This is a genomic window from Catellatospora sp. NPDC049111, assembly GCF_040648615.1.
Lineage (GTDB): Bacteria > Actinomycetota > Actinomycetes > Mycobacteriales > Micromonosporaceae > Catellatospora > Catellatospora aurea.
Genome location: NZ_JBEZEB010000005.1, coordinates 1 through 57671 on the forward strand (window position 1 = coordinate 1; position 57671 = coordinate 57671).

Consider the following 57671-nt stretch of genomic DNA (forward strand, 5'->3'; position numbering starts at 1 on the left):
TGGGGCTCCCTGGCGAGCCCCCCCAACGCAAACCCCCCCCGGCCCACCACGATCTCCGCCCCCCCCTGGAACCCCCCGGCGGAGGTGGGGCGGAGCCACGCCTCCGCCGCACGTCGGCCAAGCCTCGCGCGCGCTGCGCCACGGTCGCCGATCTTCCGGTGTATGGTCGGCCAGATCATCTTCTTGGGAGGTCCCCGGTGCGCACCGCTCACCTCGCCTGGGAGCGCCACGGCGGCGAGCCGGGTCTGCTGCTCCTGCACGGCTTCTCCGACTCGGGCGCGTGCTGGGACCCGGTGCTGCCGGCCCTGACCGCGCACGCCGGCGCGATCACCCTGGACGCGCGCGGCCACGGCTCTTCCGAGCTGCCCGACGAGCCCACCGGCACCGCCGCGAACGCCGCGGACGCGGCGCTGGTGCTCGACGCGCTGAAGCTGCCGCCGGTCGTCGTGATCGGGCACTCGATGGGCGCGCTCGCCGCCGCCGCCCTGGCCGCCGCCCGGCCGGACCTGGTCCGGGCGCTGGTGCTGGAGGACCCGCCCGGCCCGCACCACACGCTGGCCGCCGACGGCATGCCGTCCTGGCTGGCCGAGCTACAGGCCCTCGACCTCGACGCGCGGATCGCCAAGGGCCGCGCCGACAATCCGGGCTGGCCCGACGCCGAGTACGAGCCGTGGGCGGTCAGCAAGGGCCAGTTCGACGCACGCTGCTACGACCTGCCGTACGAGCCGGGTCCGTCGCTGCTGCAGTCGCTGGCCGGGGTGGCCTGCCCGACGCTGCTGCTCTACGGCGAGGTCGCCCGCGGCGGCCTGCTGTCGGAGTCCGATGCCGAGGACTGCGCGGACACCGCCGGCGGCGACTTCGACGCGCTGCGGGTCACGGGCGCCGGCCACAGCGTACGCCGGGACGCTCCCCAGGCTTTCACCACCGCGATCGCCGACTTCCTGGCCCAGTGACCCGCGCCCGGCCCGCGACCGGTGTCAGGCCAGGGCCGCGCTGAAGTCGATCTCGCCGCGCGTGGCGGCGACCGCGTCCCGGCGAGAGCGGGACGGACCGCCCTGGTTCACGCCGCCAGGGTCTGCTCGGTGACCTCCCACAGCCGCCGCGCCGCGGCCGGGTCCAGCGCGTACGCCGCCACACCGCGCCGGCTGCCCGCGACGGTCGGCTCGGCCTCGGCGCAGTCCTCGAAGTAGCGCCCGCCGACCCCGTCCAGCAGCGGCGAGGCCGCCAGCAGGACCGAGGTGGCCGCGCCCTGCTCGGTGGTCTTCCACTGGAAGTCGCCGCCGCCCATCTGCGCCCGCAGCCGGTTCAGCTCCTCCTCGGAGACATACCGCTGCAGGTTGGTCTGGATCGCGCCGGGCATCAGCGCGTTGACGGTGATGCCGTCGGCGGCCCAGCGGCGGGTCGCCTCGACGGCGAACAGCACATTCGCGGTCTTCGACTGCCCGTACGCCGCCCAGGGCTCGTACTCGCGCTCGGTGAAGTGGATGTCGTCGAACACCACGGGCGAGCGCAGGTGCGCCGAGGAGCTGACCGAGACCACCCGGGCGCCGCCGGCCGCGGCGAGCGCGCCGTGCAGGCCGCGGGCCAGGGCGAAGTGTCCGAGGTGGTTGGTGGCGAACTGCATCTCCCAGCCCTGCGGGGTGCGCATCAGCGGCGATGCCATGATCCCGGCGTTGTTGACGAGGATGTGCAGCGGGCCGTCCCAGCCCGCGGTGAACGCGGCGACGGAGTCCTGGTCGGCCAGGTCGAGCCGGGCGACGTGGATCTCCTTGTTGCCGGTGGTGGCGGTGATGTCGGCGGCGGTGCGCTCGCCGGCGGCGGTGTCGCGTACCGCCAAGGTCACCTCTGCGCCCGCCCCGGCCAGGGCGCGGGCGGTCTCCACGCCGATGCCGGAGGCGCCGCCGGTGACCACGGCCCGCCGGCCGGTGAGGTCGACGCCCCGCACAACCTCCGCCGCGGTGGAGGTGGCGGAGAACGGGGTGGTGATACGTGTGCTCATGATCTTTCCGTCCTGATCGACGATGCCGGGTCGGGCTCTCCGGTACAGTCAACAACCGGAGGACCCTCCGTTACCCGCTCCACGCTAACCGGAGCATCCTCCGTTTTGCAACACGAACGCCGATGCGCACAATGAGCTGCGTCACCACCGGAAGGAGGAGCCGTGAACCGACCCCTGCGCGCGGACGCGCAGCGCAACCGCGAGCGCCTCCTGGAGGTCGCCGCGCAGGCGTTCGCGCACGACGGGCCGCAGATCTCGCTGGACGCCGTCGCCAAGCAGGCGGGCGTCGGCATCGGCACCCTCTACCGGCACTTCCCCACCCGCGAGGCGCTGGTCGAGGCCGCCTACCGCAAGGAGCTGGCGCGCCTGTGCGACGCCGCCCCCGCCCTGCTGGAGACCATGCCACCGGACCGGGCCGTGCGCGCCTGGATGGACCTGTTCGTCGAGTACATGACCACCAAGCGGGGCATGGCCGACGCCCTGCGCGCCGTCATCGCCTCCGGCGGCAACCCCTTCGCCCAGAGCCGCGACCGCCTCATCGAAGCCGTCACCACACTCCTGACCGCGGCCGCCGACGCCGGCTCCGTGCGCACCGACGTCCGCCCCGAAGACGTCCTCGCCGGCCTCGGCGGCATCTCCCTGGCCACCCCCGACCCGGCCCAAGCCGACCAGGCAGCCCGCCTCCTCGACCTCCTCATGGACGGCCTCCGCCACCGGTGAAAGGAAGGGCACCTTCACATCGCCCTGCGTAGCGCAAGGGCACCTTGTTAACGGGCGCCACGGCCTGAGCTGCGGTGTCGCAGGTGCCGTCGGACGAGGGCCGGTCGGGCGCGGCTGCGCGCGCTAACGTCGGCCGGATGCGTGCCGCCGCGCTCCACCGCGCCCTGACCGAACCGACCGAACCCCACCTGCGCGCCCTGCCCGACGCCGTCGCCGCGCTGCTCACCGAACTCGACGCGCCGCCGCGTCTGGGCGCGCACCTGCGCGCGGTGCACGACGTCGCCGCCCGCCTGCTCGGCGCGCTCGCCGAGGTGTACTCCGGGCTGGCCGTCACCGTCGACGAGGTGCTGTTCGGCGCGGCCACGCACGACATCGGCAAGGTCACGTTCCCGTCCGAGCTGTCCGGACCAGGTTCCGCCCATGAGCCCGCGGGCTACGAGCTGCTGGTGGCGCACGGGGTCGAGCCGCGTCTGGCCCGGTTCGCCCGTGACCACGGGTCCGTGGCGTACGCCGGGCTCAGCACCGAGGACCTGCTGGTCGTGCTCGCCGACAAGGTCTGGAAGGGCAAACGCGTCACCGCGCTGGAGGACGAGATCACCACCCGGTTGTGCGCGGTGAGTGGCGAGCAGCCCTGGGCGGCGTTCCTGCGCTTGGACGACCTGCTGGAACGGCTGGCCCGCGACGCCGACTCCCGCCTGGCATTCCAGGCCCGCCACCCCATCTGACGACTTGCCGAAACGGCAACAGAAATTGCCGATCTGTGGGCGGCGCGCGCACGGTGGTCGCGGAGGTGGTCGAGATGACCTTTGAGGCGTACGACGTGGTGGTCGTCGGCGGCGGCGCCGCCGGATTGAACGGCGCACTGACCCTGGCGCGGGCGCGGCGCTCGGTGCTGGTGATCGACGGGGGCGAGCCGCGCAACGCCCCGGCCGCGGCGATGCACGCGTTCTTGTCCCGCGACGGGCTGCCGCCGGGCGAGCTGCTGAAGATCGGCCGGGAGGAGGTACGCGGCTACGGCGGCGAGATCGTCACCGGCCACGTGGTCTCCGCGGTACGCGAGGACGGTGGTTTCGCCGTGACCCTGGACGACGGACGGGTGATCCGGGCACGTCGGCTGCTCGTGGCCACCGGCGTGGTCGACGAGCTGCCGCCGGTCCCCGGACTGCGGGAACGTTGGGGCCGCGACGTGCTGCAGTGCCCGTACTGCCACGGCTGGGAGGTCCGCGACCAGGCCGTCGCGGTGCTCGCGACCGGCGCGCACGCCGCCCAGCAGGCGCTGCTCTACCGGCAGTGGACCCCGGACGTGACGCTGCTGCGCCACACCGGCCCGGAGCCGACCGAGACGGAGCTGACCCAGCTGGCCGCCCGGGGCGTGCGGCTGATCGGCGGTGAGGTGTCCGGGCTGGAGGTGACCGGCGACCGGCTCTCCGGGGCGCGGCTGGCCGACGGCACGGTCGTGCCGTGCGAGGCGCTGGTGGTGTCCGCGCGCATGACGCCGCGCGCCGCGGTGCTGGAGTCGCTCGGCGTCACGCTGACCGAGCACCCGTTCGGCGCGTACGTCGCCGCGGACCCGACCGGCCTGACCGAGGTGCCCGGCGTGTGGGTCGCGGGCAACGTGACCGACCTCGCCGCGCAGGTCATCCATGCTGCGGCCGGTGGTTCACGCGCGGGGGCCTTCATCAACTTCGACCTGGTCACCGAAGACACCGCCGCGGCCGTGGCCGCAGCCGCCGCCTGATCTCGCCGCGTCTGCGCAGGTAGCGCTCGTCGAGTGATGGGAAGGGCACCTTCCACAACGTATTCCGATGTGAAGGTGCCCTTCCTTCGCGAACGGCTTTTCGTCCAGGCGGCGGGTCGCACGAACGTCGGCCGGGGCAGGGCCCGACGGTCTCATTTCTGACGCCAAGGCGTCCCACGGTGCCGGATTCGGCGGCTCGGCAGAGCTGGTGAACTGCGAGTTAATGAAGACGGTGGCCAGGTTCGGGACATTTCGCCAACTGGGACGGCGACACGCGCCGGTGACGTCACGCCGATAGGGTCACCGCATGGATCTCTGGGTGGCGATCGCCGGGTTCGGCGTGGGTGTCGTCGTCGGGCTCACCGGCATGGGCGGCGGCGCGCTGATGACCCCGCTGCTGGTGCTCGTGTTCGGGGTGCCCCCGCTGAGTGCGGTGTCCAGCGATCTGGTCGCCGGCGCGATCATGAAGCCGTTCGGCGGCGCGGTCCACATGCGGCGCGGCACCGTGGACAAGCGCCTGGTGCTGTGGCTGTGCGCGGGCAGCATCCCGGCCGCGTTCGCCGGGGTGTTCGTCGCCAAGGCGGTCGACGGCGAGGGCATGTCCCAGGTCATCCAGTCGCTGCTGGGCGCGGCGCTGCTGGTGGCCGCCTCCGGCCTGGTCGTCAAGGCCTGGTTCGGGCTGCGCGACCAGGCGCGCGCGGCCGCCGACCCGTCGCTGCGGGAGGTCGTCGAGGGCGCCCTGGCGCGCGTTCGCGTACGCATAATTCCGACCGTGCTGGTCGGAGCAGTGGGTGGACTCGTCGTCGGGGTCACCTCGGTCGGCTCGGGCTCGCTGATCGTCATCGCGCTCATGGCGCTCTATCCGGCGCTGCGACCGCAGCAGCTCGTCGGCACCGACCTGGTGCAGGCGGTGCCGCTGGTCGGCGCGGCCGCCCTGGCACACCTGCTGTTCGGGGACTTCCAGCTGGCGCTGACCGTCGCCCTGGTCGTCGGGGCGGTGCCGGGGGTGCTGCTGGGAGCGGCGGTGTCCTCTCGCGCGCCGGGCGGCCTGATCCGCGCCGCGCTGACCGTCGTGCTGACCGCGAGCGGCCTGAAGCTGCTCGGCGCGAGCACGGTCACCGTCGGCGTCGTCACCGCCGTCCTGGTCGCGGTCATCCCCGCCGCGTGGGTGCTGGCCCGCCGCCACCACGGCCTGCCGCTGCGTACGAGCCCGGTCCCAGCCGCGCGCACGCCGACCGAACCAGCCCTGGCCGATCAGGTCCCCGCGACCTGACCGGGCGAAACGCGCCTAGGCTGTGCCGCCTCGCTGTCCGCCCGAGCGATCAGAGCCGCGCCCAGGCGGTGCGGGCCGCCGCCGGCGGGGTCCGGTCGTCGGCGAACAGGCCCACCGCGCGCAGCTTGTCGGGATTGGCCAGCAGCTGGATGCCGGCGAGCCGGCCGTGGTCGGTCTCCCAGCTCATCAGCGACCACCGCGTGCCCAGCCGCAGCAGCGCGGCCGGGCCGCCGTTGACCTCGACGAGCCACCACTCGACGTCGCCGGCCTTGGCGCTGACCCCGGCCAGGAACCGCGCCACCCGCGACGCGCCGACCACCGGGTTGACGGCGGCGCGGGCCTTGCCGCCCCCGTCGCTCCACAGCGTGACCTCCTCGGCCAGCATCGCCTGCAGGCCGGCCCGGTCGCCGGTGGCGGCGGCCGACAGGAACCGCTCGACGAGCGCCCGGTGACCGGCGTCGTTCACCGAGAAGCGCTGCCGGTCGTCGCCGATCCGCTCGACCGCGCGGCGGTGCAGCTGGCGGGCGTTGGTCTCGGTCAGCCCCAGGGTGTCCGCGATCTCCGCGTACGGCAGCTCGAACGTCTCCCGGAGCAGGTAGACCCCGCGTTCGGGCGGCGTGAGCCGTTCCAGCAGCCGCATCGCGGCCAGGGACAGCGTGTCGCGCTGCTGGGCGGTCTCGGCCGGGTCGCCGACCTGTGTGCCGACCGGGATCGGCTCGGGCAGCCAGGTGCCCGGGTAGGTCTCCCGCCGGTGGCGGGCCGAGCGCAGTTGGTCGAGGGCGAGCCGGGTGGTCACCGTGACCAGCCAGCCGCGCGGGTCCGCGATCGCCGCCCGGTCGGCCCCGTGCCAGCGCAGCCAGGCGTCCTGCAGCACGTCCTCGGCGTCCCACCAGCTGCCCAGCATCCGGTACGCGACTCCGAGCAGCACCGCCCGGTGCTGCTCGAAGACCGCCGCGTCCGCCGGACGCAGTTCGACATGTGCCGTCATCACACCTCCGGATGCAGCCGTGTGGTCACGCCGATGCGGTTCCACAGGTTGATGGTGCCGATGGCCAGGATCAGGTCGGCGACCTCCTTGTCGGTGAACGCCGCCCGCGCGGTGTCCCAGACCTCGTCGGAGACGCCGCGCTCACCCAGCTTGGTCACCGCGTCGGTGAGCCCCAGCGCGGCGCGCTCGCGGGCGTCGAAGCCCGGGAACTCCCACCACGCGCCGACGGCCAGCACCTCGCGGAGGTCGGCCCCCTGCTTGACCAGGTCCGTGCCGTGCAGGTCGATGCAGTACGCGCAGCCGTTCAGCAATGACGCGCGCAGCTTCACCAGGTCCAGCAGCCGGGCGTCCAGGCTCTTGGCCAGGTACTTCTCCAGGCCCAGCACCGCCCGGTAGCCCTCGGGTGCCAGTTCGCCCAGATTCATCCGCTGAGACATCAGTCGTACCCCTCCGTGGTCCATTGTCACGGCAACCGTCGGCCGCCGCCGCAGGAACGACACGACAGCCGGGTCCGGACGTGACAATTCGGGGCGCGGCTGCGACGCAGCACACATTCCGGGGACGGGGCCGCCCGACTGCCCGGTGGGTCGGCTTCAGGCGAGCGCCGGCTCCGCCAGCATCTGCCGGCAGGCGTCCCGGGCGGTCTCGCACGCGTCCGCGGCGATCGCGCAGTGCCGGTGCCGGTCGGCGTGGCTGCGGCTCTCCTGCGCGCAGACGTCGCACACGGTCGCGCACGCCTCGATCACGGTGCGGGCCAGTTCGGGGTGGTAGCCCCGGAACCGGTCGAGGATCTCGGCCGCGGTGGCGCACATGTCGGCGCAGTCCAGGTTAGTCCGGATGCAGATCACCAACTGCGCCACCTCGGGATCGCCCAGGCAGGCGTCGGCGCACGCGTTGCACGCCTCCGCGCACAGGTTGCACGCCCGTACGCAGGCCGCCCGCACGTCGTGGCGCAGGTCCTCTTCGTCGCGGTACATCGGCGTCATCGGCTGCATGGTTCGCCCCCGATCAAGAAGATCAATCGTACGCGCTGCGGTTCAGCCGCCCACCGGCGTCCAAGATCGTCCGACTTGCCCGGCACCTGTGCGTATCTTGAGCGCGCATTCGCCCAAGTGCCTGGCAAGTCGGACGACCTTGGTGCGTACCGCGCCCGCACCACCCGGCCGCGCGAGGCCTTGCGCGCCGCGAGGCGGCGGGCGTAAGGCGGGGGCGCGAGGCGGGTCGGAGGTACGGAAAGGGCGTCCGTGCCGGTGGCACGGACGCCCTTTGCCGGTGGAACGTCACTCCGCCCGGACGAGCCCGTCGGGGCGGTTCTCCGTTTTCGCCGTCCGTTCCGCATCGGCCTGGCCACCGAGGTCCTCGCCGCCGATGTCCGTGCCGTCGGCGGCCGCCGACTCCATGGCGAGCCGGTCCGCGCCGCTCAGCGTGCTCAGCGGCTTCTCCTTGATGAACAGCACCACGACGAACGCCAGCGCCGCGATCGGCGCGCCGACCAGGAACAGGTCCGCGGTGGCCAGGCCGTAGATCTCGGCGACGATCGCCTTGATCTCCGGCGGCAGCGAGGCAAGGTCGGGCACCTGGCTGGAGCTGCTGCCGGCCGGGGCGGGCCCGAACCGCTCCTCGCGCAGGTCGGAGATCCGGGCGGTCATCACCGCGCCGAGCGCGCTGACGCCGACCGCGCTGCCCATGCTGCGGAAGAAGGTGAGCACCGAGGTGGTGACGCCCAGGTCGTGGGCGGGCACGTCGTTCTGCGCGGCCAGCACCAGGTTCTGCATGAGCAGGCCGACGCCGATGCCGAGCACGGCCATGTACACCGACACCAGCGGCACGCTGGTGGTGTGGTCGATGGTGCCCAGCAGCAGCATGCCGGCCGTCATCACCACCGCGCCGACGACCAGGTAGATCTTCCACTTGCCGAACTTGGTGATCAGACCGCCCGCGACGGTCGACGAGACCAGCAGGCCGAAGATCATCGGCAGGCTCATCAGGCCGGCCACCGTCGGCGACTTGCCCAGCGAGATCTGGAAGTACTGCGACAGGAACACCGCGCCGCCCATCAGGGCCAGACCGACCAGCACGCTGGCGATCGTGGTCAGGGTGACGGTGCGGCTGCGGAAGATGCCGAGCGGGATGATCGGCTCCGCGGCCCGCGACTCGACCCACACGGCCAGCGCCAGCAGCACCAGGCCGCCGGTCACCAGCAGCGCGGTCCAGCCCGAGGCCCAGGCGAACTTGTTGCCGGCCAGCGTCGACCAGATCAGCAGCGTCGAGACGCCCGCGGTGATCAGGAACGCGCCCCAGTAGTCGATCTTCACCTTGCCGGGCGGGGTCGCCGGCAGGTGCAGGGTGCGCTGCAGCAGGTAGATGGCGAGCAGGGTGAACGGGACGCCGATGAAGAACGTCCAGCGCCAGCCCAGCCACGAGGTGTCCACCAGCACGCCGCCGATGAGCGGTCCGGCGATGGTGCCGATGCCGAACACCGCGCCGAAGATGCCCGAGTAGCGGCCCATCTCGCGGGGCGGGATCATCGCCGCCATCACGATCATGGCCAGAGCGGTCATGCCGCCCGCGCCGACACCCTGCACGACGCGGCTGACGAGCAGGATCTCGACGTTCGGGGTGAAGCCCGCGATGAGCGAGCCGACCACGAACAGGCCGAGCGAGAGCTGGATGAGCAGCTTCTTGCTGTACAGGTCGGCGGCCTTGCCCCAGAGCGGAACGGTGGCGGTCATCGCCAGCAGTTCGGTGGTGACGATCCAGGTGTAGACGGACTGGCTGCCGTCGAGGGCGGCGATGATGCGCGGCAGCGCGTTGGCCACGACCGTCCCCGCCAGGATGGACACGAACATGCCCAGCATCAGCCCGGACAGCGCCTGCATCACCTCGCGGCGGGTCATCGGGACCGTGTCGGGCTCGGGTCCGGCCGTCTGGGCCGGTATGTCGGTCGTGGTCATTCTCTTCCTCACGTGGTGCGGCAATCGGGTGAGGATCACCCGGGGGGGATCGGGGGCGCCGTCGGGCGCGGTACGGGTCAGTCCGGATCGGGCAGGCCGGCGGCCAGGGCCGTGAACGCCTCGTCGACCAGCGCGCCCAGGGACAGGCCGCCGGCCGCGGCCATCCAGCGGGTGGCGGCGACGCGGAAGGCGGCGCTGGTCGTGGCCACCACGAGCGCCGGGTAGCCGTGCCGCACGGGATCGACCCCGAGGTGCGCGGCGATCTGCTCGGTGGTGGCGCGCTCGGCCTCGGCGTTGCTGAGCACCAGCCGCGGCAGCAGTTGCGGGCTGCGCTGGATGATCTCCATGCGCAGGAACCAGTGGTCGCGATCGGCCTCCATGGCGGCGACGACCAGCAGCACGGCGCGGCGCACCGCGTCCAGCACGCTCATGGTGGGCAGCAGCACGGCCAGCCGGGCCCGCATCGCGTCGACCTCGACCAGGTGGTCGCCGAGCACGGCGTCCTCCTTGGAGGCGAAGTAGTTGAAGAAGGTGCGCGAGGACACCCCCGCCTCGGCACTGATGTCGTCCACGGTGACGTGGTCGAAGCCGCGCGCCGAGCACAGCCGCAGGGCGGCGCCGGTCAGCGCGGCGCGGGTCTGCTGCTTGCGGAGATCGCGCCGGCCGAGCGGGGCGTCCTGGTCGAGCGGAGTCACGGGCAGATCAAACCTCAAACTTGCAGTGGCTGCAAGTTTATTTGCGGCGTGTTCACCCGCCGGGGAAACCGGGCACCGCGGTTGCCAGGGGACCGAACCGCCGCTAAGGTCGGGCGCTGTGACTGCCGGGTCGGCCCAGTGCCGTGATCAGATGAGGCATCCGGCTGAGCCGTGATCGCCCGGCGGGCCCGTGGCCCGCCCTCCTTCGTCGTCGCCCGCCAAGCGGAGCCTGCCGAGGAAGGAGGTGATCGCATGTCCCGCTTCGAAGAACTCAACGCCGGTGACGTCCTGGTAGCCCAGGTCGTCAAGGTCGTTCCTTTCGGCGCTTTCGTCGAGATCGCCGATGACGCCCACGGTCTGCTGCACGGCCAGACCGAGCCGCAGGTCGGCGCGAGCGTCACGGTTCGCATCCTCGAGATCGACCGTGAACGCAGGCGCGCCAGCCTGACGCTGGCGTGATCACGGCGGGGAGGCGGCTGGAGCCGTCTCCCCGCTCGCTCACCTGGCGAGCAGCGCGACGAGGTCGCTGCCGGTCACCACCCCGACCGCCATGCCGCGGGTGTCGACCACCGCCACCGCGTCCACGCAGGCCGTACGCATCAGCCGCGCCGCGTCCACCACCGCCGCCTCGGCGGCCACCACCGCGGGCGTGCGGTCCAGCACCGACGAGATCCGCCGGTACGACAACGTGGCCGGCTCGGCGGCCCAGGCCGCGACGACCGCCCGGTCCGCGAGCACGCCCACGCACCGGCCACCCTCGTCGGTGACGACCAGGTGCCGCAGCCCTTCGCGGACCATCACCGCGAGCGCGTCGCCCAGCGTCGTCGACGTCCGCACGCAGTACGGCGGCGCGCTCATCACCTCGCTGATCTGCCGCCACGCCAGCCCCGCCGCCCGCTCCGGCCCGCTCCGCGTCACCCGCCTGTCCATGACCAGCTCCCGACCCGTCCCTCAGCCGCCCGCAGGCTCCTCGACCGGGGTATGCCGCACCACCAGCACCGGGCATGCCGCGTGGTGCAGCAACTGCTGGCTGACCGAACCCAGCAGGAGCCCCTTGAAACCGCCGCGCCCCCGGGCGCCGACCACCACCAGCTGCGCCTGCTCGCTCAGCCGCACCAGCTCCCGGCCGGTACGGCCGGGCACCACTTCCGTACGGACCCGGACATCGGGGCGCTGCTTGCGCATGGCCTCGATCGCCGTGTCGAGCTCCTGCTGCTCGGCCGACCGCGCGGCGAGCGGGTCGTAGAGCGCCGGGATCGAGTACGCCAGCGCGGTGGCGGCGTCGTGCCAGACCCGCACCGCCAGCAGCTCCGTGTCGCGCTGCTTGGCCTCGCCGAACGCCTGCCGGACGGCGGCCGCCGACCCCGGCGAGCCGTCGACCCCGAGCACGACCGGGCCGGCCCGCACCTCGCCCCGCACCACCAGCACCGGGGTGGCGCAGTGGGCCGTCACCTCCACCGCGACCGAGCCGAGCAGCAGTCCGGTGAACCCGCCCAGACCCCGGTCGCCGAGCACCAGCAGCTGCGCGGCGCGCGCGGCGGCCAGCAGCACGCCCGCGGGCCCGCCGGTGACCAGGTCGGCCGTCACCTCGACCCGGCCGTTCGCGGCCTTCGCGGCCGCCGTCGCCTCGGCGAGGACACGTTCGGCGTCGTGGCGCAGCCCGCCCTCCGGCACGGCCTCCGACGCCCCGACGTCGACATGCATGAGCGGCCAGATGAAGGCGTGCACGATGCGCAGGCCGCAGCCGCGCCACGTCGCCTCCCGGACGGCCTCGCGTACCGCCGCCAGCGCCGAAGCCGACCCGTCGACGCCGACCACGACCATCGACTGTTCAGTCATCGCGTCTCCCCCACCCCATTATCGACCCGCCCAAGCCGAAGCAGCTGCTCAGCCGCCCCGAACCCGGGCAGGGATTCCGCCGATGGGCAGCGGCCGGGGCGGGCGCGGCGGACATTGGAGGAGGATCAGCCGGGAGGCGGTGTGGGGCTCGACGAGGAGACGTTCGCGCAGACGGAGTACGCCGACGACGTGGTGGCGGCCAACGCTGCCATGGGTGCGATGGTCCGCGCGATGGGCTGGCCGCCCCAGAGCGTGCGGGCGTTTCGCGAACAGGCCCGCGAGCGGCTGGCCGAGGCTTCGCCGGGCGGCGTCCTGTCCCGATCCCCGCTTGCCCGCGAGATCACGGTCTCGACGCCGGGCGGTCCGATGGCGGCCCGGGTCTTCGACGCGCCCGCGCCGACCGGCCTCTACCTGCACATCCACGGCGGAGGTTGGACGGTGGGCGCGGCCGACGAGCAGGACTCCTACCTGGAGGAGCTGCTGCACGGCACGGGCCAGACCGTGGTCAGCCTCGACTATCCGCGCGCCCCCGAACGGCACTTCCCCGGCCTGCTGGACGACTGCGAGGCGGCTGCCCGGCACCTGCTCGACCACGCGGGGCGGGACTTCGGCGTCGCAGCGGCGACCATCGGCGGCGAGTCGTCGGGGGCCAACCTCTCGCTGGCGGTGGCCCTGCGGCTGCGCGACCGCCCGGCCGCGGTGACCCCGCGCGCCCTCAACCTGTGCTACGGCGTCTACGACCTCACCCTCACCCCAAGCGCCCGGAACTGGGACGACGCGCGCGGCGGCGTGCTCACCACGGCCCGCATGCGCTGGTACGCCGAGCAGTACGTGCCCGATCCCGCCGACCGCCTCGACCCGGCCGCCTCCCCGCTCTACGCAGATCTCACCGGGCTGCCACCGGCCCTGCTCACCGTCGGCACCGAGGACCCGCTGCTCGACGACACCCTGTTCCTGTACGCCCGCCTGCTCGCCGCCCGGTCACCGGTGGAGCTCCAAGTGGTTCCGGGCGCGGGGCACAGCTTCAACATGATGCCGCTGTCGGTCACCGGCCCGGCGAACGCCGCCGCGCACCGCTTCCTCGCGGAGGCGCTCGCCGCCTGACGGGCCCGCTGTCGTGAACCCGTCGGAGGATCTTCTCGCAGGTCGGCCGTTGCGGCAGCGGGAACAGGTCGGACAGCTCTCGCCGTGGACACACCTTGGTGGGATGATCGGCGCGCCGCTCGCACGGCCCTGTCCGCGACATGCCCCTCAGCACCACCGGACCGGCGCTTTGCGACCCTCGCAGCACCGTACGTCCACCTCGGCCGGATCCCGTCTGAACTGGACTTTGGCGGCCGCAGGGGCCCCGGGTCACGGGAGCGCCGGCGTGACGGAATCGGTGAGGGAGGAACGCTGTGACGCAGGCAGAAGCCGGCGCATTCAAGATTCTCAAGGGCCTGGGCATCGCGATCGTGATCGTGGTGTCCCTGGTGCTGATCGCGGTGTACTGGCAGCCCGTGCTGGACACCATCGTGGACATCTGGAACTACCTGATCGACCGCATCCCTTCGGACGGCGGCCAGCGCACCGCGGTGCTGATCTACATGATCGCGGCGGTGGTGATGGGCGTGCTGTTCTCGCAGGCCGGCCACTTCACCGCGTACGGCATCGCGATGGGCCTGGTGCCGCTGCTGTGGGTGCTGTTCTGGGAGGGCTTCCCGCCGCTGGGCCTGAACCCGGTGTGGACGTCCAACATGGGCGTGTCCCACATGAGCCCGAGCCAGGTCGCGCTGTGGGCGGTCGTCGCCGCGGTGCTCACCACGCTGGTCTTCGTGCCGCTGGAGTTCCGCGAGAAGTGGCAGCGCCGCCGGCGCTCCCGCCGGGGCTGAGAAAGCCGGGGCGGGTGGCGCCGGCATCGTCGGCGCCACCCGCCTGGCCCGGTCCGGCCCCCGAGGCTACGCGAGAGCCGGCTCGGTATTGCGGCACCTCACACGTAGGTCACCGTGTCGATGTAGAGGTACACGTCGTCACGGACCACGAGGTGGGGTGCGGTCACGGTCTCCTCCATGACACCGGAGTCGCCGCCGCAGATGACCACGGCCTTGTCCGAGGTGACGTCGGAGATGATCCCTGCCTGCCATTTCCGCTCGCGGTAGATCCAGACCCGGTCTCCGGACTGGTACGAGTCGGTGGCCGCGATCTCGGCGGAAGAGCGCCGGGCGGGGTTGATCCTGGGAGCTGGCATTCGTGCCTCACTGCGGCGAACGTTGCTCGCGGATGGGGGGTGGAGCCGGCCGGAACGGTGGAGTCCGCGCCGTCCGCCCGGTGGGGTGTCGCCACACCATCCGGGCCACAGATGCAAGTGCCACAATGCAAACGTAAGTCGTTGCGCCTCCCATCATGCAGACCATCCTGTGCAGGCGCAAGCGCCGGATGCACGTGCAGATGACTTTTGGCATTCCTTCCCCGTACAGAGCGTCACCTGCCTGGCGTAACGCGGGCGAAATCCTGATGAGATATGGCGGTCACCCCTCTGGCCGGCGTCCCACTTCGCGGGAAAAGATCGACAGATGACCGCCGTACGCCCCGTCCGACCCGGCGACGTGCCGGCACTGCTCGCCCTGATCGCCGACCACGCCGCGTACGAGCGCGCTGCCTCGCCACCGCCTGACCTCGCCGAACGGCTCGCACCGGCGCTGTTCGCCGACCCGCCGCGGCTGCGCTGCCTGGTCGCCGACGACGCCGGCACCCTGGTCGGCTACGCCACCTGGACCCGCGACTTCGCCACCTGGACCGGCCGCCACTACACCCACCTCGACTGCCTCTACCTCGACGACCGGCACCGGGGCCGCGGCCTGGGCAAGCTACTGCTCGACGCCGTGGTCGAGGCGGCCCAGGGCGACGAGATCCAGTGGCAGACCCCGGCCTGGAACACCGACGCCCAGCGCTTCTACGAGCGCCTCGGCGCACGCCCCGCCGAAAAGATCCGGTACACGCTGCCGGCCCGCTGAGCAGCGCCCGCCCACCAGCGCTACCCACCGGCCCGTCCACACCGCGCCCTTCCGCCGCCCGGGCGGGAACACTGGCACGGACAGTTCCGGACGGGTGATGCCGCCTCCGCCGCGGGCCACAGCACCGCCAGCCCGCCACGGCCGCGCCGATGATCGTCCGACTTGCCTGGCAGTCGTGCGTATCTTGAGCACGAATACCCACAGGTGCCAGGCAAGTCCGACGACCTTGGTGAGTTGGCGGACCGGGTCGGGTTGACGGGCGACGGTGAGGGGCTCAGACCGCGTCGGCCTCGCGTACCCCTGGCACAGACGCATCCGGGCGCCCGGGTGCCGTGGGCTGCCCGGGCAGCTCCCCGAACCGGGCCAGGGCCAGCGCGCCACCCACGGCCAGCAGGAAGCCGCCGACCGCGACCGGCACCCAGCCGGGCCGCGCCTCGTCGCCCAGCACCACGACGCCGACGACGGCGGGCAGCACCGTCTCGCCGATCACCATCGCCGCCGTGGCGGTGGTGACCGAACCGCCCGACAGCGCCATCGTCCACAGCACCAGCGCGATGAGGCTGGACGCGGCAACCAGATACGTGGCCGGCTCGCGCACCATCCGCGCCGGGTCCAGCTCCGGCAGCGTGCGCGCGGCCAGCGCCAGCACCCCGAAGCACAGGCCCGCGCACAGCCCGAGGACCATGGTGCGCCGGCGCCCGCGCAGCCGCCCCGCACCCGCGCCCAGCACGGCGAGCCCCACCAGGCACGCGGCCAGCGCGGCGTAGAAGTCGGTGTGTGCCCGGTTCGCGCCCTCGGGTCCGGCCGACACACCCAGCAGGGCCAGTCCGACGCAGACGGCGGCGACCGCGCCTTTCTCGACCCGGCCGAGCCGCTCCTTCATCACCACGGCCGCCGCGATCGCGGTCACCGCCAGGGCGGACGCGATCGCGGCCTGCACCAGGAACAGCGGCAGGTGCCGCAGCGCGACCAGTTCGAACCCGAAACCCAGCAGGTCCAGGCCGACCCCGGCGAGGAACGGCAGGGTCAGCCAGGCGCGCACCAGGGACTTCGGCTCCAGCTCGCTGACCGGCCCCGCCTTGCGCATGCCGACGGCCTGCATGACCGACGACAACCCGAAGCACACGGCCGCTGCCAGCGCCCCGCCCAGGCTCACGATCAGCACCGGATCATCGTTTCACGGAGCCCGCCGCAGGGAGCCGCGTTCCCGGCGCGCCGATCCGGCGCTCAGTCCTGCAGGTGGCTGTTGGCGGAGTTCGTCCACCAGCCGCCGCCGGCACCGGTTCCGGTTCCCGACCTGCCGGGGTTGCCCATGCGTCGGCTGAGCCGGGCGGCGTCCTGCACCGCCCGGCTGGCCGGGTGCATCCGTCGCCTGCGGATCCTCCGGATCACCGCGAGCACCGCCTCACCGCCGAGCACCACCCCCACACAGGCGAGCACGGTCAGCAGGATCGCCACGAAGTCCGGCATGTGCCCACGGTAGGGCAGGGCGTCGAGTCGCGGACCACTGGAACCCTATAGGATCCGGCGATGAAACCGTTTACTATCCCTTCGGCCTCGTAACATCCGCCGCTGAGGAGCATCCACATGACGACCCGACCCACTCCCGGCCAGCTCGCCTGGCAGGACGCCGGCTTCGGCCTGTTCCTGCACTTCGGGCTCAACACGTTCCACGGCAAGGAGTGGAGCGACGGCACCCTCGACCCGGGCACGTTCGACCCGTCCGACCTCGACGCGGGCCGGTGGGTGGACGTCGCACAGCGGGCGGGCGCGAAATACATCGTGCTCACGGCCAAGCACCACGACGGCTTCTGCCTGTGGCCGACCGACACCACGGCGTACTCCGTCGCCTCGTCGCCCTGGCGCGGCGGCCGCGGCGACGTGGTGGGCGAGCTGGCCGAGGCGTGCCGGGCCGCGGGTATGCCGCTCGGCCTTTACCTGTCCCCGTGGGACCGTAACGCGGCCTGCTATGCCGACCCGGCCGCGTACGACGAGTTCTACCGTCGCCAGCTCACCGAGCTGTGCACCCGGTACGGGCCGCTGTTCGAGCTGTGGTTCGACGGCGCGGGCTCCGAGGGCCGGACCTACGACTGGAACGCGATCATGGAGGTGGTCGACACCCACCAGCCGCAGGCCATGGTCTTCAACATGGGCCGGGCGGGCATCCGGTGGGTCGGCAACGAGGACGGCCTGGCCGCCGACCCGTGCCTGTACGCCGTGGACCGGCTCGGCAGGTCGATGTTCACCGCCGAGGCCGACACCCTCCACGGCCTGCACTACCTGCCGCCGGAGTGCGACGTGCCGATCCGGGCGCACTGGTTCTGGCAGCCCGACGACCTGGACACGCTCAAGAGCGCCGAGCACCTGCTCGCGATCTGGTACCGCTCGGTCGGCCTGGGCGCGGGACTGCTGCTCAACGTGCCACCGGACCGGCGCGGGCGGCTCGACGAGCACGACGTGACCCGGCTGCTGGAGGTCACCGCCGAGCTGCGCCGCCGGTTCGCGACACCGCTGCACGCCCGGCTCACCCGTGAACCGGGACGGGTCGTCGCCGAGTTCGACACCGAGGTCGAACTCGACCACGTCGAGCTGCGCGAAGACCTCACGGACGGCCAGCGGGCGGGCACGCACGAGGTCCGCTGCGGCGAGGCGGTGGTCGCGGCCGGACACACCGTGGGCGTACGCCGCTGGCACGCCTTCCCCGCGATCCGCACCCGGCGGCTCACCGTCACCCTGGACGACCCGCACGCCCGCCTGAGCGCCGTCACCGGCTTCCGCACCGGCCACGAGTCCCCGCCCGCACTCCAGCGGCAGCCCGCGCTCGACGTGTCGAAAGTGGACTGAAACCGCCGCCCACCTCCCGCCGCCCCTCGCGCGTCAACCTCCTGGACGCGGCTGGTCACGGAGGGAGCGGACATGAGCGAGGAGCAGGTCGGCACGGCCCCGGCGCGGGCGGCCGCGCGGCGGCCGGAGCTGGACGCGATACGCACGCTGGTGGTCGTCGGGCTGGTCTTCTTCCACTCGTCGCTGGTCTTCGACGAGCGCGACGACTACTACATCAAGAACGCCGACACGACCGAGGTCACCACGGTCCTGTCCGGGCTGGCCGTGGTCTGGGCCATGCCGATCCTGTTCCTCATCGCGGGATTCGGGGCGCGCCACTCGCTGCGTCGGCGTGGTCCGGGCGGTTTCGCCGTCGAACGGCTGCTGCGGCTGGGCGTGCCGCTGCTGTTCGCGCTCGTGGCGCTGCTGCCGGTGCCGCCGTGGCTGCGGTTGAAGGCCGCCGACCCCGGCTACCACGAGTCGTACTGGCAGTACCTGCCACGCTTCTTCGAGGTGCGGTTCGACGCGAGCGAGTTCCCGTTCGTGGTGCAGGGCGAGCAGTTCGAGACCGGGCACCTGTGGTTCGTGGTGATGCTGCTGGCCTGGGCGCTGCTGCTGGCGGCCGCGGCCCGGCTGCTGCCCCGCCGGCTGCTGCTGTGCGACCGGCTGGGCGCGGTCACCGGGCGGCGCGGGCTCGTCCTGCTGCTGCCTGCACTGCCGCTGGCGCTGATCACCGCGCTGGACGGCATGGAGGAGGGCTACGCGGGTTGGAGCCGCTGGGCCTACCTGCTGTTCTTCCTGTACGGCGTCGTGCTCGCCGACGACGACCGGTTCCGCGAGGCGATGCGCCGTGACGCGGTGCTCGGGGCCGTCGCCGGGGCGGTGCTGATGGCCGCCGGCATGCCGCTGTTCTTCGTGGTCGCCGAGGGCGGCGGCGACCCGCTGACCGACCTCACCGGCAGGGCCGTGCTGATGCGGACGCTCTACGGCATGACCGGCTGGTGTTTCGTGGTCGCCATCCTCGGCCTGCTCGACCGGCGCGCTCGGCGGCGGCCGAACACGGCGCCGGGACTCGGCCGCCGTGTCTACCTCTACCTGGCGCTCGGCGCGCTGCCGATCTACGTGCTGCACCAGCCGATCGTGGTGGCGGTCGCGTACCACGTCGTGTCGTGGCACGCCCCGATCGCCGTCAAATACCTGACCCTGGTGACGATCGCGCTGGCGCTGACCGTCGCCGCCTACGAGCTGCTGGTCCGGCGCACCCGGCCGACCCGCTTCCTGTTCGGCGTACGAGAACCGGCCGTCGAACATCCAACCACGACTGAGCCGCCTGGCGAGTGAGGGGTACGGTGCAGGTCATGTCACCGACGATCAAGGTCGAGGAGCTGCGCAAGGCCTACGGCGAGCTGCGCGCCGTCGACGGCGTCTCCTTCGAAGTGCAGGCCGGGGAGTTCTTCGGCATCCTCGGGCCCAACGGCGCGGGAAAGACCACCACCCTGGAGATGATGGAGGGGTTGCGCCAGCCCGACTCGGGCAGCGTCGCCCTGTTCGGCGAGAGCCCATGGCCGCGCAACCCGCGGTTGCTTCCCCGCATCGGCGTGCAGCTGCAGGCCAGCGCGTTCTTCGAGCGGCTGACCGCCCGCGAGCAGATCCGCACCTTCGCCTCGCTGTACGGCGTGACAGCACGCAAGGCCGACGAGTGGCTCGGCGTGGTCGGCCTGGAGGACATGGCCGACAAGCGCAACGAGGACCTGTCCGGCGGCCAGCAGCAGCGGCTGTCCATCGCCTGCGCCCTGGCGCACGGGCCGGACCTGGTGTTCCTCGACGAGCCGACGTCCGGCCTGGATCCGCAGGCCCGCCGCAACCTGTGGGACGTGCTGCGCGACATCAGCGCGCAGGGCCGCACCGTGGTGCTGACGACGCACTACCTCGACGAGGCAGAGTCGCTGTGCGACCGGGTCGCCATCATGGACCACGGCCGCATCCTGGAGTCCGGGCCGCCCGCGACGCTGGTCCGCGACCTCGACGCGCCGACCCGGATCGCGATCGAGAGCGGCGTGATCACCGCCGACGCGGCCCGGGGGCTCGCCGACGGGCTCGACGTGACCGACGACGGGGTGTCGCTGACCATCGCGACGCGTACCCCCGCGCCCGTGCTGTCGGCCCTGGCCGAACGCGACGCGCTGCGCGGCCTGTCGGTGCGCGGCGCGACCCTCGAAGACGTCTTCCTGCACCTCACCGGACGGGAGTACCGGGCATGACCGGCTTCGTCAGCCTCTCCACGGCGATGGCCCGCGGCTTCTTCCGCGACCGCACCGCCATGTTCTTCACCATCCTGTTCCCGCTGATGTTCCTGGTGCTGTTCGGCGGCCTGTTCAAGGACGCGGGCGCGTCGAAGACCGACATCCTGCAGATCGGCTCGGTGCCGGTCGTCGACCAGCTGCCCGCCGAGGCCGCCGCGGGGCTCGACCAGGTGCTCGCGGTGACCCGCACCGCCGACCGCGCCGCCGCGCTGGAGGAGGTGCGCAAGGGCGACAAGGCCGCCGCGATCGAGCAGGTCGGCGGGGAGCTGATCGTGCACTACTCGGCCGCGGACGCGGTCAAGGCCGCCACCGTGCAGGGCATCCTGGAGTCGCTGGTCCAGCAGGCGAACCTCGCCGCCGCGGGTGTCACCACCCCGGCGACCACCCTGCGCGCCCAGCCGGTCGAGGACCAGTCCCTCAAGGCGATCCAGTACATGACCCCCGGCCTGCTGGGCTGGGCGATCGCGACCGGCGCGACGTTCGGCGCGGCGCTCACGCTGGTCACCTGGCGGCAGAAGAAGATCCTGCGCCGCCTGCGGCTGTCCCCCGTGCCGGTCGCCTCGATCATCGGCGCGCGGGTGTCGGTCAGCATCGCCATCGCCCTGGTCCAGTCGGCCATCTTCATCGGCGTCGCCCTGCTGCCCTACTTCGGCCTGCAGCTGTCCGACCAGTGGTGGGCCTTCATCCCCATCATGATCGCCGGCACGCTGGCCTTCCTGTCCATCGGCCTGGTCGCCGGCGCGGCCTCGAAGACCCCCGAGGCGGCCAGCGCCATCGCCAACCTCATCACCCTGCCGATGGCGTTCCTGTCCGGCGCGTTCTTCCCCCTCGACGGGGCGCCGGCGTGGCTCCGGCAGATCTCCGAGTTCCTCCCGCTCAAACACCTCGTCACCTCGATGCAGGACGTCATGGTCCGCGGCGAGAGCATCGCCGTCACCCTGCCCGACATCGGCATCCTGCTCGCCTTCACCCTCGTCCTGTCCGCCGTCGCCGCCGCCCTCTTCCGCTGGGACGACGCCTGACCGGAGGAAGACGCCTTCGTACCGCCAAACCTTGAAGAAGGTGCGGTTCTTATCTCCCACACGCTTCGCTCCTGCACGGATGAACGGGCCCGCGCCCACTGGCGCCGGGCCCGTTCTCGCTTACGGTCCGTACACGCAGCGAACAGCGCAGTGATTTCGGGCGGAGGCCCACTGCCGTTCAGGAAACGTCCCCTCGTGCTTCACCCGGCGACGCCACGGTTAGCAGCCCTGTCCGCGCAGGGCCGAGCACGTGATGCAACCCCCGCCGGGATGATCCGATATACGGGTCACGAGGACACCGCGCGTTGCGCGCTCTGCGCGCTGTCGTCACATTCATAGTCCTTGGAGGTACTGGTGAGCGCGGTTCTCATCGTGGGAGGCTCTGTCGCGGTGTTGTTGTCAGCGATTCTCGTGATCATCGCCACACGACACATTCCTGACTCGGACGGTCTCGCTGTCGATCGACTCGACCACCAGCCGCACTCAAACGTTGCATGGTGTGTGATGTGCGGCGGCTGACGCGCCTGCCACTTGGCTCAGATCTCGAGCAACCGTGTGCGCCCACCGAGCTCGAAGAATAACGTCAGCCAACCGCCGCTGGCCCCAGCCGTTGAAGGCGCGCTACGCCAAATCCTCATGTGGCGACCGCGTGATAGATAAATCCCAGGCCTCTTAGCCCTGATTTTCCTATTTTAGCTTTCATTTCCCGAAATCCGAACTACGTAACCGCCCATCCCAAATCAGCGGTGCCCCGCAAACCACTTTCAAGTGCAACAATCTGGCAGTGCCCCCATTACTTGCTCGTCGGATCTGGACCGTCCCAGCGATTCGTTTGCTGGTTGCAAGCGCAGCCCTCGCTGCCCTGATCTTGACAGTAATGGCATTCATCAGCCGCAACTCCTCTCCTAAGTTCGAGGACTGGGTAGGTTGGGCGAACGTCGTGGGGGCAGTTTCATCACTCGTTACCCTGATACTTGCACTTAATGACAAATTGCCATTCCTCCGCGTCGGCGGGGGAATGAGTATTCACGAGATCGCCGACAATCTGGCGCTCAAACTCATTCGCGAACAGCAACGTCGGCTCAGCGAACTGATCGGCACCAATGTTCCGGAGTCGAATCCGGCATTGGTCAGATTCAAGCCCGCCAAGGGGCGAAAAACGCAACTAGCAGAAAAGGGCGAATCGCACGAATTATATGACGTTCGCAACATCACACAATTTTATCTTGAAGAAACTAATGGCAGATTAGCCATTGTCGGCGGGGCAGGCTCGGGAAAGACCGTCTGCGCCATGCTCCTAATTGTTGGCCTACTAAAGAGTCGCACGATCCGGAGCAGCGACCCGAACGATGCAGCTAGTGCACCGGTACCCATTTTCGCAAGCCTAACTGGCTGGGATGCCGAAGAGCCTTTCGAAGCATGGTTGTCAGAAATTCTGGTCCATCGCCATGGGTTATCCCGCGATCAAGCGGACTCACTTGTTGCCGCCGGAGCAATACTACCCGTGCTCGACGATCTTGATTCAATAGAACCACAGAATGGCGATGGCAGCCGGGGACGCAAAGCAGTGAGGTTGATTAACAAGTATCTTGGCAGCGCTCTGGATGGAAAAATTGTTGTTATGTGCCGGTCCGGTGGACGCCACGAGCGTCTGGTCGCGGAGATTCGTCATGCCCATCAGGTCGTCCTTCAACCTCTGGCCGCAATGACAGTCAGGACATACATCGAGGATCAGTGCCCCGATCCATTAAGCCAGGACGACTGGAAGCCGGTACTTCAGAAGCTCCGCGGGAAAGCAGGCAACCAAGTGCTTGAAGCACTTGGAACACCATGGCGTCTCACAGCAGCAATGACTTACTACCGCAATGGCGGTGACCCAAGCCAGTTGCTGCCTAGTGCCCAAGAACGGGGAAGTGGGGCAGCAGCCTACGTGTCTCGCGTTAAAGAAACACTATTCATTTCTTTCGTGAATGCACGTGTACAGCTGTATTCAAATCGGAAGTATACCGCAACATTCGTCTCAACACAGCTCGGCGTACTCGCCAAGCACCTTGACTTCATGTCACGCAACAGCGCATCGGGAACAGATATCGTCTTACACGAATGGTGGGAAGGCGCTGAACGAAAACTCATTCGGCGACAGCATATCTGGCTTACCTACGCATTCGCCGCAGTCGCGCTAACGTCCGCAGTTCGATTTGATGCCGCCCACGTCGGATTAAGTGGTTGGCGTGACTATACTGCAGTCCTCGCAACCATCTTCATGTTCAGGTTCGCCATTGTCGCCGCGGTTCAGCGAGATCAGCCCCCCGTGATTGCACGCCTCTCCTCCCTCAGGCATTCCCGAAAAGCCCGCACGATCTTGTTCACAGGAATCGCCGGGGCTATATTCATAGGTGTCTCCGGTGCCATCGCATACGGCTTTGTCTACGCGACAGCCCTATCGCTAGCAGTGCTGGCAGCCGCATTCCTGGTAGCGGTACGCGTTCCATCAGATGCGCTAGTCGCGGGCCCCCTAGAACCAATTCGCCGCGACTTCTGGTACAACGTATTATCTGGATTGGCAATCGGCACGATGCTAGGACTAGCGTACGCAAAGACCTACAATCCGGTGTGGGGAATCTTTATCGGGGCAGCAAACGGCATAGGCTGGTTGCTAGCTTCATCTTCTTGTAGATACGCATTCGCTCTCGCATTCACGGTCCGGTACAGGCTCGGCGCGTTCCTTAACTGGGCGCACACCGCTGGCATCATGCGCGTTTCAGGGGTCAGCTACCAATTTCGGCATGCTGAGTTGCAGGAATTCCATACTCCGCCAGTGCCCGTGACTCCGAAGCAAACACCTGGGTCGAGGCGAGCACGTCTAGTGTCACTGTTTGCTAGTCGCTCGTTTCGTCAGGAGCGATCGCACGCAGATGTTTGAGCCGCAGCGCTCGGGTGAGCAGAGTGCCGCTATTGGCGGCCAGCGGCTCAGTTCGCGCCGTTGAGGTAGGCGAGGACCGCCAGGACCCGCCGGTTGTCGTCATCGGACGGGGCCAGGTCCAGTTTGCCGAAGATGCTGGCCGTATGCTTGCCGACCGCGCTCTCCGACAGGAACAGCCGCTGCCCGATCGCCGCGTTGGAGCGCCCCTCGGCCATCAGCTCCAGCACCTCCCGCTCGCGCGGGGTCAGCCGGGCCAGCGGCACGTTGCGCGCGGGCTGCTGGAGCAGCTTCGCGATGACCTCCGGGTCCATCGCGGTGCCGCCCCCGGCGACCCGGCGCACCGCGTCGAGGAACTGGTCGGCGTTGAACACCCGGTCCTTGAGCAGGTATCCGATCCCGCCCGTCCCGTCGGCGAGCAGTTCGCGCGCGTACAGCTGCTCGACGTGCTGCGACAGCACCAGCACCGGCAGGCCCGGCACCTGCCGCCGCGCCGTCAGCGCCGCCTGCAGTCCTTCGTCGGTGTTCGTGGGCGGCAGTCGCACGTCGACCACGGCCACCTCGGGCCGGTGCGTGAGCAGGGCGTCGAGCAGGTCCGGGCCGGTCTCCACGGCGGCGACGACGGTGCAGTCGTGCGCCTCCAGCAGGCGGACCAGCCCTTCCCTCAGGAGGTAGAGGTCCTCGGCGAGGACAACGCGCACGGTATCTCCAGGGTCAGCACAGTGGGGCCGCCCTGCGGGCTGTGCAGGGCGAGGGTACCGTCGAATGTAGCGAGTCGCCGCCGCAGCCCGTGCAGCCCGCCGCCGTGCGCGGGTTCGGCCCCGCCGCGGCCGTCGTCGGTGACGGTGACCCGCAGCAGGCCGCCGGTGTGCCGGATGTCCACGCCGACCCGGCCGGCCTGCGCGTGCCGGGCGGCGTTGGTCAGCGCCTCGGCGACCGCGAAGTACGCGGCCGTGGCGACCGGCGCGGGCGGCTGCCCGGCCAGGTCAGCGCGCACCTCCACGGGCAGCGCGGAGTCCAGCGCGAGGGCGCGTACGGCGTCGGCGAGGCCGCGCTCGGCGAGCACCGGCGGGTGGATGCCGCGGACCAGGTCGCGCAGCTCGGCCAGGGCCGCGGCGGAGGTCTCCCGGGCCTGGGCCAGCAGCGCGCGGGCGGCGGCCGGGTCGCGGTCCATCAGCTGCTCGACCGTGCCCAGGCTCAGCCCGACGGCGACGAGCCGGGCCTGCGCGCCGTCGTGCAGGTCGCGTTCGATCCGGCGCAGCTCGGCGCTCTGCGCATCCACGGCCTCGGCGCGGGTCTGGGCGAGGTGCTCGACGCGCTGGGTGAGCCGGGCGGAGCGGCTCGGCGCGAGCAGCAGCCGCGCCCAGCCGGTGATCAGGCGCAGCACCGGGCGGGCCAGCAGCACGCCGAGCAGCCCGAGAGCCAGCCCGATCGGGATGGACGTCCAGCCCGGCAGCACGTCGGCGGCGGGCACGCCCAGGGTGAACAGCTGCCAGACGTACCAGGGGCTGATCCACAGGCCGGTGATGAGGCCGAGCGGCACGCCCCACAGCGGCCAGAACAGCGCCTGCCAGAACAGCCCGAAGTAACCCGCGCCGATCAGCACGCCGGGGATCACGGCAACCAGCGCCACCAGCGGCGCGGTCGCCATCCAGGCCAGGTCGCGCCAGGTGGCCGGGTCGCCGAGGATCCACGGGAAGAAGCCGGCGCGGCGGGCGCCGTCGCGGGTGGCGTAGAGGGTGCGGCCGACGCGGTAGCGGCCGTCGGGTCCGGGCTCGGGCACGGGCTCACGCTGCCGGTACGGGTCCGGCATGGGGTCGCCGCCGCCCCACTGCACGCACAGCCGCCGGTAGTGGTTGAGCATCGGCCGGATCGCGTACGCCAGCCAGGCGATGCCGAACCCGCCGCTGAGCATGGTCAGCAGCAGCGTCAGCGCGAACACCGCGAACCCGGTCAGCGACAACCCGAGCAGCAGCGCCGCCTTCCACGTGTCGTGGCCCCCGCGGCGCAGCCAGTCCCCGATCCCGGACGACTTCCACCAGGTCAGGCCCGGGTCGCCGAGCCACTGCCGGGCCCAGCGGCCGTGCGCGCGCAGCAGGGTCGGCCCGGCGAGCACCCCGGCGGCGATCGCCGTAAAACCCGCCGCGAGCACGGCCCAGCCGGGCATCGTCAGGCCGAGCCGAGCCACCAGGTCGGCGAGCACGGTGTCGGCCAGCACCCGGCGGCCGGGACCGGTCATCCCGGCGACGAGCAGCACTCCGGCAACGAGCAGGCCCGGCGCGAGCAGCGCGACCAGGGCACCGGCGGGTGCGAGCAGCACCAGCCACGTCCAGTCCCGGGCCGTCGCCGGGTCGTCGCTCAGCCACTGCATGCGCAGGAAGAAGGCCGGGTAGTGGCGGGTCTTGAACAGCTGGCCGTCGTGCTCGTACCAGCCGTCGGGGCGGCGCGGCGGCGTCGGCACCGGGCCCGCGCGGTACGGCGGGTCGATCACCACCCCGCTCCAGGAGCCGGCCAGCCGGCGCGACAGCGCGGTCAGCCGGCGGACCAGCTGCAGCACGGCCGGGTAGGTGACGACCGCGCCGATCGCCGTCATCAGCGGCAGCGAGGCGACGAATCCGAAGACCGCGAGCAGCGCGAGGGCGACGCAGCGCAGCGGGGCGAGGGCGTACGACCGGAACATGCGACACATCGTCGCCGATCGGCGCGGGTCATGGCACTGCGCGTGGGCCCCCGGCCGGGGTGGGGTTTCCTACACCCCCGCTCGGCGCGCAACCGCATACCGGCGCTCGCATCGCGTCTCTACCGTCTATCGGCATGACAGTCATCGAAGTCAACGGGCTCACCAAGCGGTACGGCGACCGCACGGTCGTCGACGGCGTCTCCTTCACCGTCGCCGAAGGCGAGATCTTCGGCATCCTCGGCGAGAACGGCGCCGGCAAGACCACCACCGTCGAATGCATCTCCGGGCTGCGTACCCCCGACGCGGGCAGCATCGGCGTGTTCGGTCTCGACACCCGGACCGACCGGGAGGAGCTGCGCCGGATCATCGGGGTGCAGCTGCAGGAGAGCCAGCTGCAGGACCGGCTGCGCGTCGGCGAGGCCATGCAGCTGTATGCCTCCTTCTACCGCGACCCCGCCGACTGGCGCGAGCTGCTGGCCGCGGTCGGGCTGACCGAGCAGGTCCGGGTGCCGTACGCGAAGCTGTCCGGCGGCCAGAAGCAGCGCCTGTCGATCGCGCTCGCACTGATCGGCAACCCGCGCCTGGCGATCCTGGACGAACTCACCACCGGACTGGACCCGCGCGCCCGGCGCGAGACGTGGAAGCTGATCCGCCAGATCCGCGACCGCGGCGTGACCGTGCTGCTGGTCACGCACTTCATGGACGAGGCCGAGCGGCTCTGCGACCGGCTCGCCGTGCTCGACGGCGGAAAGATCGTCGCGCTGGACACCCCTGCCGCGCTGATCGCGGGTGTCGGCGACGTCGACGGCTACCGCGCCAACCTCGAGGACGCGTTCCTCGCCCTGACCGGCACCGACCGCGACAACTGAACAGGAGCAACCACCATGTCCGCCCTGACCCGACTGACCGGCGCCGAGGCCCGGCTGTTCCTGCGCGAGCCGGTGAGCGCGTTCTTCGCGCTGGCCTTCCCGGCCGTGCTCGTGATCGTGCTCGGCAACGCCATCCCCGCGTTCAGCGAGCCGTCGCCCGACTTCGGCGGCGAGCGCCCCATCAACCTGTACCTGCCCATCGTGCTGGCCCTGGCCATCGGCACGGTGACGATGACCTCCCTGCTCAGCGTGCTCGCCCAATACCGCGAGCGGGGCGTGCTCAAGCGGCTGGCCACCACGCCGGTGAAGCCGTCGGCGCTGATCGGCGCGCAGCTCGGCGTGAACGTCGCGGCCCTGGTCGCGGGCTCGGCGCTGATGATGCTGACCGCCGCCGTGGCGTTCGGCAGCCGCGGGCCGGAGAACTGGCCGGCCCTGCTGGTCGCCTACCTGCTCGGCGCCGGGGCGATGACCGGCGTGGCGCTGTTCATCGCCGCGGTGACGCCCAACGCCCGCGCCTCGGCCGGCATCGGCACCCTCGTGTACTTCCCGATGCTGTTCTTCGCCGGGGTGTGGACCCCGGGCGACATGATGCCCGACGGCGCGCAGCGGGTCGCCGACTTCACCCCGCTGGGCGCGGCGTCGCAGGCGATGCAGGCCGCCTGGAACGGCGCCTGGCCGCAGCCCCTGCACCTCGCGGTGGCCGCCGGGTACACCCTGGTCACGGGGGCGCTCGCGGTCCGGCTGTTCCGCTGGCAGTGACCGGCCGCAGGCTCGGCCGAAGCCGCATCCCTCGGGGTGCGGCTTCGGCCTGTTCAGCCCGCGGTCGCCGCGTCGAGCAGGGCCAGCACCTTGCGGTCGAGTTCCTCGGCGACGGCCAGGGCCCGCTGGTCGCCGTACGGCCGCAGCGCGCTCGCGACGGTGTCGTAGGCGACTCGGACCCCGTCGGGCGCCTGGTGGACCAGGATCGTGACAGGGGCGTACGAGCCGGCATCGGGCACGTGACGGGCCATCTGGCTCATCGTCAGCGGGTTGCCCGCGATGATCCTTACCAGGCGGAAATCCGTGATGTCCGGGTTGACGGCCAGCGCCGCACCCTCGTCGAGTTCCAGGAACCGCATCAGGTCACTGGGCCCGACCGCGTCCTCGACGACCCGGCGGTACTCGCCGAAGTCCTTCGCCGCGGCCAGATCGGCGAGGAACGCGCCCAGATCCGGCCGCCCGATACCCAGGTAGATGCCCGTGACGACGTCGTCGAAGGTCCGCTGCGAGGTCAAGGTGACCCGCTCCAGCGGGACGTTCGTCGTTGTCCTTGCGCTCATCTGCCGCTCCCGGTGCTCGGCCGCCCTCGACCCAGTTTTCCCGTTCCGGAAGCCTGGCGAGACCGAATCCGCCGAGCCGTGCGGGGATGGCCCCGGTCCGCCGCTTTTCGACGACCGCGCCCCGGCGGCCGAGGCTGCAGCCGGAAGGCGGGACCCGCACGGGTCCCGCCTTCGCGGAAGACGGTCAGACCGTGCCGGGGGGCACCGTGTCGCGGGTCTCCTCGATGACGCGCCGCTCCGTGGGCGCGGTGGTCACCACGGACCGGCGGCGGCTGCTCCAGATGGTGAGGGTCAGCACCATCCCGAGCGCGCCGACGACCATCAGGATCCAGCCGACCACGTCCAGGTCCAGCCCACTGATGCTCACGTCCAGGGCGAATGTGAGGATCGCGCCCAGCGCGATCAGGAAAAGGCTCGCGCCGATACCCATGTCAGCCTCCTTCTGGCGACCATCGCCTCGCCAGCGGCTATACCCGGTCGCGCGCCCCGCCAACCTCGGGATCACGGTGGTGGTTCAGCACCGCGTGCGGGTCGGCGTGCGTCCCGGCCGGATCGGCGTGCACCATGGCGGCCGTCAGCTTCGGCACCGCGTGCAGCAGCCGGTGCTCGGCGTCGACCGCGATCGCGTGCGCTCGGCTCACCGTCAGCTGGGCGTCGACGGCCACCGCGCACTCGGCCCGCAGCCGGTGCCCGATCCAGCGCAGCCGCACCTCGCCCACGTCGACCACGCCCGGAGTGCCGCGCAGCGTCTGCTCGACGGCGTCGACGAGTCTCGGGTCCACCGCGTCCATCAGCCGCCGGTACACCTCGCGTGCGGCGTCCTTGAGCACCAGCAGGATCGCCACCGTGATGAGCAGGCCCACCACCGGGTCCGCCCACCACCACCCCAGCGCCGCGCCGCCCGCGCCGAGCAGCACGGCGAGTGAGGTGAAGCCGTCGGTACGCGCATGAAGCCCGTCCGCGACCAGCGCCGCCGAGCCGATGCGCCGCCCGACGACGATGCGGTATCGCGCCACCAGCTCGTTGCCCGCGAACCCGATCAGCGCCGCCGCGGCGACGTAGGGCAGGTGGCGCACCTCCTGCGGGTCGAGCAGCCGGCGGAACGCCTCGTATCCGGCCAGCGCCGCCGACGCCGCGATGGTCAGCACGATGAAGATGCCGGCGAGGTCCTCGGCCCGGCCGAAGCCGTACGTGTACGAGCGGGTCGGGCGGCGGCGGCCCAGCACGAACGCCACGCCCAGCGGCACCGCGGTCAGCGCGTCGGCCACGTTGTGCAGGGTGTCGCCGAGCAGGGCGACCGAGTGGGAGAAGTACACGACGACGGCCTGCAGCACCGCGGTGACGCCGAGCACCACCAGCGAGATCCACAGGGCGCGCAGACCCTCGCGGGAGGACTCCATCGCGGAGTCCAGCTTGTCCGCCGCGTCGTGCGAGTGCGGGCTGAACAGGTGGCCGAGCTGGTGCTTCAGCCGGGAGAGCACCCCCGGGCTCGCGTGATCGTGGCCGTCGTGATCGTGATCGTGATCGTGGTCGTGCGTGTGGGCGTCGTGCTCGCCGGGACCGTGTTCCGCGTGGCCGTGGCCGCTGGAGCCGTGGCGGTGATCGTCACTCATGGCGTGCCTCCCGCGCCCACTAAAGCAGAACTCGATCGCACGCGCCGCTCAGCACGCCGAGGCGCGTGCCCGCCGATCCTTGCCCTTGCCTCGGAACGCGCGGACTCGGGAGCCAAAACGAAAAGTGCCTCGGGTCGGGCCGACCGACTCGAGGCACTTTGTCAGGGATCCGCGTTCGGGACACCACCAGGCTGACTCCGGACGCTACGACCTCAGCAGGTGATCACCTTGTTCGCGCTCACCATCTGGTGACCGACGTTGCTGGACAGGATGGTCCGGTAAGTCCAGGTGCCCGAGGCGCACGGTCCGGAGACCTGCATCCAGTTGTTTCCGGTGTGGAAGTTGATCCCCTCCTGCTGCCACCAGGCCGACGTACGGTGACGCTGCAGGGTCAGGGTCCACACGGTCGAGTCTCCACAGTCCCACTTCTCGCCCCAGCCCTTGAGCGTGCCGTTGGGCTCCTTGTTCGGCGGGTAGGCGGCGTACCAGCAGGCCAGCGTGCCGAACGAACCAGTCGCCGCCACCTCCGTGCTCGCTGTCGCCGAAGCCGCTCCGCCGGTGACAACGACACCGCTGGTCACCAGAGCGAGCAGCAGCATCGCCGCGGTCCGCCGGACCCTGGCCGCCGAGCGGCCCTTCCGCAGGTCGAGCATCTCCGTTCTCCTTCTCTGTCGCCTTTTCGCGGAACCTCCGCGGCAACAGCACACCTGCGCGACGGCGGATGGAGGAAGAGCCGTGGACCAGTCCGGACGCATCCGGACATGAGAGCCATTCTCCGCACGGATGCCGGACAGACAGCTGATGCGACGGTATGCAGGAAGATCGTGCCCATGGGCGCGGTGGGGAGGTGACGACCCGCGACAGAGCGTCGACAGAAGATCGACGTACCCGATGTCGGTATGCGAACATGTCGGACCGCCCACTGGCGGGAGGTCGGCCGCAGAAAGCGAGACGCCGTGAGCCGGTACGCCTGGTGGTTCAGGATCGCGACAGGTCTGGTCGCCGGCGCTGCCGCTGGACTCGCCGTCTACTACGCCAGCCAGCTGCAGGGACGCGACCTCTACCTGCTCGCCGGAGCGGTCGCCGCCGCCGTCGTCCACGCCTACAACAGCGCCGGCGTACGGCTTACCTCCACATGCCCGGCCGCGTTCTGTCGCGCCAGCACCCGCTGCGCGTACGAATCGTCTGAGGCGCCGGCGGCCCTCACTTCGCGCAGCTTACGGCGCGGGGGTCGATGGATGCAGTGTCGTGCGTCGTCAGTTCCATGCCGGCCTGGCTCACCACTTGCTCCTCGCGGGCGGATAGGCGTCCGATCGGCAACGTAGGCAACATCGCTAGACGTACGTCGATATCCTGGCTTCAGGACAGGCACCTCGATGCTCGCTGCCACCACCTGATTACCCGATATCGGCGGGATCGGTGGTCCCTACCTCAGCTCCGCGAACGCGCAAGGTCGCTCTCGCGTTCCGGAGCCGTCGCCGGCCTCGTCAGCGGCGACGCAGAGCGACCAGCGCGTCTCTCGTGAGAACGGTGTCCGGGTGGCGGAGCCCCAGCACGGTGCGGCGTGCGGCCAGCACCTGCTCCAGGTGCGTCCGCGCTTCCTCCACGTGGTCCTGGTCGACCATTATCAGCGCGATGCGGTGTCGCATGACGAGGGTGGCTGGATGGTGCTCGCCAAGGGTGTCGTGCCGCCGCCGCCACACGTCCCGGGCGAGCGCATATGCCTCGTCAAGGGCATGCTGGTCGTGGCGAACGTCGGCTAAACCCTGCTCGGCGGTGAGGGTTCGCGGATGGAGGTCGCCGAGGATACGGCGCGAGTCGGCTACCAGCGACTTCAACTCGTCGGCAGCCTGCTCCAGGTGGCCGCGGTCGTGCGCCAGCCGCGCCAGGTGGAAGCGGGTGACCAGGGTCGCCGGATGCTCCGAGCCCAGGACCGCGATACGGCCGTCGTGCACGGCACGTAGCTCCTGCTCGGCCTGGTCGAAGCTGCCGAGTGCCCGGAGCGCGTCACCGACGTTGTTGCGGCTGGTGAGGGTGTCGGTGTGGGTGTCGCCCAACATCGTGCGTCGCGCGTCGTATGTCTTGCGGAACAACCGCCATGCCGGGTCGACATCGCCGGCGTCTCGCAGGGCACGGGCCAGGTAGTGCTGGGTGGTCAGCGTGTCGGGATGCGTGGGCCCGAGCGTGGTCGTCCGGGCGTGGAGGACGGACCGAAACCCTCGCACCGCGGCTTCGAAGCGGCCCAGGTCGTACCACACGCGGCACAGCTGGTGCTGCACCTCCAGCACGTCGGCATCGTGCGCCGCCAGCGCGGCCCGGCCTAGGCGAAGCGTTCTGGCGTAGGTCGTCTCGGCCCGGCTGAGCTGACCGATTCCCTTGAAGTACTGCGCGAGGCGCATTGCCACCCGGATGGCCGGAGCAGGGATCGCGGAGGGCCGCAGGCCGGCTTGCTCGGCCAGGTCCAGCGGACTTTGCGCGTGGTCGGCGAGCGCGCGCCAGCCCGCCCAGCAGGCTGGGTCCTTGGGATCCAGGTCGGCGGTGGCATGCACGAGGACTTCTGTGACGAGATCGAGATAGGACGCCAGCTCTCCAGACCGTCCGACCGACGGGCGGTAGATCCCACGTACCAGTGGATGCAGGGTCAACGGCGAGCCGAGGGGTGTGAGCGGCAGGTCGACCACGGCGAGGTCGGCCAGGGCACGCAGAGCCTGCCAGACCGCACGTGGGGTGCTGCCGGCGAACAGTGGTGACGCGGCCAGGACGGTCGGTGGCAGCAGCAGGTCGTAGGGCAGCGGCGCTGCAGCGAAGCAGGACATCAGCCGCAGCAGCGGCCGCGCCAGCCCGACGCCTCGCCCGCTGAGCAGATCCAGGGACAGCTCCCAGGTGCGGCCAACGGTGTCGCGCGATGCCCGGCCTGATCCTGACAGCACGGGAAGCTGACCCCGGTCGAGCGCGGCGCTGTAGTCGGCGAAGGTGCGCACCGCGCCGGGTTCGGCGAACCCGTCCGGTACGGCGCGAGTGTCCGCCAGGTAGCGGCCGGCCTGGCAGAGCGCCAACGGCAGACCGCCCAAGCGATCCGCCAACTCCTTGGCTTCCCGCACCGATCCGGCGTCGGCAGCGAGCTCGCGCAGCACCTCTGAGCCGGCAGCGGGGTCGAGGATCGGTACCGGCAGCAGCGCGAGCCACGGCACCGGCGGCGCACCCCAGGTACCGGCGCTGCCGTCCTGGGTGGTGACCAGCAGCATGCCGGTTGCGGGCACGGGGCGGATCCAGCCGGTCCCGTCGGTCGCCGCGGCACCAGGCAGTGCCAGCACATTGTCTATATCGTCGGCGTTGTCCATAATGAGCAGCCATGGTTGGGTCTGCCCGAGGAGCAGGCGCCACACGAGATCGGCGGAGCTGCCCAGGCGGATCTGATCCTGGCCGGCGCCGAGTTCGATCGCGAGGGCCTGCATGCCGGCGGCCAGCGTGGTCCGGTCGATGGCCGAGATCCACCAGGTTCGTACTCCCCGGTCGATGGCTCGGCGGGCGACAGCGATCGCGAGCATGCTCTTGCCGCCGCCGCCTAGACCGTGCAGAACATAGCCGCCCACCGTGCTGTGCTCGCGCCCGCCCGGATGCGCCACCCGAGCGACAGCCGCGTCCAGCGTGGTGAGCAGTTCGTCGCGGCCGCGGAGTCTGGGCTCGCGGTCGAGCCGTTCCACCGGCGGACGAGTCGAAATCAGGTATGCGCGATCGGGTATGGACTCGGGCTCGTGCGGTGTCGTGAATGGGGCGAGGTACGTCGGCACGTCCACCGCGGACGTCGGTGCCGCCTGATCACCGGACCCGCGGCGGGCACGGCGCAACGCCTGCAGCCAGAGGTCGATATCCCGAGGGCTGCCGATCCCGAGTGCCCGCAGCAGTGCTTGAAGCTGGGCGCTGAGCGCAGGAGCCGGCAGGTGTGCGCCGCTGAAGTATCCGCCGATAGTGGTGTGTGGGACGCCGAGGTCCCTGGCGAGTTCGCGGATGGTCAGGTTCGACGTCTCGCGCAACAGGTTGATCTCCCGGGCGAAATCGCGTCGGGTGACGATCCGGCTCGGGTCGGCGTGCCGTGCAGCTGGGTCGTCGGCGATCAACCGCTCATCCTCCGGGCGCTTCGTCGGACCATTCGACCACACCATGGGCAAGGTCACCACTGGGTACAGGCCGACGTTCCACATCACTCACGCTGCGGCTTATGCCCGCAGGTGGGCGCGGTCATGGTGCGCGGCCAGGAACCAGGCGCCGTGGCCGAACCCGTCGATCTGAAACCGCCCGCAGGTCATGGCTGCGTGATCGGCGCGCATCCCCACTGAGATTTGCGCCGCGGGCGAACAACTCCGACATGACTAGTCACTGACGACGCCAACCGGCCGCCCTGAGGTGGTCAGCCCTCAGCCCGGCTCGCGCGACCGCGGACGACGCGCTGCGCCATGGAGGCGATGCCGAAGGCGATGTCCGCGCTGGAGTTCACGGTGTTCTCGGCTCGGTCCCCCTCGGTGGCAATGGGGTCCAGTGAGGCCGCCGCGCCCGGTCCCAGCCCTCGGACCAGGATCCGGATGTCACGCACGGCGGCGTCGCGGGCCGCCTCACCGGCCGCGTGCCCATCGGGTATCTCGCCGTCGCTGAAGACCGCGATCACCCGGTCGCCCCGCAACTCCCCGAGCACCTGGATGCCTTTGCGCAGCGTCGGGGCGAGCGCCGTGCCACCGGCGATTCGGGCATGGCGCAGCGCCCGGTAAACCGGCTCGGGGTCGGCGGTGAGCGGCACGAACTGGTGCACGCCGGTGTCCCACAGGATCAGGCCCACCTGGTAGTTCGCGCCCACCGCCTCGCCCACGAACTGGTGGGCGCCGAGCACCGCCAAGTCCAGCCGGGAGCGGCCGCCTCCGTCGTGCTCGGCCATCGAGCCACTGACGTCGATGCACAAAACGACCTTGCCCATGTACTTGTCCTGTAGCGCGGCGAGATGCCGCCCCGGTGGACTTTGTGTGCCCCCGATGCTGGTAAAACTGCGCCGGACCCAGTCGCTCAAGGTGTGCCTCCCGGTCACTGACGTATCGACATGGCACCGAGTCGGCCTGCTGCCTGCTGCCGGGCCGCTGTGTCAATGACGCCCTCGACGCAGGCCTCCAGCCGCAGTGAAGTGCGGCTGCGCGGTTCGACAGCGGTCAGCTCCAACCGGCCGTCCAAACCCAGGCTGAACCGGACCTCGATCGGCGACCCGGCGGGCAGCCCGGCGGGCAGGCCGATCAGCTCCCCTTCGAGCACCATGCGGTTGTGCGCGACCTCCGGCGAGGCGACCGCCCCAGCCTGCTCATATACGGAAATCTTGACACGCCCCTGGTTCCGCAGGATGGTGGCGAGTTCGGCGGCGCGGTCCAGGATCGGCAGCGGTTCGTTCTGGCGGATCACGTGGTCCACGAACAGGCGGGCCGCCGCAGGATCGTCGCTGTCCTCCACGAGCAGCCCGAGGCCGCGCGGCACCACTGTGGCCAGCTCCGCTCCGGCACGGGCGAGCATGATCCCGGGGTGAGTGAGCCGGACCAGGTGATGCGCCCGCAATGCGGCGCCTTTGGCGACCGCAAGGTCGGGATCGTGCAGGCGCGGTCGCCAGCCGAACTCCGCGGCCAGCGCCGAAGCGATCATGGGCATCCTGGACGAGCCGCCGACCAGCAGCACCCGGTCGACCTCCGCGGGGACGCGGCCGGCCTGCCGCAGCAGCCGCCGTACAACCAGCAGTGTCTGGTCCACCAGGTCTCGCGTCATCGCCTCGAACTCGTCCCGGGTCACGGAGACCCTGACGGCACGGTCGCCGTGGCGCACCGTCACCAGCTGGCCGAGCGCGCGGGTCAGGTCCCGTTTCAGCCGCTCGGCTGCCAGCCGCAGATCGGCGGTGAACGCCGGGTCCTCGGCGGGTTCGGCCTCCCCCGCGGTCGCCTCGGTGAAGCGGTCCAGCAGGTGGTCGGCCAGCCGCGTGTCCCAGTCCGCCCCGCCCAGGCCCGCGTCACCGTCGGTGGCCAGCACGGCCATGCGCTCACCGAGTTTCAGCAGGGTGGCGTCGAACGTTCCGCCACCGAGGTCGTACACGACCGCCAGGCCGTGCTCCGACGGACCGGACAGGCCGTAGTGGATCGCTGCGGCAACGGGTTCGCTGACCAGTTCGAGAACTTCGATGCCGGCCAGCAGGCACGCCTGGTGGGTCGCCTCCCGCTCCGCAATGCCGAAGTAGGCCGGCACGGTGACCACCGCAGGCACCGGCGTGCCGGCACCAGGCTGCGGACCTGTCCGGCCGACGGCGACACCCTGCACGAGGGCGCGCAGGATGAGGGCCGAGATCGACTCCGGGGTGTGGGCGGTGCCGAAGAACTCCAGCAGTCGGCCTGTGCCCATCTGCCGCTTGATGAGCGCGACGGTGTGCTGCGGGTCGAGGGCACCCGCGTCGCGCGCGGCCGAGCCGACCAGCACCGAGGAGGGCGACTCGAAATGCACGACCGACGGCACCGTCTGCTCGTCGAGCTCGTTGCGCAGAACCTCGGCGCGGCCGTGCCCGTCCACGGCCGCCACCACGCTGAAGGTCGTGCCCAGGTCGATCCCGAGCGGAGAAGGACCGGTCACGAAAGCATCGCTCCGCGAGCCGATTCGATCAGCTCCGCGGCCCAGTCGCGGTAGTCGGCAGCCATCGCCGACGTGACGGCGCCCAGTATGGCGGCCGCGCCCAGCACGAGGAGGGCGGTCAGCAACAGAGCGCGTCCGCCACGGTATCCGGCGGGTGCGGGGGGAAGTCCGGTCATCGGTCACGACCTTTCAGGCGAGGGAGAGTCCGTCGGACTCGAGCAGCCATGAAAACGGCTGGAGAGCACCGTGACGGGTGGTGTCTTTGGCGGAGACGAAGAAGAACCTGACCTCGCCGAAGTCCTTCTCCGCGGTGTCGACGAGGTTCTCCAGGCGCCGCGCGCACAGCCAGCGCCGGACGGCGGCACTCTCGGACCGGGTGACCGACAGGTCCTCGCCGATCGGCAGCCGGACAAGCAGGTCCGCCTTGGACAGAACGAAGGCAAGCCGCTGCCCACCGGTCTTCACGCCGTAGCCGCGCAGCCGGTTGACGGTGCCGTTGTAGGACTCCTCCGGGTCGAGCAGGGCCGCGTTCACGGTCGGCACCAGCTCTTTGAAGGACAGCGTCAGCTGGTCGCGGACGTCAGGGATGGAGAACGGGTCCAGCACGAACAGCAGGGTGCGGGCGAAGTCCAGGTAGCTGAAGTCCGCATTGCGCGTGGGGCTGACCAGTGCCTCGCCGGAGGCGTCGAAGACGTGCACCAGCGTCTGCGGCCAGGGCCCGTCCTTCTCGATGCGCGTGGTCACCGCGAACGGTGCCCGGTCGACCGGTGTCTTGGCGGCCGCGCCGTCGGCCGACACCACCTGGCGGTAGCCCTCAAAAGTGCGCTCGCTGATGTGGTCTGCCGAGGCGACCCGTACCCCGAGTTCGTTCTGGCCGTGCAGCGCCACCAGCCCGCCCATGATCAGGTGAGTCTTGCCCGCGCTGGCCGCGCCGAACACAGGTATCCGCACATCTCGAGCCATCCCCGCCCCGGCATGCAGCGGATGGTTGCACCGCTGGCAGACCGCCTGCAGGCGCCGCGCCCGGATGACCGTGGTGGGCAGCCTCGTGCCACAAGTACACCGCCGCCACCAGATGCCGAGCCGACCGGGCAGCAGCGAGCGGTGCAGGTTGTCGCCGCCGGGATGCGCGCCGGGGCAGCGATAGGCGGGCAGGCGGGTGACCGCGAAGCAGCTCGGGCAGCTGGCCCGGGCCCGGAAGACGGACTGCCACACGGTGACGATCGCCCTGGTGACGAAGATCGCGGCGGCCCCGACCAGCCAGCCGACCGCGGTCAGTAGAGCGCCCGTCATGAACACCACGGCGACCCCGAAAAGTGCACCGGCGGTACCTGCAGCCAGAAGCACCGGCACCATCAGCGTGAACGGCCAGAAGACGAGAATGACGCCCTTGCCATCACCAGTGAGAGGTCGCGTGGTCCCCCGCCACATGCTGCCGATGTCGGCGGCCACCCAGCCGGCGATGGCTCGGCAGTCGGGCATGATCTGCGCGGCGAAGTAATGCGGCCAGGCGACGTCGACCGGCACATACTTGCGGCGCCTACGGCGGGCGTTTCGCGCGGTCGCGGCGGCCGCGGCGTGCTGCGGGGTGACCAGTGTCGTCTTGGGATAGTTGCCGCGCAGCACCCCGGTCGCGCGGGTGAACGCCAGCCCGGCGCCCGCGAGCATGGCCAGGGGGACGCCGACGAGCACTATGGGCAGCGACACCGCGGTCACCACGATCAGGCAAAGCCAGAAGTAGAGCCCGACCCCCACGGCGATGGCTCCGATGGCGAGAACGTACGGCATCAGCGGCTCCCCCGGCCGAACTTGGTGCGCCAGCCGCCGTCCTTGATCTCACGCACGTACTTCTCCCATTCCTCGGGTACGGTTGGCGACTGCAGCGCTCGCAGGTCCTTTCCGACCAGGTTCAGTTCCGCGGATTTGGCCCACGCGGTCCAGCGCCGCAGCGTGCCCGCGAGGCTGTCGCGGACCCTCGGCGAAACCACGTCCCCCCAGGCATAGGCGGTCAGCAGGAACGCGGTCGTCACCCTGGCGGCCCGCACGCGTGGCTCCTTGAACGCCGCCTCGACCGCCCGCGCGTAGGCGTCTGCGACGTGTCCGGGCACCAGTTCCAGCCCCTCCAGCGCCACCAGCGGGTAGGGGTTGGTCAGCAGCGCGTCGCGCAGCACGGTCTGACGCGCCCGCGCGACGGCACCGGGCAGGGCCGCCAGGTCGGTCCGGGGCAGCATCCGTGACGTCTGCGCTCGAGCCAGGCGCTCGGCCACAGCCGGCAGCCCCGCGACCGCGTCCAGCAGGCGCCGGACTCCCGGCGGTGCGTCGTAGTTGCCCCGTTGGACCAGCGCTCCAGCGAGTTCGACCTCGGCTTCGGGCAGTTCGCCGACGGTCTGCAAGACCGCGGTCAGTTGCGCGACCGCCCGGTCCGGCAGCACCGTGTCCCGCGGCACGTGTTCGAGCAGCAGCCGCAGCTCGTGCAGGCTCGCCGGTCGGCGCGCGAACAGCACCCCCACGACCCGACCGGTGGCGGACTTGCGCACCGCGCCGGGCAGGAACTCCTCCATCAGGGTGCGGCACCCGTTGGCGGGCAGGTGGACCATGGCGGCGGCCAGGACGGCCTCGTCAAGTTCGTCGTTCAGCGCGTCCATGACCGGCAGCAGGTGTGCCCACCAGCCGTCCGCGGCGCGCCGGGCGTGCTCCGGGCCCAATCGCACCCTGGCCCGCAGTTCGTCGTGGAGCAGGTCGCGTAGGCCCTCACCCGCCGACCAGGCACGGTGGTCGTAGCCGCGATGGGGGTTGTCGGCCCACTCGCGGACAAAGGCATGCGCAGCCTCGCGGACCTGCCCCAGCGGGGCGGCGACGCCGAATCTCAGCGCTACGCGCAGGACGGCCTCGAACACGGCCGGCTCGGCCGCCGTCAGGGCCTGCGCCACCGATTGCACGGCCGCCCGCTGCTCGGCGTCGCCCCAGACCGTCGGCGGCAGCACGGGCACGGCGCCGTCTGCGACCAGGCCCTGGGTGCGCGCCCGCCGCAATTCAGCGGTCAGCAACGCGCCGCGCACGGCGGCGATGCGCTCGGGCAGCCACACCTGCGAGGTGCGGTCGGCCCGCCAGCCGGCGGTCGCGATCTGGTCCAGCCCAGCCAGGGCCGCGGCGGGCCACCGCTCGACGGTGTCGACGAGCAGGTCTGTGACCCGGCCCCCGTAGAGCTCGCGCTGCCCGGCGGGACCGTTGCGCAGCCAGTCGACCACCGTGCCGACCTCGTCTCGGGCCGGAGGCCGTCCGATGACGGCTGCCAGCCCGATCGCGGGCGCGCGGTCCTGCCGCTGCTCGGAGGCTGCCGCCACCTCGATGGCGTCCAGGATGTCGTAGGGGTCGGCCGAGGCGAACAGCGACACCCAGCGCTCGGCCAGCGGACTGATCTCGACATCGCTCCAGTCGCCCCGGACCAGGTCGACGACCATGAACCCGTGGTCGTTGCCGACCGAGGCGTCGATCACCTGCCAGTCGGGGTGCACGGCGACGATGTGGTGGGTGCCGACGGTCGGCCGTGTGGTGAACACCTTGAAGTTGATCGCCAGGGCCCGCCGCTGCGGCAGCAGCAGCGTGCCGAGGGTGATCCAGCGCAGCACCAGGTCGGGGTCGGCGCAGATGAAAAGGATCCGGGTCGCCTGGGGCTGGTGGCTGCGTTCCAGAGTGGTCACCAGCGCCGCCAGCAGGCGTTCGTTATCCGGTGAGCTGTTGAGGAAGTCCTGCGCCTCCTGTACGCCGAATCCGCCCGGCTCGATATCGGCGGGCAGGGGCGGACAGTCCGTCGTGGCCGCCGGGGAACCGGTCCAGAACGGGGCTCCGAACAGCTGCGCCGGCCGGAGCGAGCCGTAACTGTCCGGGTCGCCGGTCACGATCGCGTGGGTGAGCTGGTTGCCCTCCCTGCCGCCGTTGGCCTCGCGGCCGAGGTAGCGGCCGGCAGCGGTGATCAGGCGGTCGTCCCACAGGTGCGCCAGCGACGGCGGGTACTGCTCCGGGGGATGGCGAGCGGCCATCCAGTTATCCGGCGCTTCGTACAGCAGGTGCCGTTCGACCAGGTGCATCGCCTGCTGGTCGGCGCCGGACGAGCGGGCCTGGAACTGGAAGCCGGCGGTGCCGGCCAGTCCCTGCCCGGGCCGGCAGTCGGTGTAGACCAGGGTCTCGAAAGCCGCGCTCATCGCGACTCCCGTGCCGACACGACCCGGAACCTGCTGAGCAACCAGGTCAGCGGCTCGTCCACCCGGTACGGCCGTACTCCACCTGCCTCGACCTTGGCGTTTGCATAGTCCGGCTGCGCCCCGAGCGCGGACACCACGAAGTATCGATAGTCGGCGAAATTGTTCTGGAGGTAGCTGTCGATGTCATCGCCTCCCCAGTCGTCGAGCAGGGCGCGGACGTGCTCATGGGTGGTTCGGCCCGCGGTCTCGTCGTAGACGGGGCCGGGTACGTGCGGGCGCAACAGCGGATCGTCGGCGTCGAGCAGCTCGAAGAAGGCATCGATTTTCGCAAACGCCACGGCCACCGGAATCCTGATCTTCCGATTCGCGGACAGGCCCCGGCTGGTACGCAACGCCTCGGTGACCTGGCCGAGGATCTGAACGGTGGGCACGCGGGTGGTCGCGGTGTCCGGCACATGGATGCGGTCCCGCGCCTGGGGCAGCATGAACGGGTCAAGCAGCAGGATGAGCGCGTCGGCGGCGTCGAGGTAGGCGAGGTCCTGCGTGCCGCGCAGGCTGGCCAGGTCCTCACCGGCCGTGTCGTAGAAGGACAGATAGGTGGTCGCGGTCTGTTTGAGGAACCCGAGCCGGATCCGGGGGCGGCGCCATTCGAACACCAGCGGCTCCCGGCGGCCGCCGGGCGCCGACGCGGTCTGCGCGGGCAGCGAGCGGTTCTCGTACACCTGTCTGACGTTGACGTCCAGCCAGCGCTGCGGGGAGTCCAGTCCGCCCTGGGTGTCGCCGGCCATGCGCACCGCCGCCTGAAACCGCCGCCGCAGACCTTCCCGCAGCTCGTTTGCCAGGACGATCAGGTACACCGACTTGCCGGTGCCTTTGGCGCCGACCATCGCGATGAGCGGGCTGCGGGAGGCGCCGAAGCCGTACGGCAGCGGGGTATGGCAGCGCGGACAGGCTCGGATGCCGCTGACCGAGCCGCAGTCCGGGCATTCTGCTTGGCGCGGCGAGGGCAGCCATCGCCGGGTCGGCGGGTAGGAACGGCGCACCGGCTGAGAGAAACCGGTCTCACGCTGGCGGTCGGGGTCGGCCTTGACCGCCTTGCAGCCTTCACGGCCCACCGAGCCACGGCCGTTGCACTGGTAGTAGAGGCCCCACGCGGGGACGCGGCGGTAGCAGTACGGGCACGAGATCTTGCGCATGGTCACACCTTCAGCTGGTCGACGGGCGGGTCGGCGATGGTCGCGCCGTGGGGCGGGACGATGAAACAGCGGATCCAGTACGGCTTGGCCACCCCGTCCGGCAACTCGAACGGGAACTCGCGCGCCTGCCCGGCGGTGAAGTCCAGTGCCGAGCAACGCAGGATCTCCGTGCCCTGGTCCGGTCGCAGCGGCATCACCTGTCCGTGTCGGGCGACCAGCACCAGGTGCTCGACCTGGCATCCGGTCTCCGCGACCACCCGCAGCACACGGCTGCGCGAGAATCGGCGGCGCAGGTCCGGCAGCCGCTGCACGGTGTAGGACAGCCGCCCCTGGCGGCCGGTGACCACACACTGCCGGGCCGGGGAGCGGGCCTCGCCCAGCGGCCCCACGGTCACGGCGACCACGCTCACCGTGCCACCGCCCGGACCCGCGTCCAGCCGGCAACCGCTCTCGGCGAGGTACTGGTGCCGGGTCACGCGGAAGGTGCTGCGCTGCCCCGTGTCGGGAGTCCAGGTGACCTCGGCCAGTCCGGCCGCCTCCGGCCACACCCAGGACAGGGTGACACGGTCGCCCAGCCGCTCCACCTTCACCTGGCTCAAGGGTGCGGCCAGGCCCTGTGCGACGAACCGGCCGACGACCGCACCCGTGCCGCCGATGGCGAACGGGACGTACACGTGGAACCCCTCGGGCACCTCGGTGATCAGCGTCGACCGTTCGCCGGCGCTGCCCGCGACCCCGGCTACCTCGTGGCCGAACTCGCCGATGGCCGCTTCGGGCAGTTCGGTGCCGCAGGTCCAGGCCGGCCGCCGCTCGGCCCGGCGGATGCGCACCTCGACCGAGGGCTGCGGCGTCCACGACAGCCGAAGCCGAGTGAAGCCGCCGACGGTTTCGATCGGCTCGACGGCCAGGTCCTCGACCGCCGCCGCGGGCCGGCGGGGCGCCACCGAGACCAGCACCTCCGGCGAGCGCACGTCGTGCAGCCGCTCGTCCTGGTACACCGCAACGATGCTGTAGTAGTAGTCGGTGCCCTCGCGGATGGCGGTGTCGGTGAACGACGCCGTCCCCGCCGGGATCTCCACGCCGTCGGCGGGGCCCGACGGCGGGCGTCCCGTGGTGCGGCGCACCTTCACCGCGACCACCGCCGGGTGCGTTCGCCACGACACGACGGCCTGGTCACGATCGGTGCGCACGACCACGTCGGACACCGGCGGAATGATCGTGACGACAGCTTCGGCCGCGCGCGACCAGACGTCTGCAGCACCTGCGACGAAGACCGCGTAGCCGAACCTGCGGGCGACGGAGGCGTCGGCATCCTCCGCGGAGGTGGTGTCGGTCTCGGCGATGAGCACCCCGTCCAGCGGCGACGCGGGCGGCCAGTCCGCCGCCCGCACGACCCGGTAGTGCAGGCCGGTGATGCCGGTCAGCGGTGGTGACCACGTCAGCGTGGTGACCCGGCCTGGCCGCAGCCGCAGGTCGCGAGGCGGCGGAGGCCGCAGGCCGCGCAGCCTGGCCGCGATCGCGTCGTCGTCGGTGGCCAGCGCGGCGGCCTGGCCCGACAGCCGTTCGGCGTCCTCTTCCCGTCCCGCGGCCAGCGCCTGGTCTGCCTGCTCGATGAGGTCGGCCACGGCGGCGTCGGTACGCGCGATCAGCGCGCGCAGATCATCGAGGTCCGTCGCGGTCGCGGCCACGGAGGCCAGCTGCTGCTGGGCCGTACGCAGGCGGCCGTCGGCGACGAGTTCGCGGATGCGGGCCGTCGGCGACGCGGTCGGCGCTGGCAGGCTGGACACCAGCAGGTCCGCGTCCTCGGGAACAAGCCCCAGGTCGACGGCGGTGCTGATGAGCATGGTGTCGGGCAGCCCGTCCAGACGCAGCTGCCCCATCCGGTCCGCGACCTGGAACAGTGCCACCGTCGCCAGATCCCGCCCCTGGAGGAGACCGGTGCGCAGGACGCCGAGCACCGCCTTGGCCGCGCGCACCGCGGCGCCATCGGCGGCCGTCTCAGCGGCCCTGATCCGGGCATCGACCGTCGCGGCGTCCAGTGCTCTGCCGCCGGACGCGACAAACCCGCCGACCAGCCGGTAACCGGTGATGCCGGGGTGCAGCAGGTGGACGATGGTAGGCGCGCCGGTGACGGCCAGGTTGTCGAGCAGGGCCTTGTACGCGGTGCGGTCGAGCCCGCAGTCGGTCGGCAGGGTGATCGGGTCGACAACGCGCAGCTTGGCCTGGCGCAGCGCGTCGGCGACCTCACGCTCGCCGAGGCCGGAGGTGGCGACCAGAGCAGCGAGCTGCACACGGGTTACCCGTCCCACGCCGCCGTAGGCCACCTGGAGGTTCTGGGCCAGTGCCGCGACGGCAGCGCGGGCTCGGGCCTGGTGGGCGGCGGTCTGCTCGGCCCAGTACGCGGCGGTGTTCATCCGGTTACCGGCGCTGTTCTTGCGCTCCTCGTCGGCGGCCTGGAGCAGTCGGCAGACCTTCGCCGCGGCCGTGGCGGCGTTCACCGTGGCGCGCTGGTTCCAGAACGTGCGCACGCGGCGCAGCTGCTCCTCGATCTCGGCGTCCCTCATGCCGGGAGTGAGGGCGTAGCGTGTCATCGGGTCGCCGTCGGGTAGGCCGCCGCGCAGCCCGCGCAGCGGTGCGATCACCTCCCGCTCGTAGCGGGCCGCGTCGAACGCCATGGCTCAGGACCGCACCGAGATGGTCTTGATCTTCTGCTTCAGCGGTTCGATCTCCGCGTCGGACAGCACGTTGACCTGCACGTGGATAGTGAGATCCCGGCGAGACGACGGCTCCTCGGCCCGCACGGACAGCCGGCCCTCGTCGTCGATGTACATGGTGATGTTGATAGGCGCGCCTGCGGGCAGCGGCGGCAGCGGCTCGATGGTGCCGCGGCCGTGGTCGACGGACTTGTTGGCGGACAGGTCGCCGCTCTCGGTGGATCCAGCCTGCTCGTAGATCTCGATGTCGACAGCGGTCTGGTTGGCGACGACGGTGCCGGCCTCCAGCACGTGCGGCCCGCTGGGCAGGGCGTCGTTGGCGTGCACAAGGTGCTGGACGAAGTAGGCGCTCGGGTCGTCGAGGCCCTTGCCGGAGCGGGGGTCGTAGAGCTTGATGCCAAAGGCCTTCGGCAGCACGTTGGTGATCCTCTTCTCCGCCACGGCGGCGATCACCTCGGCCGAGATGCCGGTCTCGCGTTGAATCCGCTCGGCCCGCTCCTGCCGCTCTTGCGCGGTGGGCTCGGCCGCCCGGGTGGCGCCATCAGTCGGCTCATGCCACACAGCGCGGCTGAGCGCGAACCGGGCGGCGCCCTTGGCCACAGCGAGGTCGGGATCGTGCAGTCGGGGCTGCCAGCCGAACTCCTCGGTCAGCCGCGCGGCGACGGCGGGCATCTTGCTGGAGCCACCGACCAGCAGGACCTCGTCGATCAGCCCGCGCGGCTCGCTGACGCCCAGCTTCTCCCCCAGCAGCTTCAGCGTCCGGTGGGTGATCGCGATGGTGTTGTCGAGGAGGTCCTGGGTGAGCTGCTCGAACGTGGCGCGGGTGAGCTCGATGCGCACCGGCTTGCCCGCGTACCGCAGCACCACCGGACGCGACTCGGCCCGCGACAGCAGCCGCTTGGTCGCCTCTGCGGTGATCAGCAGTTCCTGCTCGAACTGCTGATCCTCGGCAGCGTCGTCCCCGGCCCCGGTCGCCGCGACGACCTCCTGGCGAAGGTGTTCCACCAGCCGCCGATCCCAGTCCGCCCCGCCCAGCGTCTGGTCGCCGTCGGTGACCAGGACGGTGATCTCGGCGGCGCTGATCCGGATGACGGTGGTGTCGAAGGTGCCGCCGCCGAGGTCGTAGACGAGCACCGTCTTCTCGTCGGCGCCGTCGACCACCTCGTACTGCAGGGCGGCCGCGACGGGCTCGGGGACGATGCCCACGACCTCCAGGCCGGCGATCTCACCCGCGGTGCGGGTCGCGTTGCGCTCGAGCATGCCGAAGTACGCGGGCACCGTGATGACGACCTGCCTGACCTCCCGGCCGGTGAACTCGGCGGCGTAGTCGGCGAGGTTGCGCAGGATCAGCGCCGAGATGGACTCCGGCGTGTGCGTCTGGCCGAAGAACTCCCACCGCACCTCCTTGCCCATGCTTCGCTTGACCAGTTCGATCACCTGCGCGGGCGACACCTTCGCCATCGCCCGCGCCCCGGTGCCGACGACCACGTTGTCGGCGGTCTCGAAGAACACCACCGACGGGATGGTGTCGCTCTCGCCGATCTGATCACGGATCACCGTGGGACGGCCCGCTTCGTCGATGTAGGCGATTGCCGAGTACGTCGTGCCGAGGTCGATGCCGAAAAAGGCGGAGTTTTCCTGGGCCATGAAGTCCTCCTGTACGGATTGCGGAATGCCGGCCTCAGGCCTGGCCTGGCTCGGTGGGCGGGGTCCAGCGGTAAACGGTGACCACGGCGTGGGCCGTGGTCCGGTTGACGGAGAGGTCGTGGTAGCCGTCCGCCAACACCTGTGCGACGGTGCCGTCCTGGGCGGGGTCGTCCGCCGCGACCACTCCGGCGGCCCGGTGCCGGGCCGGGTCGAACGGGTCGCCGACCTCGGCACGCACCACCTGGACATCGGAGCGCTCCAGCGTCAGTTCAACGCTGTACGCGAAGCTGTCCAGCAACTCGGCCGCACCCTGGGCGGTGAGTGTCGCGGGCAGGCTGACCGCCTGGCGCCGCAGGTCGTTGCGCAGCCGCTGGAGTTCCGTCAGGACAGGCCGCAGCGCGAGCCGAAGCTCGCCGCCGCGCAGCCGCTGGTTCTCCTCGTGCAGGCGGTCGATCACACGCTCGCGGGCGGCGGCGCGGTCGTGCTCGGCGGCCAACCCTTCCCGGACGGCGGCGAGTTCAGCCCGCACCCCGGCCAGGGCCGCGTCGACAGCCGTCGGTTCGGCAGGCGCGTCGGCCTGCTGGGACTCGTCGTCGAGGGCCTCCGGCGGGGAGGGTCGTTCGTCGGCGGGGACGGCCGTCTGCTGCGGCACCTCGGTCATGCTGGCCTACCTCACGGGAGTGCGTGGAGTTGAAGCGGGGGTGGCATCCGCCGGTCGGACGAAGGACAGGCGTGCACCAGGCACGGCGCGGGCCCCACATGATCAGGTAATACCGCTCTGGGTAGCCACACCAGTTCGTTCAGTAGCCAGACTTCCCGGTGCTTGCACCCGAATTCAAGCCCGACCGCCACAATCGGTGCGAACAGTCGATGGCCTCATTCCCATCAGGACAGCGCGCCCGGCGGATCAGCCATCGACATCGGCACTGCCCGCGCCTGCCGCCACCACGACGTCCGCACCCATCCGATGGATGTCGCGGGGGTATGTCCGGCGGTCACGGATCCCACCGCGGCTCGGGCAGCGGGAAATACGGTGCCAGTTCGGGGTCGTGCCAGTACGTCGGGACCTGGAACGATACGGCGATCGCCTGGTAAAGCAGCGGCAGCGTCGGGGCGCGAACGCCTTCCCACCGCCCGCGGTTCGCGTCCTCATCGCTTTCACGCGCGTCGACGACCGAGCGGTAACCGCCATCGGGGCAGCGCTCGACGTAGATGAGGTTGGCGTCGCGGTCGGCGGAAGAGCGGACCACCGGCCGGACCTCGTCAGCGTCGAGTTCGCGGACCGGTGCCTGTTCAGGCGTCGGCACGGGCCGCCCCACCAGCCACGGTTCGTCGCCGGGATGCCGAGCGAGCCAGTACCGCCACTCGTACCCGTTGAGCATGATCGCCGGGACGCCGCGCGACCGCAGGACAGCGAGCCCGGCGTCGAAGAGGGCGTCCCGAGCGGGGTGCGAGAAGTCGGAGGCGAGCAGCTCGACGATGGTGCGCATGGCACCGACGACCGCCCACCCGCCGACCGGCAGCACGCGCTCGGCCAGTGCCGACGCCAAACGCGCCGGGTCGTGCTGGGCCAACGGCAACAGCGGAGCCTGTAGTTGCGTCCAGACCTGGCCGCCGTCGACCGAGCCGTCGGACGCGCCGAACTCGTACCGGCCGAACCGGCTCATCATGGAGACCACGTCGGCGGGAAGGTAGATCGGCCGGGGCGCCAGGCGCTGCCCGCCTCGGCTCATGTCGTGCAGCCACCGTTCGGCGGCCGTGCGCCGACGCTGCCGCACGATCCGGTAGGCGCCCGCACCCGCGAGGGCGACGAACACGAACAGCACCAGCCACATCCCAGCCACCTCGTCCCCGTCTCGTAACCGACAGCGTGCAATCCGATGAGCTTGTTCTCACCGCATCGACTCGGTGCGGCTCAGCGGCCGCCCGCGCCAGGTCCGGTTCGGACGCGTCGACACGGCCGCTGACGCACCGCAGCACCGCACGGGGTGCGCACCGCGCGGTGCTGCGGCATTCGCATTTCACCACGTTAGGCGGGCACCGGTGCGGCTCGTTCCGTACCGGTTTTCGGCCACTTCGGTACCTGTCCGCGTGATGCTCGCAGCATGTAATGATGTGGATGCATCGCGCCGATCCTGTGACGGGCATCAGGACCCGGATCGGCAGTGCCGACAGGCGCCGCGACCGACGATCCGCCACCCCGAGCCGGAGGACCGGATGACGCCGTACGAGACAGCGGGCACGCCCCGGCCTACCGGGTGGAGGCACGTACTGACCCCCGCAGCAGGCCTGTGGCTGCTGGCTGCGGCCCTGACGGCCGAGTTCGGACAGGTCCCGGTGACCGGCCTACCACTGCCAGGCGGACTGGACCGGGCCGAGCGCGCCGGACTGGTCGGTGTCGCGGCGCTGCTGGCGTGGGCGGCGATCGGCGCGGCCGCCGCAGCCACTACACGACTCGTGGAGTGGGCCTGCCTTCGGCCGGACTGGGGTCGCGCGGGAAGCTTCGTGCTAATCCGGCGACAGGACCGCTGGCGGGCGGCCGACGATCTGGCCGAGGACGCGCGCAACGCCGCCCGCGCCGCAGGTGACGAATCGCCGCAGCACAGGCTCTTCCACGAAGCCATGGCGCGCCGCAATGCGATCGCCCTGCTGCCGCCGGTCAATCCCGGTTGGATGGCCGACCGTGTCACCGCGCTCCAGCAGCGGGTCACCGGCCAGTACGGTCTGGACCTGCCGTCGGCGTGGCCACGGCTGTGGCTGCTGCTACCGGCATCGGTACGCGATGACGTCATCCGGGCCCGCGCCGGCTGGGATGACGCGATGCTGTGGGCGGCATGGGGGCTGTGGTTCGGCTTGCTCGGCTTCGCCTGGTGGCCTCTGCTGCCACCGGCGGCGGTGGTATTGCTGTGGAGTCACCGGCGGGCTCGCGTGTCGCTCGACACGCTGGCGCACCTGGTCGAGTCCGTTGTAGACGTGCACGGAGCCGACCTGGCGCGCAAACTCGGCCTGCCGGTCGACGACGGGGTTCTCGACCCGCGCACCGGCCGACTGATCGGAATCATCACCCGCAAGGGAGCCTGACCCGCGGAGGAACGGTGACGACCACACTGAACGGCGACGACTTCGAGCCTGTCGATCCTGAGCTGGCCAGGATCCTGCCCCCGGAGGCGGCGCAGGAACTGCGCGAGTGGGCCATGAACGGCGGTTACACGTTCAGGCTGAGCCGACGCTTCCCGCACGGCCGATCGGGAGCGGTCGTCTGCGCCGTGCTGGAGCATCAGCGCTACGAGGGCGCGCGCAAGGTGATCCTCAAACTCGACCGGGTGCGGGACGCGGCCAACCTGCGCGGCGAGCATCTGCAGCAGCAGCGGGCGGTGCACGAGAGCCCCGAATTCGCCCGCCGCCACCTGGTCCGGCCGGTGCGTGAACCACAGCGGGGCCATGGCGAGCTGTGGTTCTCGTTCCAGGAGCTGGCCACCGGCAACCCGACCGAGGTGGGGTTGGGCGATCTGGACGTGCTGGGGGCGCTGTTCGACGACGCCCGCACCGGCGGCGACGCCGACCTGTTCGCGACCACGGCGGCCGCGATCGTGCGGTCGGTCCTGTCGGAGTGGGCGCTCGTGACCCACCCCGCGGCGATGACCGTACCGCAGTTCGCCGCGTTGCACCTGAAGGCCCGGCTCGACCCCGGCGGGGAACTATACGCCCTGCGGTCGGCCTGGACCGGCCACACCATGGTGGTACCTGATGAGAAGTCGCCGCTGACCAACCCGCTGCGGCTGGTCACCGACCCGGCGATGACCGGCGGCAGCCGCATCGGCGCGCTGCTGGGCAAGGCGCACGGCGACCTGCACATGGACAACATCCTGGTCCGGGTGCGCCCGACGGTGTCCGTTGACGACTTCCGGCTCATCGACCTGATGAAGTACGACTCCATGGCACCGCTGACCAGTGACCCGGTCTATCTCGTGCTGCACGCGGTCGCCCGGTCGCTGGGCGGACTGAACGACCCGGCCCGCGAGTCGCTCCTGGCGTTGCTGCTGCGACCGGCCACCGGCGTCATTGGTGCCGTCCCCGCCTGGTTGGGTCGCCTGGTGGTGAGCGTGCACGCCACCGGGGAAGCCTGGGCAGGGTCGCTGATCGACGAGTGGCGTGCGCAGACCCGCCTCTCGCTGATCGCGTGGTCACTCACCATGAGCGGGCGCCCGTCCACCCGCGACGAGGACCGCGGCTGGTTTCTGCGTCTGGCTGCCCGCGCGGCCCACCTCTACCTTCACGCGGACGAGAGCGGGAGCGAGCCGTTCCGCGCACCGGGACCGCCGCAGACACCACGGTCGTCGCAGCAAGCCGCGACACCGAACCCCGAGGGTGTCGGCCCTGCGGTCCGACACCTGGTGGCGGAACCTGCCCCGGCCGGGCCGGATCGCGCCGACGCGGGTCCTGCCGACTGGCGGGCCACGCTCTGCGCCAACCTGGTCGCCCTGCGCAGCCTGGCAACCGGTGCGTCCTCCGCACAGCGGCTGGCCGAACTGGTCAACGCGGCGGCGACCACCGGGCCGTCGCCGCGCGACGCGGCGCGAGCCGCCGAACTGGAGTCGCTGATGAGCCACCTGCTCGACGACCACAACCGCGCCATGCCCGGCTGGGCGCCTGGAGCACCGGTGCTGGCCGAGGTCTACCACTGCCCGATCGGCCGCTGCCAGCGGACGGCGGCCCGCAGCCGGACCGCCGGGGTGCCGACCTGCACCCTGGCGGGCAAGGTCATGCAGGTGCGGACCGACTGACCTCACCTCGGCCGCGGCCGGTCCACCGGCCCGCGCCGGAATCCCAGCGCAACTCCACCCCGGGCAGGATGATCTCGCGCTCCATCCGCAGCAGGCTCACCATCGCGCGCGGATCTCGGCAGGCGTCCTCGCCCACCACGAACGTGATCAGGTTGGCCTCGTCCACCAGCCGCACCTCGGTCTCCGGCGCGGGCACCCGCCGGCGCAGCCGCTCGAACACCCTGGTCAGGCGCGCAGCCGCGTCAATGCCGAACTGCTGCAGCATGGAGCTGAGGAAGATCTGCACGGCCGTGTAGAAGACGATGGCCGTCACGGTGAGGTCGATGGTCCGCTCGTCGGCAGTGCCCTCGACTCGCGGGTACGTCCCCAGCTCCACGGCCAGGTCGTCGGCCAGGGCCAGATCGGCATGGCCGGGAACCACAATCGTGATCGACATCGACAAAAGTCCTCCATGGGGTTCAGGCACCGGTGAACGCGTACAGTGCCCAGCGGAACGGATGGTCGTAGGGCCGCTCGCGCTCCCACAGGCGGATCGCCTCCGAGGAGCGGTCGGGATCGTAGGGCAGCGTGTGGATGCCGGGCAGCAGCTCGTTCAACTGAATGGCGTCGGCGCGACGTAGCCACTGCTGCGCCGTGTTCAGCGCGACGCTCGGTGCCATGCCGTGGCGGCGCCAAAGATCGTAGAACTTGGCGACGAGGAACGCGGTAGCCGAGTCATGGGCGGGCCACTGCGTCGCCACCACCCCGGCCACGCCCGCCTGCAGCAGCGCGGTGGGCAGACTCACGGCCTCATCTGGCAGCAGCCGTCCCACTCGATGGCTGTCGCAGGCCGACAGCACGGCCATCCGACGCGGTGACGGCGGCACGCGCAGCAGGTCTGCCAGGTACAGCTGCCCGCCGACCAGGTGTAGGGCACTGCGTCCGACGTCGTCGGGGCGCGACACGGCGTGGCAGGCCCAGTGCCAGACGCTGTGGCTGGGCAGGGCGCGCAGCACCGCGGAACTGGTGGCATCCTCGAGCCGCGCACCGGAGCCGCCGGTGTCCTCCCAGCACTTCATGATGAAGTCCAGCTCGTGGCGTGTGTACCGCAGCGGCTTGGCTGAGATGGCGTCGGGGGCGTCCATCGCGAGCAGAGTCAGCGGAGCGCGCTCGCAGTCGACAGCTCGGCGTCGCGCCTCGGTGAGGATCCGGGCGTTAGGAGCATAGCGGACCTGGACGCGGTCGAGCATGAAGTTCCAGTCGGCCGCAGCGAGGCCAGGCCGGGCCGGGCCGCCGGCCGCGTGTACAGGAAGCAGCGCGAACACACCCATCGGCACGAGGGTCACCATCGCACCGGCGGGCAGCCTAGCGGTGAGCTCGGCAATGCCGTTCTCCCAAAGCCAGCGCAGCAGCGCGGTGACGATCTCCCGCTGAGACTGGTCCGGCCCTGGCGCGGCGTAGAAGCGGTCGGCCCGCTCACGCAGTCGGCTGTGACTGAAGGATCCGAGAACCATCGATGTGGGCTCCGCGTCGGCGTGCTCGACGATGATGGCGTAGCCGTACTCCTCCGTGGCGGCGAGGTAGACCAGCGGACCGTCTGCCGCGGCGGCCGCGACCGTGGCGTAGTGCACGTCGAACTCGCCCAGCTCACGGCGCACCAAGGCGAGGTCCGCCCCGGCCCGCTGGGCGGGGTGGACGTACGGGTCCACCGGGGCGCCAACTGTCCCGCGCAGCACGGCCAGGGCGTGCGGGAAGCGCTGGGAAAGGTCGCTGCGGCCGCGGCGGGCCAGTTCATGCGCGACATCGGCGCGGCCCAGCGCGATCGCGTCGCTGGCCGCCACCGCGCGGCCCAGTTCCAGTGCGGTCACGGCCTCGCGGGGGTGCCCCGCCAGCAGCAGCCAATAACCGGCCTCGGCGGTGATCTCCTGCACCTGTGCCAGCACCCGCTCGCGTTCCTCAGGCAGGTAGCGGAGTGAAACGATCTCCGGGACGACACGCATCAACTGCCTGCATGCGGCGACGCACACCCCCGGGTTACCGGTGGTCGTCGCCCAGCCCATCCAACCCGCGCCGACTTCGAGCATGGAGACGAGCGAGTAGCGGGCCGCGTCGTCGGCAGCCTCACGCCAGGCGTCAGCGACCAACTCGTCCGCAGGCCCGTCGGTGTAGCCATTGGCCCTGGTCAACGCGCGGGCCAGAGTCCACCTGGCCTGGAAGCGTCGGTACCCGTCGGTGGTGCGGATGGCACGGATGCTCAACCAGATCGCTTCGATGACACCCTCGATGACCAGCTGTCTGATGTCGCTGTCGTATCCGTCCGGATCGAGGTTGCGGAGCTCCTGGGTGCCGCTTAGCAGCAGATCGGCCAGGACCACGTCGACCGCAGCCCGGTCACGGCGGCGCCAGCGGGTAAGCCGCTGCGCCTTGCGGCACCAGTCCTCGGCCTCGTCGAGATCGTCGAGGTCCTTCATCCGGATGTTCAGGCAGACGGCGAGGTCGATGTACAGGCCAGGCCGCAGCGACCGGTAGCCCGGGGTGACCTCGACGGCGGCTCGCGCCTCGGTGACGGCCGCATCGGCCATGCTCGCACGCTCGACTGCCGAGTCGGCCCGGCCCGCCAGCGTGAGAAAGTACAGCATGCGCGCACGGCGCACGAAGATCTCCGCCTGGTTGTCGGCCGGCATCCGCCCGGCTACCGCTGCCAGCAGGTCCAGTGCCTCGGCATACCCGGTGAGGTCGCCGAGGATGTCGGCTTTGCGACTCATGGCCTGCACCAGCTCTTGTGCCGCGGCCATGGCCTGCTGAGCGTCGAGCCCAGGATCATTCAGCCACCGGCGCAGGATGTCCGTCGCGCGGACGATCGCGTCGGGCCTGCCGCCGTGCAGGCTCCTGGCCACCAGGCCGCGAGCCAGGTTCAACTCGGCATTGCGGCGGCTTTTGAGGCTGAGGCCCGGCCGGGCCAGGATCGCCTCGCTGTCGACGATGGCTCTTTCGGCATGCTCCTCGTCGTCCAGTGTCCGCACATTGTTCTCAAGCATGCTCCGAATACGGCGCGAAAGGTCGCGCCGGATCACAACTGTGCCCGCCACGGCGACCCCGGCTGCCAACGGCAGGGCGGCGGGCATGCCCGACAGCGGCACGGCCATCGTCAGCGCGAAGTAGCCCGTGCCGACGCCGAGCCCTATCGCGATCGTCCATTCGCTCCAGGGGCGCGGCCGGTAGGAACCGAGCAGCACCAACCCGAGCAGAACGCTGGTGATCACGACGCTGGCCGAGACCCAGATAGCTCCCCAGAACCGCCAGCCCTGATCGCCGCCGTCGCGGGTGAGCCACAGGAACTCGCCCCCCGAGACCACGACCACCACGGTGATCAAAAGCGCGCCCCAGAGAATCGACAGTCGCTGGCGGCCGCGCCGGGAGTCACGCCACGGCACGGTCACCGCCGTGGCTGGTCGGCGGGCACGTCCTCGATTCCACAGACGGCTCCTCAGCGTCAGACCGCTGGACGGTCGGGTCCGGCGGACAGTGCGTCTGCATCTGCGCCGTCGGTCGGGGACCACAGTGTGTTCGCGGCACGGGGCCGGACACATGCTCCGGCTGTACCTGTTTTTCCGCCGGTCGGTACCGCCGGGCGTCGACCGATGTAGACACGGCGGCCACCCGGTCGGGTTAGCCCGTTCGGTGGCCGCCCTCGTCGCAACGGTGTCAGTCCGGGTCCTCAGGACCGTAGGTCCGCCCGGTACCGCGCATGATGTGATGACGCATGTCTTCCTCCCTTCCGCTCGTGGCATGGCGCAGCCAGGACATCGCCCGGGGCGGTACACGCGAAGCAGGTGGGGAGAACTCCGTACAGGGCCGGACAAGCAAGGACGGTGCGATGGCAGACCGGCGGACGGTGCAGCCTGCGGCAACGCAGATCACGACCGCGGTGAACCGCGGTCTGACCAGCCTGGGCTTGCCCGCCGGCGATGCGACGTTCCGCTTCGTCGCCGACCGCATCCCGCGGGTGGGGGCAGGCACGGTGAAGAAGTACGCCAGCGGCGAGCGCTGCCCCAGCATGGAGTGGGTACGCGATTTCGCGGCCCTGGCCGGGGTGCCCGTCACCATGCTCTATCTGGACCTCGGCTGGCTCAGCGCCGGTGACGTGCTGGGCTCCGAGCCGGAGTCGGTGGCCCGGCAGTTACAGGCGATGGCGGTCACCCTGTCCAGGTTGGAGCCGCAGGTGCGAGAGGTGACCGCGCAGGCATCGATGAATGCCCGGGCGCCGATGCTCGCCGCTGACGCCGTACTCCGTCATCCGGAGGGCGGCACCCGGTTCACGGTGGAGCTCTCGACGGTCCAGGCGGCCGGGCCGCTGCCGATGGTCACGCACGTCGTTGCGGAATTCCGTCTGCGAGCCGGGATGCGCCCCCTGCCCGCCGACGACCTGCGTCGGCTGGCCGAGTCCGAGGGCATGCAGTGGCGCCCGCAGGAACACGCACGCAGGCAGGACGAGGACTACTGGGCGGTCAACCTGGAGTTGCGGGCGTTGGTGCACAGCGTGCTACGCGATGCCGGCCAGCACACGTGGCAGGGTGAGCCCGGCACCACGCTGTGGCGTCCGGCCGCGGCACACCTGCTGGTCCAGGATGTCGTCGGCGGGGTGCCCCGGCCCGCCGGGGCGGCGCCGTGGCAGTCGGCCCAGGAGCGTCCCATTCTCGTGATCGGCAACCTCTACAGCGCCAGCGTCACCGCCGGCCTGTTGGCCGAGACGCTCGGCTGGGAGTTCGTCCCCGTTCGGGCCGGAACGGAGATAACACCCCTGGGCACCTCGATCAACGTCGGCCGTGACGTGATCTCCGGGCGATTCTTGGCGTGGCGGGCCGTTGCCGCGCACATCGCCGAACGCCAGGCAGCCCTGCAGCCGTGGCCTGCGGTGATCCTGATAAAACCGTCGGTGCTGCGCGGCCGCGACGGGATCGACGAGTACCCGTGCGGTCTACTCGCGCAGACGCCGGCCCGCATCCTGTATCCGGAGCCCGGCCCCGCACTGCGGGCCTGGTGGGCCAGGCGGCAGACGGCGTCGTCACTGCCACAGGACTTCGACGCCCGCAGCTGGCTGGCCGAAGCCGAAGCCGAACACGAAGTGATCGCTCGGACCCTGGCCGCCCGGGGTCGGGACGGTCTTGACCTGACCCTGGCGCTGCCGGCGGCGCCGGACGGCGCACTGTCGCTGGACGGCCCGCAGCTGCCCTCGTGGCTGGTCGCCCTGCAGGTCCGTTCCGCGTGGCAGGCGCTGCGCTGGCTGGACGACAACGCCAACTGGGCGAGCCCCAGCCTGGTCACGACCCGCGGCGACGGCCGCCTCGGCCGGTGGGCCAGGGCGTTGGGCTTCGACACCGGACGGGAGCCGATCCCTTTCCCTGTCGTCCGATGAGTCTCCGCGTGGTCGGAAGGCCGCGTCGGCAAGGAGGTGAACGTGACAGCAGATGCCTGTGGCTCGCCTACTCCGCCGCAGGCGGGCGCCGTGTCACGGCCCGTCGAGTGGATACTCCACGTCCGGCAGCACCTCGATGGGGAAGATCTCCGCGTGGACCGCGGCGTGAGCGTGCACGTCGGCGAAAGCGGCCTCCCTGGCCCCCGGCTCGTCCGGCCGAGCCTCCCCGCACCAGCCGCACTCGCAGGTGGCCGCATAGTACGGCTGGTAATTGTCCTTGTCCTTGACGTACATCACGAAGGCCCGTTCGGTGATGTCACGCTTGCGCCACCATGCCATGACCGCT

General features: G+C 71.0%; 49 protein-coding genes and 1 pseudogene. 19 read left to right on the forward strand and 31 right to left on the reverse strand.

The window, feature by feature from the left end:
• Positions 1-197 precede the first annotated feature (197 nt).
• On the forward strand, positions 198-953 hold the full coding sequence (locus tag AB0B66_RS08970) for an alpha/beta hydrolase (protein ID WP_360525261.1): 756 nt from the start codon (positions 198-200) through the stop codon (positions 951-953).
• Positions 954-1060: 107 nt separating this feature from the next.
• Here AB0B66_RS08970 and AB0B66_RS08975 read toward each other — a convergent pair whose 3' ends face one another.
• Positions 1061-1999 (reverse strand): SDR family NAD(P)-dependent oxidoreductase, encoded by a 939-nt coding sequence (locus AB0B66_RS08975; RefSeq protein WP_360525264.1) that lies wholly within the window; start codon positions 1997-1999, stop codon positions 1061-1063.
• A 162-nt stretch (positions 2000-2161) separates the two neighbouring features.
• On the opposite strand from AB0B66_RS08975, the gene AB0B66_RS08980 reads away from it, so the two are divergent.
• The 4 genes from AB0B66_RS08980 (at position 2162) to AB0B66_RS08995 (ending at position 5730) form a co-directional block, all read left to right on the forward strand.
• The gene (locus tag AB0B66_RS08980) at positions 2162-2719 is read left to right on the forward strand and encodes a TetR/AcrR family transcriptional regulator (RefSeq protein ID WP_360525267.1); all 558 of its coding nucleotides are present in this window, start codon (positions 2162-2164) and stop codon (positions 2717-2719) included.
• Positions 2720-2856: 137 nt separating this feature from the next.
• The gene (locus tag AB0B66_RS08985; RefSeq protein ID WP_360525269.1) at positions 2857-3444 is read left to right on the forward strand and encodes an HD domain-containing protein; all 588 of its coding nucleotides are present in this window, start codon (positions 2857-2859) and stop codon (positions 3442-3444) included.
• A gap of 74 nt (positions 3445-3518) precedes the next feature.
• On the forward strand, positions 3519-4457 hold the full coding sequence (locus AB0B66_RS08990) for an NAD(P)/FAD-dependent oxidoreductase (protein ID WP_360525272.1): 939 nt from the start codon (positions 3519-3521) through the stop codon (positions 4455-4457).
• A 307-nt stretch (positions 4458-4764) separates the two neighbouring features.
• Complete coding sequence (locus AB0B66_RS08995; RefSeq protein WP_360525275.1) at positions 4765-5730, forward strand: sulfite exporter TauE/SafE family protein; 966 nt, start codon at positions 4765-4767, stop codon at positions 5728-5730.
• Between the two features lie 49 nt (positions 5731-5779).
• Here AB0B66_RS08995 and sigJ read toward each other — a convergent pair whose 3' ends face one another.
• The 5 genes from sigJ to AB0B66_RS09020 form a co-directional block, all read right to left on the reverse strand.
• Positions 5780-6718: an RNA polymerase sigma factor SigJ gene (gene sigJ, locus AB0B66_RS09000; protein WP_360525278.1), complete on the reverse strand. Its 939-nt coding sequence runs from the start codon at positions 6716-6718 to the stop codon at positions 5780-5782.
• A complete protein-coding gene (locus AB0B66_RS09005; RefSeq protein WP_360525281.1) occupies positions 6718-7155 on the reverse strand; it encodes a carboxymuconolactone decarboxylase family protein in 438 nt (145 codons plus the stop codon). The genes sigJ and AB0B66_RS09005 overlap by 1 nt, the downstream gene beginning before the upstream one ends.
• Before the next feature lie 156 nt (positions 7156-7311).
• Positions 7312-7704 (reverse strand): four-helix bundle copper-binding protein, encoded by a 393-nt coding sequence (locus AB0B66_RS09010; RefSeq protein WP_360525285.1) that lies wholly within the window; start codon positions 7702-7704, stop codon positions 7312-7314.
• Positions 7705-7998: 294 nt separating this feature from the next.
• A complete protein-coding gene (locus AB0B66_RS09015; RefSeq protein ID WP_360525288.1) occupies positions 7999-9672 on the reverse strand; it encodes an MDR family MFS transporter in 1674 nt (557 codons plus the stop codon).
• A gap of 77 nt (positions 9673-9749) precedes the next feature.
• Entirely contained in the window at positions 9750-10367 is a 618-nt protein-coding gene (locus AB0B66_RS09020) for a TetR family transcriptional regulator (RefSeq protein ID WP_360525291.1), read from the reverse strand.
• A 252-nt stretch (positions 10368-10619) separates the two neighbouring features.
• Between AB0B66_RS09020 and AB0B66_RS09025 the strand changes: the two genes are divergently transcribed.
• Positions 10620-10826, forward strand: coding sequence for a S1 RNA-binding domain-containing protein (locus AB0B66_RS09025; RefSeq protein WP_360525294.1), 207 nt, complete (start codon positions 10620-10622; stop codon positions 10824-10826).
• 39 nt (positions 10827-10865) lie between these two features.
• On the opposite strand, the gene AB0B66_RS09030 is transcribed toward AB0B66_RS09025, so the two are convergent.
• Both AB0B66_RS09030 and AB0B66_RS09035 read right to left on the reverse strand, forming a co-directional pair.
• On the reverse strand, positions 10866-11297 hold the full coding sequence (locus AB0B66_RS09030; protein ID WP_360525297.1) for a CBS domain-containing protein: 432 nt from the start codon (positions 11295-11297) through the stop codon (positions 10866-10868).
• Positions 11298-11318: 21 nt separating this feature from the next.
• A complete protein-coding gene (locus tag AB0B66_RS09035) occupies positions 11319-12206 on the reverse strand; it encodes a universal stress protein (RefSeq protein WP_360525300.1) in 888 nt (295 codons plus the stop codon).
• A 141-nt stretch (positions 12207-12347) separates the two neighbouring features.
• Here AB0B66_RS09035 and AB0B66_RS09040 point away from each other — a divergent pair, with 141 nt between their 5' ends.
• Positions 12348-13310 (forward strand): alpha/beta hydrolase, encoded by a 963-nt coding sequence (locus AB0B66_RS09040; protein ID WP_360525303.1) that lies wholly within the window; start codon positions 12348-12350, stop codon positions 13308-13310.
• Between the two features lie 293 nt (positions 13311-13603).
• Complete coding sequence (locus AB0B66_RS09045; RefSeq protein ID WP_203698176.1) at positions 13604-14077, forward strand: hypothetical protein; 474 nt, start codon at positions 13604-13606, stop codon at positions 14075-14077.
• A gap of 98 nt (positions 14078-14175) precedes the next feature.
• Here AB0B66_RS09045 and AB0B66_RS09050 read toward each other — a convergent pair whose 3' ends face one another.
• The gene (locus AB0B66_RS09050; protein WP_360525306.1) at positions 14176-14433 is read right to left on the reverse strand and encodes a hypothetical protein; all 258 of its coding nucleotides are present in this window, start codon (positions 14431-14433) and stop codon (positions 14176-14178) included.
• A 325-nt stretch (positions 14434-14758) separates the two neighbouring features.
• On the opposite strand from AB0B66_RS09050, the gene AB0B66_RS09055 reads away from it, so the two are divergent.
• A complete protein-coding gene (locus AB0B66_RS09055; protein WP_360525309.1) occupies positions 14759-15199 on the forward strand; it encodes a GNAT family N-acetyltransferase in 441 nt (146 codons plus the stop codon).
• Between the two features lie 274 nt (positions 15200-15473).
• Here the strand turns inward: AB0B66_RS09055 and AB0B66_RS09060 are convergent, their stop codons facing one another.
• The gene (locus AB0B66_RS09060) at positions 15474-16364 is read right to left on the reverse strand and encodes a hypothetical protein (RefSeq protein WP_360525312.1); all 891 of its coding nucleotides are present in this window, start codon (positions 16362-16364) and stop codon (positions 15474-15476) included.
• A 62-nt stretch (positions 16365-16426) separates the two neighbouring features.
• Positions 16427-16669: a hypothetical protein gene (locus AB0B66_RS09065; RefSeq protein ID WP_360525315.1), complete on the reverse strand. Its 243-nt coding sequence runs from the start codon at positions 16667-16669 to the stop codon at positions 16427-16429.
• A gap of 117 nt (positions 16670-16786) precedes the next feature.
• Here AB0B66_RS09065 and AB0B66_RS09070 point away from each other — a divergent pair, with 117 nt between their 5' ends.
• The 5 genes from AB0B66_RS09070 to AB0B66_RS09090 all read left to right on the forward strand — a co-directional run bounded on the left by AB0B66_RS09070 (position 16787) and on the right by AB0B66_RS09090 (position 24270).
• Positions 16787-18043, forward strand: coding sequence for an alpha-L-fucosidase (locus AB0B66_RS09070; protein WP_360525318.1), 1257 nt, complete (start codon positions 16787-16789; stop codon positions 18041-18043).
• A 72-nt stretch (positions 18044-18115) separates the two neighbouring features.
• On the forward strand, positions 18116-19363 hold the full coding sequence (locus AB0B66_RS09075) for an acyltransferase (protein WP_360525321.1): 1248 nt from the start codon (positions 18116-18118) through the stop codon (positions 19361-19363).
• A 17-nt stretch (positions 19364-19380) separates the two neighbouring features.
• Positions 19381-20283: an ABC transporter ATP-binding protein gene (locus AB0B66_RS09080; RefSeq protein ID WP_360525324.1), complete on the forward strand. Its 903-nt coding sequence runs from the start codon at positions 19381-19383 to the stop codon at positions 20281-20283.
• Complete coding sequence (locus AB0B66_RS09085) at positions 20280-21347, forward strand: ABC transporter permease (protein WP_360525327.1); 1068 nt, start codon at positions 20280-20282, stop codon at positions 21345-21347. The genes AB0B66_RS09080 and AB0B66_RS09085 overlap by 4 nt, the downstream gene beginning before the upstream one ends.
• Before the next feature lie 877 nt (positions 21348-22224).
• Positions 22225-24270, forward strand: coding sequence for a hypothetical protein (locus AB0B66_RS09090; protein WP_360525330.1), 2046 nt, complete (start codon positions 22225-22227; stop codon positions 24268-24270).
• A gap of 47 nt (positions 24271-24317) precedes the next feature.
• Here the strand turns inward: AB0B66_RS09090 and AB0B66_RS09095 are convergent, their stop codons facing one another.
• Both AB0B66_RS09095 and AB0B66_RS09100 read right to left on the reverse strand, forming a co-directional pair.
• Complete coding sequence (locus tag AB0B66_RS09095) at positions 24318-24968, reverse strand: response regulator transcription factor (protein ID WP_360525333.1); 651 nt, start codon at positions 24966-24968, stop codon at positions 24318-24320.
• Entirely contained in the window at positions 24932-26947 is a 2016-nt protein-coding gene (locus AB0B66_RS09100; protein WP_360525336.1) for a histidine kinase, read from the reverse strand. Before AB0B66_RS09100 ends, AB0B66_RS09095 begins: the two co-directional genes overlap by 37 nt.
• Before the next feature lie 134 nt (positions 26948-27081).
• On the opposite strand from AB0B66_RS09100, the pseudogene AB0B66_RS09105 reads away from it, so the two are divergent.
• Together AB0B66_RS09105 and AB0B66_RS09110 are read left to right on the forward strand one after the other, a co-directional pair.
• Positions 27082-27741: pseudogene (locus AB0B66_RS09105) on the forward strand (ABC transporter ATP-binding protein); the annotation flags it as partial.
• Positions 27742-27831: 90 nt separating this feature from the next.
• Positions 27832-28575, forward strand: coding sequence for an ABC transporter permease (locus tag AB0B66_RS09110; protein ID WP_360525339.1), 744 nt, complete (start codon positions 27832-27834; stop codon positions 28573-28575).
• A gap of 53 nt (positions 28576-28628) precedes the next feature.
• Here AB0B66_RS09110 and AB0B66_RS09115 read toward each other — a convergent pair whose 3' ends face one another.
• From AB0B66_RS09115 to AB0B66_RS09185, 15 genes are all read right to left on the reverse strand, one after another.
• A complete protein-coding gene (locus tag AB0B66_RS09115) occupies positions 28629-29135 on the reverse strand; it encodes a DUF302 domain-containing protein (protein WP_360525342.1) in 507 nt (168 codons plus the stop codon).
• A 184-nt stretch (positions 29136-29319) separates the two neighbouring features.
• Positions 29320-29565, reverse strand: a complete 246-nt coding sequence (locus AB0B66_RS09120) for a DUF6458 family protein (RefSeq protein ID WP_203698160.1) — start codon at positions 29563-29565, stop codon at positions 29320-29322.
• A 37-nt stretch (positions 29566-29602) separates the two neighbouring features.
• Positions 29603-30748: a cation diffusion facilitator family transporter gene (locus AB0B66_RS09125; RefSeq protein WP_360525346.1), complete on the reverse strand. Its 1146-nt coding sequence runs from the start codon at positions 30746-30748 to the stop codon at positions 29603-29605.
• Between the two features lie 212 nt (positions 30749-30960).
• Positions 30961-31401 carry a hypothetical protein gene (locus AB0B66_RS09130; RefSeq protein ID WP_360525349.1) on the reverse strand — a complete coding sequence of 147 codons (441 nt, stop codon included), beginning with the start codon at positions 31399-31401 and terminating at the stop codon, positions 30961-30963.
• 834 nt (positions 31402-32235) lie between these two features.
• Complete coding sequence (gene fxsT, locus AB0B66_RS09135; protein ID WP_360525352.1) at positions 32236-34866, reverse strand: FxSxx-COOH system tetratricopeptide repeat protein; 2631 nt, start codon at positions 34864-34866, stop codon at positions 32236-32238.
• Positions 34867-35156: 290 nt separating this feature from the next.
• Positions 35157-35714 carry a vWA domain-containing protein gene (locus AB0B66_RS09140; protein WP_360525355.1) on the reverse strand — a complete coding sequence of 186 codons (558 nt, stop codon included), beginning with the start codon at positions 35712-35714 and terminating at the stop codon, positions 35157-35159.
• Between the two features lie 104 nt (positions 35715-35818).
• A complete protein-coding gene (locus AB0B66_RS09145; protein WP_360525358.1) occupies positions 35819-37387 on the reverse strand; it encodes an Hsp70 family protein in 1569 nt (522 codons plus the stop codon).
• Positions 37384-37563, reverse strand: a complete 180-nt coding sequence (locus tag AB0B66_RS09150) for a hypothetical protein (RefSeq protein ID WP_360525361.1) — start codon at positions 37561-37563, stop codon at positions 37384-37386. The genes AB0B66_RS09145 and AB0B66_RS09150 overlap by 4 nt, the downstream gene beginning before the upstream one ends.
• 13 nt (positions 37564-37576) lie before the next feature.
• Positions 37577-39175 (reverse strand): hypothetical protein, encoded by a 1599-nt coding sequence (locus AB0B66_RS09155; protein ID WP_360525364.1) that lies wholly within the window; start codon positions 39173-39175, stop codon positions 37577-37579.
• Positions 39175-41589: a GTPase-associated protein 1-related protein gene (locus AB0B66_RS09160; protein WP_360525367.1), complete on the reverse strand. Its 2415-nt coding sequence runs from the start codon at positions 41587-41589 to the stop codon at positions 39175-39177. Before AB0B66_RS09160 ends, AB0B66_RS09155 begins: the two co-directional genes overlap by 1 nt.
• Positions 41586-42785 (reverse strand): hypothetical protein, encoded by a 1200-nt coding sequence (locus AB0B66_RS09165; RefSeq protein WP_360525370.1) that lies wholly within the window; start codon positions 42783-42785, stop codon positions 41586-41588. The genes AB0B66_RS09160 and AB0B66_RS09165 overlap by 4 nt, the downstream gene beginning before the upstream one ends.
• Before the next feature lie 2 nt (positions 42786-42787).
• Entirely contained in the window at positions 42788-45460 is a 2673-nt protein-coding gene (locus tag AB0B66_RS09170; RefSeq protein WP_360525373.1) for a hypothetical protein, read from the reverse strand.
• A gap of 3 nt (positions 45461-45463) precedes the next feature.
• Complete coding sequence (locus AB0B66_RS09175) at positions 45464-47146, reverse strand: Hsp70 family protein (RefSeq protein WP_360525376.1); 1683 nt, start codon at positions 47144-47146, stop codon at positions 45464-45466.
• 34 nt (positions 47147-47180) lie between these two features.
• Complete coding sequence (grpE, locus tag AB0B66_RS09180) at positions 47181-47807, reverse strand: nucleotide exchange factor GrpE (RefSeq protein ID WP_360525380.1); 627 nt, start codon at positions 47805-47807, stop codon at positions 47181-47183.
• A 334-nt stretch (positions 47808-48141) separates the two neighbouring features.
• Complete coding sequence (locus tag AB0B66_RS09185) at positions 48142-48981, reverse strand: hypothetical protein (protein WP_360525383.1); 840 nt, start codon at positions 48979-48981, stop codon at positions 48142-48144.
• A 208-nt stretch (positions 48982-49189) separates the two neighbouring features.
• Here AB0B66_RS09185 and AB0B66_RS09190 point away from each other — a divergent pair, with 208 nt between their 5' ends.
• Complete coding sequence (locus AB0B66_RS09190) at positions 49190-50227, forward strand: hypothetical protein (RefSeq protein ID WP_360525386.1); 1038 nt, start codon at positions 49190-49192, stop codon at positions 50225-50227.
• 14 nt (positions 50228-50241) lie between these two features.
• On the forward strand, positions 50242-51930 hold the full coding sequence (locus tag AB0B66_RS09195) for a hypothetical protein (protein ID WP_360525388.1): 1689 nt from the start codon (positions 50242-50244) through the stop codon (positions 51928-51930).
• Here the strand turns inward: AB0B66_RS09195 and AB0B66_RS09200 are convergent.
• Together AB0B66_RS09200 and AB0B66_RS09205 are read right to left on the reverse strand one after the other, a co-directional pair.
• The gene (locus AB0B66_RS09200; protein WP_360525391.1) at positions 51908-52366 is read right to left on the reverse strand and encodes a hypothetical protein; all 459 of its coding nucleotides are present in this window, start codon (positions 52364-52366) and stop codon (positions 51908-51910) included. The genes AB0B66_RS09195 and AB0B66_RS09200 overlap by 23 nt on opposite strands.
• Before the next feature lie 22 nt (positions 52367-52388).
• Positions 52389-55343: a CHAT domain-containing protein gene (locus AB0B66_RS09205; protein WP_360525394.1), complete on the reverse strand. Its 2955-nt coding sequence runs from the start codon at positions 55341-55343 to the stop codon at positions 52389-52391.
• Between the two features lie 443 nt (positions 55344-55786).
• Here AB0B66_RS09205 and AB0B66_RS09210 point away from each other — a divergent pair, with 443 nt between their 5' ends.
• On the forward strand, positions 55787-57325 hold the full coding sequence (locus AB0B66_RS09210; RefSeq protein WP_360525397.1) for a hypothetical protein: 1539 nt from the start codon (positions 55787-55789) through the stop codon (positions 57323-57325).
• Between the two features lie 93 nt (positions 57326-57418).
• On the opposite strand, the gene AB0B66_RS09215 is transcribed toward AB0B66_RS09210, so the two are convergent.
• The gene (locus tag AB0B66_RS09215; protein WP_360525400.1) at positions 57419-57664 is read right to left on the reverse strand and encodes a hypothetical protein; all 246 of its coding nucleotides are present in this window, start codon (positions 57662-57664) and stop codon (positions 57419-57421) included.
• Positions 57665-57671 lie beyond the last annotated feature (7 nt).

Coding starts and splice junctions, on each gene's coding strand:
- AB0B66_RS08975 (WP_360525264.1), bottom strand. CDS start 1,999: ATGAGCACACGTATCACCACCCCGTTCTCCGCCACCTCCACCGCGGCG.
- AB0B66_RS08985 (WP_360525269.1), top strand. CDS start 2,857: ATGCGTGCCGCCGCGCTCCACCGCGCCCTGACCGAACCGACCGAACCC.
- AB0B66_RS08990 (WP_360525272.1), top strand. CDS start 3,519: ATGACCTTTGAGGCGTACGACGTGGTGGTCGTCGGCGGCGGCGCCGCC.
- AB0B66_RS08995 (WP_360525275.1), top strand. CDS start 4,765: ATGGATCTCTGGGTGGCGATCGCCGGGTTCGGCGTGGGTGTCGTCGTC.
- sigJ (WP_360525278.1), bottom strand. CDS start 6,718: ATGACGGCACATGTCGAACTGCGTCCGGCGGACGCGGCGGTCTTCGAG.
- AB0B66_RS09005 (WP_360525281.1), bottom strand. CDS start 7,155: ATGTCTCAGCGGATGAATCTGGGCGAACTGGCACCCGAGGGCTACCGG.
- AB0B66_RS09010 (WP_360525285.1), bottom strand. CDS start 7,704: ATGACGCCGATGTACCGCGACGAAGAGGACCTGCGCCACGACGTGCGG.
- AB0B66_RS09015 (WP_360525288.1), bottom strand. CDS start 9,672: ATGACCACGACCGACATACCGGCCCAGACGGCCGGACCCGAGCCCGAC.
- AB0B66_RS09025 (WP_360525294.1), top strand. CDS start 10,620: ATGTCCCGCTTCGAAGAACTCAACGCCGGTGACGTCCTGGTAGCCCAG.
- AB0B66_RS09030 (WP_360525297.1), bottom strand. CDS start 11,297: ATGGACAGGCGGGTGACGCGGAGCGGGCCGGAGCGGGCGGCGGGGCTG.
- AB0B66_RS09035 (WP_360525300.1), bottom strand. CDS start 12,206: ATGACTGAACAGTCGATGGTCGTGGTCGGCGTCGACGGGTCGGCTTCG.
- AB0B66_RS09050 (WP_360525306.1), bottom strand. CDS start 14,433: ATGCCAGCTCCCAGGATCAACCCCGCCCGGCGCTCTTCCGCCGAGATC.
- AB0B66_RS09055 (WP_360525309.1), top strand. CDS start 14,759: ATGACCGCCGTACGCCCCGTCCGACCCGGCGACGTGCCGGCACTGCTC.
- AB0B66_RS09065 (WP_360525315.1), bottom strand. CDS start 16,669: ATGCCGGACTTCGTGGCGATCCTGCTGACCGTGCTCGCCTGTGTGGGG.
- AB0B66_RS09070 (WP_360525318.1), top strand. CDS start 16,787: ATGACGACCCGACCCACTCCCGGCCAGCTCGCCTGGCAGGACGCCGGC.
- AB0B66_RS09075 (WP_360525321.1), top strand. CDS start 18,116: ATGAGCGAGGAGCAGGTCGGCACGGCCCCGGCGCGGGCGGCCGCGCGG.
- AB0B66_RS09080 (WP_360525324.1), top strand. CDS start 19,381: ATGTCACCGACGATCAAGGTCGAGGAGCTGCGCAAGGCCTACGGCGAG.
- AB0B66_RS09085 (WP_360525327.1), top strand. CDS start 20,280: ATGACCGGCTTCGTCAGCCTCTCCACGGCGATGGCCCGCGGCTTCTTC.
- AB0B66_RS09090 (WP_360525330.1), top strand. CDS start 22,225: ATGGCATTCATCAGCCGCAACTCCTCTCCTAAGTTCGAGGACTGGGTA.
- AB0B66_RS09100 (WP_360525336.1), bottom strand. CDS start 26,947: ATGTTCCGGTCGTACGCCCTCGCCCCGCTGCGCTGCGTCGCCCTCGCG.
- AB0B66_RS09110 (WP_360525339.1), top strand. CDS start 27,832: ATGTCCGCCCTGACCCGACTGACCGGCGCCGAGGCCCGGCTGTTCCTG.
- AB0B66_RS09115 (WP_360525342.1), bottom strand. CDS start 29,135: ATGAGCGCAAGGACAACGACGAACGTCCCGCTGGAGCGGGTCACCTTG.
- AB0B66_RS09120 (WP_203698160.1), bottom strand. CDS start 29,565: ATGGGTATCGGCGCGAGCCTTTTCCTGATCGCGCTGGGCGCGATCCTC.
- AB0B66_RS09125 (WP_360525346.1), bottom strand. CDS start 30,748: ATGAGTGACGATCACCGCCACGGCTCCAGCGGCCACGGCCACGCGGAA.
- AB0B66_RS09130 (WP_360525349.1), bottom strand. CDS start 31,401: ATGCTCGACCTGCGGAAGGGCCGCTCGGCGGCCAGGGTCCGGCGGACC.
- AB0B66_RS09140 (WP_360525355.1), bottom strand. CDS start 35,714: ATGGGCAAGGTCGTTTTGTGCATCGACGTCAGTGGCTCGATGGCCGAG.
- AB0B66_RS09150 (WP_360525361.1), bottom strand. CDS start 37,563: ATGACCGGACTTCCCCCCGCACCCGCCGGATACCGTGGCGGACGCGCT.
- AB0B66_RS09155 (WP_360525364.1), bottom strand. CDS start 39,175: ATGCCGTACGTTCTCGCCATCGGAGCCATCGCCGTGGGGGTCGGGCTC.
- AB0B66_RS09160 (WP_360525367.1), bottom strand. CDS start 41,589: ATGAGCGCGGCTTTCGAGACCCTGGTCTACACCGACTGCCGGCCCGGG.
- AB0B66_RS09165 (WP_360525370.1), bottom strand. CDS start 42,785: ATGCGCAAGATCTCGTGCCCGTACTGCTACCGCCGCGTCCCCGCGTGG.
- AB0B66_RS09170 (WP_360525373.1), bottom strand. CDS start 45,460: ATGGCGTTCGACGCGGCCCGCTACGAGCGGGAGGTGATCGCACCGCTG.
- AB0B66_RS09175 (WP_360525376.1), bottom strand. CDS start 47,146: ATGGCCCAGGAAAACTCCGCCTTTTTCGGCATCGACCTCGGCACGACG.
- grpE (WP_360525380.1), bottom strand. CDS start 47,807: ATGACCGAGGTGCCGCAGCAGACGGCCGTCCCCGCCGACGAACGACCC.
- AB0B66_RS09185 (WP_360525383.1), bottom strand. CDS start 48,981: ATGTGGCTGGTGCTGTTCGTGTTCGTCGCCCTCGCGGGTGCGGGCGCC.
- AB0B66_RS09200 (WP_360525391.1), bottom strand. CDS start 52,366: ATGTCGATCACGATTGTGGTTCCCGGCCATGCCGATCTGGCCCTGGCC.
- AB0B66_RS09210 (WP_360525397.1), top strand. CDS start 55,787: ATGGCAGACCGGCGGACGGTGCAGCCTGCGGCAACGCAGATCACGACC.
- AB0B66_RS09215 (WP_360525400.1), bottom strand. CDS start 57,664: ATGGCATGGTGGCGCAAGCGTGACATCACCGAACGGGCCTTCGTGATG.